General features: G+C 71.3%; 47 protein-coding genes (2 of these 47 only partly in view). 22 read left to right on the plus strand and 25 right to left on the minus strand.

The window, feature by feature from the left end; translation table 11 throughout:
• The 5 genes from OG272_RS22205 to OG272_RS22225 all read left to right on the plus strand — a co-directional run.
• Nucleotides 1-1,571 carry the 3' portion of a polymorphic toxin-type HINT domain-containing protein gene (locus OG272_RS22205; protein WP_405894590.1) on the plus strand. It extends 5,251 nt beyond the left edge of the window, so the window shows 1,571 of its 6,822 coding nt (coding positions 5,252-6,822); its start codon lies off the left edge, out of view; it ends in the stop codon at nt 1,569-1,571.
• Nucleotides 1,568-1,906, plus strand: a complete 339-nt coding sequence (locus OG272_RS22210; RefSeq protein ID WP_328223382.1) for a hypothetical protein — start codon at nt 1,568-1,570, stop codon at nt 1,904-1,906. The genes OG272_RS22205 and OG272_RS22210 overlap by 4 nt, the downstream gene beginning before the upstream one ends.
• Before the next feature lie 192 nt (nt 1,907-2,098).
• Entirely contained in the window at nt 2,099-2,785 is a 687-nt protein-coding gene (locus tag OG272_RS22215; protein ID WP_405894592.1) for a hypothetical protein, read from the plus strand.
• Nucleotides 2,786-2,942: 157 nt separating this feature from the next.
• Nucleotides 2,943-9,728 (plus strand): polymorphic toxin-type HINT domain-containing protein, encoded by a 6,786-nt coding sequence (locus OG272_RS22220; RefSeq protein WP_405894594.1) that lies wholly within the window; start codon nt 2,943-2,945, stop codon nt 9,726-9,728.
• Nucleotides 9,725-10,576, plus strand: a complete 852-nt coding sequence (locus tag OG272_RS22225) for a hypothetical protein (RefSeq protein ID WP_405894596.1) — start codon at nt 9,725-9,727, stop codon at nt 10,574-10,576. The genes OG272_RS22220 and OG272_RS22225 overlap by 4 nt, the downstream gene beginning before the upstream one ends.
• A gap of 28 nt (nt 10,577-10,604) precedes the next feature.
• Here the strand turns inward: OG272_RS22225 and OG272_RS22230 are convergent, their stop codons facing one another.
• From OG272_RS22230 to OG272_RS22240, 3 genes are all read right to left on the minus strand, one after another.
• Nucleotides 10,605-11,960: an acyltransferase family protein gene (locus OG272_RS22230; protein ID WP_405894597.1), complete on the minus strand. Its 1,356-nt coding sequence runs from the start codon at nt 11,958-11,960 to the stop codon at nt 10,605-10,607.
• Nucleotides 11,961-12,113: 153 nt separating this feature from the next.
• On the minus strand, nt 12,114-12,707 hold the full coding sequence (locus OG272_RS22235; RefSeq protein WP_327729133.1) for a hypothetical protein: 594 nt from the start codon (nt 12,705-12,707) through the stop codon (nt 12,114-12,116).
• 11 nt (nt 12,708-12,718) lie between these two features.
• Nucleotides 12,719-13,177, minus strand: a complete 459-nt coding sequence (locus tag OG272_RS22240; protein WP_326582013.1) for a hypothetical protein — start codon at nt 13,175-13,177, stop codon at nt 12,719-12,721.
• Between the two features lie 952 nt (nt 13,178-14,129).
• On the opposite strand from OG272_RS22240, the gene OG272_RS22245 reads away from it, so the two are divergent.
• Entirely contained in the window at nt 14,130-14,339 is a 210-nt protein-coding gene (locus OG272_RS22245) for a hypothetical protein (protein WP_326582012.1), read from the plus strand.
• Nucleotides 14,340-14,435: 96 nt separating this feature from the next.
• Here OG272_RS22245 and OG272_RS22250 read toward each other — a convergent pair whose 3' ends face one another.
• Both OG272_RS22250 and OG272_RS22255 read right to left on the minus strand, forming a co-directional pair.
• Complete coding sequence (locus OG272_RS22250; protein WP_327729131.1) at nt 14,436-16,787, minus strand: PQQ-binding-like beta-propeller repeat protein; 2,352 nt, start codon at nt 16,785-16,787, stop codon at nt 14,436-14,438.
• A gap of 347 nt (nt 16,788-17,134) precedes the next feature.
• Nucleotides 17,135-18,079: a VOC family protein gene (locus OG272_RS22255; RefSeq protein WP_327729129.1), complete on the minus strand. Its 945-nt coding sequence runs from the start codon at nt 18,077-18,079 to the stop codon at nt 17,135-17,137.
• Between the two features lie 458 nt (nt 18,080-18,537).
• Between OG272_RS22255 and OG272_RS22260 the strand changes: the two genes are divergently transcribed.
• Complete coding sequence (locus OG272_RS22260; protein ID WP_326582009.1) at nt 18,538-19,185, plus strand: TetR family transcriptional regulator; 648 nt, start codon at nt 18,538-18,540, stop codon at nt 19,183-19,185.
• A 209-nt stretch (nt 19,186-19,394) separates the two neighbouring features.
• Here OG272_RS22260 and OG272_RS22265 read toward each other — a convergent pair whose 3' ends face one another.
• Nucleotides 19,395-19,883: a nitroreductase/quinone reductase family protein gene (locus OG272_RS22265; RefSeq protein ID WP_327732206.1), complete on the minus strand. Its 489-nt coding sequence runs from the start codon at nt 19,881-19,883 to the stop codon at nt 19,395-19,397.
• A 23-nt stretch (nt 19,884-19,906) separates the two neighbouring features.
• Nucleotides 19,907-21,220, minus strand: coding sequence for an acyl-CoA dehydrogenase family protein (locus OG272_RS22270; RefSeq protein ID WP_405894600.1), 1,314 nt, complete (start codon nt 21,218-21,220; stop codon nt 19,907-19,909).
• 113 nt (nt 21,221-21,333) lie between these two features.
• Here OG272_RS22270 and OG272_RS22275 point away from each other — a divergent pair, with 113 nt between their 5' ends.
• From OG272_RS22275 to OG272_RS22285, 3 genes are all read left to right on the plus strand, one after another.
• Entirely contained in the window at nt 21,334-22,563 is a 1,230-nt protein-coding gene (locus OG272_RS22275; protein WP_405894602.1) for a thiolase C-terminal domain-containing protein, read from the plus strand.
• Nucleotides 22,564-22,764: 201 nt separating this feature from the next.
• Nucleotides 22,765-23,190 (plus strand): pyridoxamine 5'-phosphate oxidase family protein, encoded by a 426-nt coding sequence (locus OG272_RS22280; RefSeq protein ID WP_327729126.1) that lies wholly within the window; start codon nt 22,765-22,767, stop codon nt 23,188-23,190.
• Between the two features lie 13 nt (nt 23,191-23,203).
• Entirely contained in the window at nt 23,204-23,917 is a 714-nt protein-coding gene (locus OG272_RS22285; RefSeq protein ID WP_327729125.1) for a pyridoxal 5'-phosphate synthase, read from the plus strand.
• A gap of 181 nt (nt 23,918-24,098) precedes the next feature.
• Here OG272_RS22285 and OG272_RS22290 read toward each other — a convergent pair whose 3' ends face one another.
• The 5 genes from OG272_RS22290 to OG272_RS22310 all read right to left on the minus strand — a co-directional run bounded on the left by OG272_RS22290 (nt 24,099) and on the right by OG272_RS22310 (nt 28,118).
• Nucleotides 24,099-24,896: a class I SAM-dependent DNA methyltransferase gene (locus tag OG272_RS22290; RefSeq protein ID WP_405894604.1), complete on the minus strand. Its 798-nt coding sequence runs from the start codon at nt 24,894-24,896 to the stop codon at nt 24,099-24,101.
• An 80-nt stretch (nt 24,897-24,976) separates the two neighbouring features.
• On the minus strand, nt 24,977-25,588 hold the full coding sequence (locus tag OG272_RS22295; RefSeq protein ID WP_327729124.1) for a GNAT family N-acetyltransferase: 612 nt from the start codon (nt 25,586-25,588) through the stop codon (nt 24,977-24,979).
• Nucleotides 25,589-25,612: 24 nt separating this feature from the next.
• On the minus strand, nt 25,613-26,050 hold the full coding sequence (locus tag OG272_RS22300) for an OB-fold domain-containing protein (protein WP_327729123.1): 438 nt from the start codon (nt 26,048-26,050) through the stop codon (nt 25,613-25,615).
• Nucleotides 26,050-26,496: a DoxX family protein gene (locus tag OG272_RS22305; RefSeq protein WP_326585768.1), complete on the minus strand. Its 447-nt coding sequence runs from the start codon at nt 26,494-26,496 to the stop codon at nt 26,050-26,052. The genes OG272_RS22300 and OG272_RS22305 overlap by 1 nt, the downstream gene beginning before the upstream one ends.
• A gap of 98 nt (nt 26,497-26,594) precedes the next feature.
• On the minus strand, nt 26,595-28,118 hold the full coding sequence (locus OG272_RS22310; RefSeq protein ID WP_405894607.1) for an ATP-binding protein: 1,524 nt from the start codon (nt 28,116-28,118) through the stop codon (nt 26,595-26,597).
• Between the two features lie 266 nt (nt 28,119-28,384).
• On the opposite strand from OG272_RS22310, the gene OG272_RS22315 reads away from it, so the two are divergent.
• The 6 genes from OG272_RS22315 to OG272_RS22340 all read left to right on the plus strand — a co-directional run bounded on the left by OG272_RS22315 (nt 28,385) and on the right by OG272_RS22340 (nt 34,998).
• Nucleotides 28,385-29,596 (plus strand): NAD(P)/FAD-dependent oxidoreductase, encoded by a 1,212-nt coding sequence (locus OG272_RS22315; RefSeq protein WP_327729120.1) that lies wholly within the window; start codon nt 28,385-28,387, stop codon nt 29,594-29,596.
• A gap of 618 nt (nt 29,597-30,214) precedes the next feature.
• Nucleotides 30,215-32,482, plus strand: coding sequence for an acetate--CoA ligase family protein (locus OG272_RS22320; RefSeq protein WP_405894609.1), 2,268 nt, complete (start codon nt 30,215-30,217; stop codon nt 32,480-32,482).
• Between the two features lie 91 nt (nt 32,483-32,573).
• Nucleotides 32,574-33,401: an enoyl-CoA hydratase-related protein gene (locus tag OG272_RS22325; protein WP_326581997.1), complete on the plus strand. Its 828-nt coding sequence runs from the start codon at nt 32,574-32,576 to the stop codon at nt 33,399-33,401.
• A gap of 113 nt (nt 33,402-33,514) precedes the next feature.
• Nucleotides 33,515-34,267 (plus strand): flavin reductase family protein, encoded by a 753-nt coding sequence (locus OG272_RS22330; protein WP_405896054.1) that lies wholly within the window; start codon nt 33,515-33,517, stop codon nt 34,265-34,267.
• 83 nt (nt 34,268-34,350) lie between these two features.
• A complete protein-coding gene (locus OG272_RS22335; protein ID WP_326581995.1) occupies nt 34,351-34,695 on the plus strand; it encodes a type II toxin-antitoxin system RelE/ParE family toxin in 345 nt (114 codons plus the stop codon).
• A gap of 3 nt (nt 34,696-34,698) precedes the next feature.
• Nucleotides 34,699-34,998 carry a helix-turn-helix transcriptional regulator gene (locus OG272_RS22340; RefSeq protein ID WP_326581994.1) on the plus strand — a complete coding sequence of 100 codons (300 nt, stop codon included), beginning with the start codon at nt 34,699-34,701 and terminating at the stop codon, nt 34,996-34,998.
• A 39-nt stretch (nt 34,999-35,037) separates the two neighbouring features.
• Here the strand turns inward: OG272_RS22340 and OG272_RS22345 are convergent, their stop codons facing one another.
• A complete protein-coding gene (locus tag OG272_RS22345) occupies nt 35,038-36,423 on the minus strand; it encodes an MFS transporter (RefSeq protein WP_327729114.1) in 1,386 nt (461 codons plus the stop codon).
• 71 nt (nt 36,424-36,494) lie between these two features.
• On the opposite strand from OG272_RS22345, the gene OG272_RS22350 reads away from it, so the two are divergent.
• Nucleotides 36,495-37,625 (plus strand): helix-turn-helix domain-containing protein, encoded by a 1,131-nt coding sequence (locus OG272_RS22350; protein WP_327729113.1) that lies wholly within the window; start codon nt 36,495-36,497, stop codon nt 37,623-37,625.
• Here the strand turns inward: OG272_RS22350 and OG272_RS22355 are convergent, their stop codons facing one another.
• The 3 genes from OG272_RS22355 to OG272_RS22365 form a co-directional block, all read right to left on the minus strand.
• Nucleotides 37,626-38,675: a Zn-dependent alcohol dehydrogenase gene (locus OG272_RS22355; RefSeq protein WP_326581991.1), complete on the minus strand. Its 1,050-nt coding sequence runs from the start codon at nt 38,673-38,675 to the stop codon at nt 37,626-37,628.
• 11 nt (nt 38,676-38,686) lie between these two features.
• The gene (locus OG272_RS22360) at nt 38,687-39,886 is read right to left on the minus strand and encodes an acyl-CoA dehydrogenase family protein (protein ID WP_405894613.1); all 1,200 of its coding nucleotides are present in this window, start codon (nt 39,884-39,886) and stop codon (nt 38,687-38,689) included.
• Between the two features lie 259 nt (nt 39,887-40,145).
• Nucleotides 40,146-41,057: an SDR family NAD(P)-dependent oxidoreductase gene (locus OG272_RS22365; protein ID WP_326581989.1), complete on the minus strand. Its 912-nt coding sequence runs from the start codon at nt 41,055-41,057 to the stop codon at nt 40,146-40,148.
• Nucleotides 41,058-41,163: 106 nt separating this feature from the next.
• Between OG272_RS22365 and OG272_RS22370 the strand changes: the two genes are divergently transcribed.
• Complete coding sequence (locus OG272_RS22370; RefSeq protein ID WP_327729110.1) at nt 41,164-42,105, plus strand: cyclase family protein; 942 nt, start codon at nt 41,164-41,166, stop codon at nt 42,103-42,105.
• 688 nt (nt 42,106-42,793) lie between these two features.
• Here OG272_RS22370 and OG272_RS22375 read toward each other — a convergent pair.
• The 4 genes from OG272_RS22375 to OG272_RS22390 all read right to left on the minus strand — a co-directional run bounded on the left by OG272_RS22375 (nt 42,794) and on the right by OG272_RS22390 (nt 47,300).
• On the minus strand, nt 42,794-43,339 hold the full coding sequence (locus OG272_RS22375) for an ATP-binding protein (RefSeq protein ID WP_326585767.1): 546 nt from the start codon (nt 43,337-43,339) through the stop codon (nt 42,794-42,796).
• A 529-nt stretch (nt 43,340-43,868) separates the two neighbouring features.
• Nucleotides 43,869-44,765, minus strand: coding sequence for an acyl-CoA dehydrogenase family protein (locus tag OG272_RS22380; protein WP_327729109.1), 897 nt, complete (start codon nt 44,763-44,765; stop codon nt 43,869-43,871).
• A gap of 191 nt (nt 44,766-44,956) precedes the next feature.
• Complete coding sequence (locus tag OG272_RS22385; protein WP_405894616.1) at nt 44,957-46,087, minus strand: acyl-CoA dehydrogenase family protein; 1,131 nt, start codon at nt 46,085-46,087, stop codon at nt 44,957-44,959.
• A gap of 19 nt (nt 46,088-46,106) precedes the next feature.
• Entirely contained in the window at nt 46,107-47,300 is a 1,194-nt protein-coding gene (locus OG272_RS22390) for an amidohydrolase family protein (protein WP_326581985.1), read from the minus strand.
• Between the two features lie 154 nt (nt 47,301-47,454).
• Between OG272_RS22390 and OG272_RS22395 the strand changes: the two genes are divergently transcribed.
• Nucleotides 47,455-48,954 (plus strand): class I adenylate-forming enzyme family protein, encoded by a 1,500-nt coding sequence (locus OG272_RS22395; protein WP_405894618.1) that lies wholly within the window; start codon nt 47,455-47,457, stop codon nt 48,952-48,954.
• Between the two features lie 99 nt (nt 48,955-49,053).
• Here the strand turns inward: OG272_RS22395 and OG272_RS22400 are convergent, their stop codons facing one another.
• Together OG272_RS22400 and OG272_RS22405 are read right to left on the minus strand one after the other, a co-directional pair.
• The gene (locus tag OG272_RS22400) at nt 49,054-49,566 is read right to left on the minus strand and encodes an EF-hand domain-containing protein (RefSeq protein WP_327729106.1); all 513 of its coding nucleotides are present in this window, start codon (nt 49,564-49,566) and stop codon (nt 49,054-49,056) included.
• A 205-nt stretch (nt 49,567-49,771) separates the two neighbouring features.
• Nucleotides 49,772-50,179, minus strand: coding sequence for an STAS domain-containing protein (locus OG272_RS22405; protein ID WP_326585766.1), 408 nt, complete (start codon nt 50,177-50,179; stop codon nt 49,772-49,774).
• 518 nt (nt 50,180-50,697) lie between these two features.
• Here OG272_RS22405 and OG272_RS22410 point away from each other — a divergent pair.
• The gene (locus tag OG272_RS22410; RefSeq protein ID WP_326581982.1) at nt 50,698-51,279 is read left to right on the plus strand and encodes a sigma-70 family RNA polymerase sigma factor; all 582 of its coding nucleotides are present in this window, start codon (nt 50,698-50,700) and stop codon (nt 51,277-51,279) included.
• 320 nt (nt 51,280-51,599) lie between these two features.
• Nucleotides 51,600-53,162, plus strand: a complete 1,563-nt coding sequence (locus OG272_RS22415) for a zf-HC2 domain-containing protein (protein ID WP_405896055.1) — start codon at nt 51,600-51,602, stop codon at nt 53,160-53,162.
• A 175-nt stretch (nt 53,163-53,337) separates the two neighbouring features.
• Here OG272_RS22415 and purU read toward each other — a convergent pair whose 3' ends face one another.
• Both purU and OG272_RS22425 read right to left on the minus strand, forming a co-directional pair.
• Nucleotides 53,338-54,219, minus strand: a complete 882-nt coding sequence (gene purU / locus OG272_RS22420) for a formyltetrahydrofolate deformylase (RefSeq protein WP_326581981.1) — start codon at nt 54,217-54,219, stop codon at nt 53,338-53,340.
• A 104-nt stretch (nt 54,220-54,323) separates the two neighbouring features.
• Nucleotides 54,324-54,824 (minus strand): SCO4402 family protein, encoded by a 501-nt coding sequence (locus OG272_RS22425; protein WP_326581980.1) that lies wholly within the window; start codon nt 54,822-54,824, stop codon nt 54,324-54,326.
• Between the two features lie 128 nt (nt 54,825-54,952).
• Between OG272_RS22425 and OG272_RS22430 the strand changes: the two genes are divergently transcribed.
• Complete coding sequence (locus OG272_RS22430; protein ID WP_327729105.1) at nt 54,953-56,257, plus strand: ABC transporter substrate-binding protein; 1,305 nt, start codon at nt 54,953-54,955, stop codon at nt 56,255-56,257.
• Nucleotides 56,258-56,413: 156 nt separating this feature from the next.
• On the opposite strand, the gene OG272_RS22435 is transcribed toward OG272_RS22430, so the two are convergent.
• Nucleotides 56,414-57,671: the 3' portion of a hypothetical protein gene (locus tag OG272_RS22435; protein ID WP_405894621.1), read on the minus strand. 458 nt of this gene lie beyond the right edge of the window; the window shows 1,258 of its 1,716 coding nt (coding positions 459-1,716); its start codon lies off the right edge, out of view — the gene reads right to left on this strand; its stop codon occupies nt 56,414-56,416.

A 57,671-nucleotide genomic window follows, 5' to 3' on the forward strand; every position in this document is an offset into this window, starting at 1 on the left:
AGAAGGACGACGGCAGCGTCTCGATCACCCTCGCCGACCACCACGGCACGTCCCAGCTGGCCGTCGACGCGGCCAACCAGCAGCTCACGCAGCGCCGCACCCTGCCCTTCGGCGGCACCCGCGGCACCGAGCCGGCGAACTGGCCGGGCACCAAGGGCTTCGTCGGCGGCACCGACGACACCAAGGCCACCGGTCTGACCCACATCGGGGCCCGCGAGTACGACCCGGAGACCGGCCGCTTCCTCAGCGTCGACCCGGTCATGGACGTGTCCGACGCGCAGCAGATGCACGGCTACACGTACAGCAACAACAACCCGCTCACGTTCTCCGACCCGACCGGTCTGTGGTGCGACAGCTGCAACGACGGCAAGGGCTGGCCGACCTCGGACGGGTACGAGGGCGCGTCCAAGACCACCAAGAAGTCCACGTCCAAGAGCACGACGAAGAGCAACGACGACAGCGTGTGGATCTCCCAGCACGCGCCGGCCTCGACCGATACGGACCAGCTCGATGCCTGGTTCTCGGAGTATTCACCCAGCGGCCGAGCGCCGGACGGTGACTACTGGAACACGCCGGTCTACGAGAACGACGGCAGCGTCGGCCAGGCCTGCTTCGGCCGGCTGGCATGCCTGGAGGCCAACAACTTCCTGACCCGGGCCACCCGCGGCGGCCACAGGCTCACCGACGCCGACTACACCAAGGCCAAGCGCATCGCCGCGACCTACTGCCTCGACAACGCCTCCAAGTGCGTCGACGACGCGGAGGCGTGGGAGCGCGGCAAGGTCATCGAGAGCCTGATCGCCATGGCGGTCGGGGGCGGCAAGGGCGGAAGAGTCTCCAAGTCACTGCGCGGCTGCAAGTGCTTCCTGGCCGGCACCGACGTCCTCATGGCCGACGGCACCACCAAGGACATCGAGGACATCGAGCTCGGCGACGAGGTCATGGCCACCGATCCCGAGACCGGCGCGTCCGGTCCCCGGAGGGTGACCCGCCTGATCGGCACCGAGGACGACAAGCACTTCAACGAGCTGTCGATCGCCACGGAGAACGGCATCGACGAGCTCACGGCGACGCACGAGCACCCGTTCTGGTCCCCGTCCGAGCGGGACTGGATCGAGGCGGGCGACCTCGCCGCGGGCATGACCCTGCTCACCGAAGCCGGCGACACGGTCATCGTGACGGGCAACCGCTCCTTCACGAAGCGGGCCCGGACGTACAACCTCACGGTGGCCGGCCTGCATACCTACTATGTGCTGGCGGGAGAGACGCCGGTCCTCGTCCACAACGCCAGTCCGTGTGATCCGCCTCTGCAGTCGCTGCATCCCGACAGTTCACTCGACAAGAGTTCGCTGAATTTCTGGCACAAGCAGGACACCGACGACATCGTCCACTCGTTGAGGCCGGGAGCGCACGAGCCACTGATAGTGAAGCCGGACGGAACCATCATGAACGGCAACACCAGGGTCTCGGTTCTGAGGTCACGTGGGTACGACGTCGATTCACTGCCGCGCGAGTCCTACGGTGGTCGTCGACCGACCACGGACGAAGAATTCTGGGATATGGACCAATGAGCATTCGAGACCAAGTTCTGGCGATCCTGAACTCGCCCTCCAAGGAGGCGTTCCTGCTGGCCATGGGCCACCGGCTCGGGATCTCGGCACGTGATGCCTTCGCCGGGGACATTCAACGGGGGATGCGGCAGGCTCAGGCCTGCAACGAGATGATGATCGCCCTTTGGTCCCAGGTACGGGCGATGAAGGATGAAGGGACGCATGGCTACCCGGATTCCGATTTCCTCTCCGTCCTGCTGGGAAAGGCCGACGCAGGTGACGCCCGGCCACATCTTCGCCACGCGATCGAGAGCGCCCTCTTTTCGGTGGGCGAAAAGGGGACGCCCGAGCCGTGAGTGACAGGCTCACAGCGCGAACCGGACAGAACATCTGAGGCGGCACGGGAGCCCCGTCGGAAGAGAATTTCGACGGGGCTCTTGTGGCCTCCGGCTCGCCGTCCGGACTTCTCCAGCGCTCCAGACCGTAATCCTCAGAACAGGGAACGAACGATTGTGCGCAGATCAGGCATCAATGGTGCGGTGGCCGCGGTGATCGCCGCATTTCTCGTCGCCGCGTGCGGAGAGAACACCGGAAAGGGCAGCGCGAGTTCCGAGGGCAGGGACTCTTCGGCGAACAGCACCTCACGTGAGCCGTGGACCGAGGCCGATCTCGATCTCGTCGCGCTGGGTGAGCGCGACGGTGAGAAGCCGGGCCGTATACCGATGAGCACGGGTCCTTCCGAGAGGAGGGCCGAGCCTGACCGGTGCAGTGCGATCGCCCGGACTCTCGGGCGGAGCAGCAGTGCCTACGCGGCCCACGCGCGGATCAACCGGACGTACGGCGGCAAGGGGACACGCCCCGGGGCCGTCATGACTCTCGCCTCGCACAGGACCGGCGATGCGAAACGGGTGGTGCGGGACTTCCGTACGGCGGCCGACAACTGCACCGCCTTCAAGGAAGGCCGGTTGGCCTACGAGGACGTCGAGGTGCAACCCGATCCCGGATACGGGGACGAATCCGTCTCCGTGCGGTTGGTCGAGGTCGTGTCGTATCCGGACGGCGTGAAGATCCGGGTCCCCCACGCCGTGGTGGTGCTGCGGCAAGGCACGACGGTCGCGATGTTCCACCACTTCGTCAGGCCGAACCCGTCCGACGGGAAGAAGCCGGCCCGAATTCCCGACGAGTTGGTCAAGAGGCAAGTGGAAAAGATCCGAAACTTCGGCGCCGTGAAGTAACCGTCGCCCATCCACCGCCACGCGCCACTCGCCACTCAACGCTCAACGCTCAACGCTCGCAACTCAACACTCGACGCTCACCACTCAACGGGAGAAACAGACGCGCATGAAGGCCAGACCAAGCAGGAGAACAGGCAGGCCATGGCGGCGGGTAGCCATGGCCACGGCCGCCGTGCTGACCGGGACACTGATACAGGCGTCGAGCCTGCCCGCCGTCGCCCAGGGCTGGCGCAAGCCCGCGCTGCCGCAGGCCGAGCACCCGGTCGCCGGCGGCCCGGCGGGCAAAGCCGTACCCCGCAAGATCACCAAGGGCCCCCGCACACCCGCCGAGGACCCGGCCACCACCTGGCCCAAGGCGACCACCGCGACCGTCACCCTTCAGAAGGCCACCACCCGGGTCAAGGGACTCCCCCTCACCCTGGACACCCGCGTCAAGAAGTCCGCCGACGCGGCCGACGGCACCTACACCGTGCGCACCCTGTCCAAGAAGGCGGCCCGCAAGACCGGCGTCGACGGCCCCGTCTTCACCCTGACACCCCGCCAGAACACCGAGCAGCGCGCGGGCAAGGCACGCGCCGCGCTCGACTACTCCTCCTTCGCCGGCCTCTACGGCGGCAACTACGCCTCCCGCCTCACCTTCGTCCAACTCCCCGCCTGCGCACTCACCACACCGCAGAAGGCGAAGTGCCGCACCACGCGCCCCGTGGAGACCGTCAACGACACCGACAAGCAGACGCTGACCACCAAGTCGGTCGCCCTCAGCGCCGGCTCGGCCACCGTCCTGGCGGCCACCGCGGCGGCGAGCAGCGACAAGGGTGACTACAAGGCCACGTCCCTGTCGGCCTCGTCCACCTGGAACACGGACCTGAGCAGCGGCTCGTTCGCCTGGTCGTACGACATGGCGGTGCCGCAGGTACCCGGTGGGCTGACCCCGCAGGTCGGGCTCTCGTACTCCTCCGGCGGTGTCGACGGCCGGACGGGCAACACCAACAACCAGGCGTCGTGGGTCGGTGACGGCTTCGAGCTGGCGCCCGGCTTCATCGAGCGCAGCTACAAGGGCTGCGAGGAGGACGGGGCGACCAACGCCGACGGGAAGAAGCCGGGCGATCTGTGCTGGGCGTACGACAACGCCACCCTGTCGCTGAACGGCTCCGGCGGGGAGCTGGTGCCGAACGGCACCAACTCCTGGAAGCTGCAGAACGACGACGGCACGAAGATCGACCGGATCTACGGCTCCAGCGACAACGTGCGGTCCAACGGGGCGCGCAACGACGAGTACTGGCGGGTGACCACCCCCGACGGCACGCGGTACTACTTCGGCTACAACCGGCTGCCCGGCTGGGCGAGCGGCAACGAGACCACGGACTCGACGTGGACGGTGCCGGTCTTCGGCAACAACACCGACGAGCCGTGCAACGCCTCCACGTTCGCGGCGTCCTGGTGCCAGCAGGGCTGGCGCTGGAACCTGGACTACGTCGTGGACCGGCGCGGCAACGCGGTCGCGTACTACTACGACAAGGAGACCAACTCCTACGGCCGCAACGTGACCGCCGCCGACGACACCCCGTACGTACGCGGCGGAACGCTGGACCGCGTCGAGTACGGGCTGAAGTCCTCCGCCATGTACTCGGCGAAGGCGCTGGCCAAGGTCGACCTCAGCAACAGCGAGCGGTGCATCGCCGACAGCTCGACCACGTGCTCGTCCATCTCCACGGACTCCGCGTACTGGTACGACACCCCGTGGGACCTGAACTGCGAGGCGGGGACCGACTGCGACGAGGGCCGGTACTCCCCGGCGTTCTTCACCCGCAAGCGGCTGACCGGCGTCACCACCCAGGTGCTGGTGTCCGGCGCGTACAGCGACGTCGACTCCTGGAAGCTGACCCACCGCTGGGGCATGGCCGACACCGACTACCAGCTGCTGCTGGACTCCGTCCAGCGCACCGGCCACGACGGCACGGCCTCGATCACGCTGCCGAAGACCACCTTCGCCTACACCCAGCTCGCCAACCGGCTCGACAAGACCGGCGACGGCTACGCCCCGTACATCAAGTCCCGGCTGTCGACCGTCGCCGACGACTCGGGCGGCCAGATCGACGTCGGCTACTCGGCACCGGTCTGCGACTTCGATGCGCTGCCGACCCCGCACACCAACACCACCCGCTGCTTCCCGCAGTACATCGGCGGCAGCTCGACCGACGACCCGGACCTGCAGTGGTTCAACAAGTACGTCGTCGACTCGGTCACCTCGACCGACCGCACGGGCGGCTCCCCCGACCAGGTCACCCTGTACGACTACCTGGACGGCGCGGCCTGGCACTACGACGATGACGACGGGATGACCAAGGCCAAGTCCAAGACCTGGTCGCAGTGGCGCGGTTACGGCCACGTACGGGTGCGGACGGGCGGCCAGGGCGGCGCCTCGGCCATGAAGTCGCAGACCGACTCGTACTTCCTGCGCGGCATGGACGGCGACCGCAAGGACACCTCCGGCGGCACCAAGTCCGTGAGTGTCACCCTGGGAGACGGCGAGGGCGATCCGATCACCGACCACGAGTCGCAGGCCGGGTTCGCGTACAAGACCGTCACCTACTCCGGTCCCGGCGGCAAGGTCCTCGACAAGACGGTGAGCCGGCCCTGGCACAAGGAGACCGCGAAGAAGGTCCGCGACTGGGGCACCGTCACCGCCAACTTCACCGGCACCGCGTCCACGAAGTCGTGGACCTCGCTGGACGACGGCGCGGGCACCAAGTGGCGGACCACCTCGGGTTCCGACACCCACGACCCCGCCACCGGCCTGGTCGTCCAGAGCGAGGACCTGGGCGACACGACCACCGCGGCCGACAACCAGTGCACCCGCACCACCCATGTCTCCGGCAGCGTCCCCCTGGGCCTCCCGGCGCGCGTCGAGACGGTCGCCAAGGCGTGCGACGCGACCACGAGCCGCCCGGCCGACGTCGTCTCCGACGTCCGCACCGCCTACGACGGCGGGGCGTACGGCGCCGCGGCGACCAAGGGCGACGCCACCAGGACCGCGAAGCTCAAGACGTACAACGGCACCAGCGCGGTCTACCTGGAGTCCAGCTCCACCTTCGACGGCTACGGCCGGGCACTGACCACCACCGACCTGACGGCCGACGTCACCGTCACCGCCGCGGGCGTGCTCACCAGGACCGCCCGCTCCGACGGCCGGACCACCACCACCGCGTACACCCCGACCACGGGCTTCGCGACGAGCAGCACGGTGACCACCCCGCCCGCCACGGCGGGCGACAGCACGACCGCGCAGACCTCGGCCACCACCTACGAGGCGCTGCGCGGGCTGCCGCTCACCGAGACCGACACCAACAGCAAGGTCACGACCTACGCGTACGACGCGCTGGGTCGCGCCACCAAGGTGTGGCTGCCGGACCGGACGACGGGCCAGACCCCCAGCAACGAGTTCACCTACACCATCACCGACGGCAAGCCGATCGCGGTGGGGACAAAGACCATCGGCAACTCGGGTGCGCAGGACACCGTCTACACCCTCTACGACGGTTTCCTGCGGCCCCGCCAGACGCAGGCTCCCGGGCCCGACGGCGGGACACTGCTGACGGACACCTTCTACGACGAACGCGGCCTGAAGACGAAGGAGTTCGCTCCCTACTACATCACCGCCGCGCCGTCGAGCACGCTCTTCAAGCCCGCTGACGCGCTGAGCGTGGAGACCCAGGACCGGTACACCTACGACGGCCTCGGCCGGGTGACCGAACTGAAGGCGATCGCCGGCAACGGCGACGGCGGAGCGGTGCTCGGCGTCACGAAGACCGTCTACGGCGGTGACCGCACCACGGTCATCCCGCCCGTCGGCGGCACGGCGCAGACCGCCGTCACCGACGCCCGCGGCCGCACCACCGAACTGCGCCTGCTGCACTCCCGTGCCGCCGACGCCGACTACGACACCACGTCGTACGGCTACTCGCCGCGCGGTGAGCTGACCAAGGTCACCGACCCGGCGGGCAACGCCTGGACGTGGACGTACGACCTGATGGGCCGGCTCACCGACACCACCGACCCGGACAAGGGCGCCGGTCATCTCGACTACGACGACCGGTCCCTGATGACCACCTCCAGGGACGCGAAGGGCGTCCTCGCCTACGTCTACGACGGCCTGGGCCGCAAGACCGAGCTGCGGGAGAACTCGTCGTCCGGCACGCTGCGCGCCAAGTGGGTCTACGACACCATCAGCGGCGCCAAGGGCCAGCTCGCGTCCAGCTCCCGTTACAGCGGCGGCCAGGAGTACAAGTCGAGCGTCGTCGCCTACGACCGGCTGTACCGGCCGCTGCGCACCTCGATGACGATCCCGTCGGCCGAGGGCGCGCTGGCCGGCACGTATCTGTCGACCACCAGCTACAACGCGTCGGGCACGGTGCAGGGCGTCGGCTACCCCAAGGCCGGTGATCTGGCCGCCAACACCGTCACCCACACCTACGAGGACGGCACCCTGCGGCCCATCGGGGTCAGCGGACCGCTGAACCTGACCGCGAGCACCGACTACAGCCTCACCGGCAAGCCGCTGCAGTACTCCATGGCCGCGAACGGCGGAAAGGCCACGTACGAGACCAACACCTACCAGTGGGGCACCCAGCGGCTGGCCACCTCACGGGTGGACCGCCAGGACGTCTCGGGTGTCGACCAGCTCAACACCTACGCGTACGACGAGGCGGGCAACGTCCTGTCCGTCTCCGACACCTCCCGCTCCGGCACCGACAACCAGTGCTTCAGCTACGACCACCTCGGGCGGGTGAAGGAGGCCTGGGCCCAGTCGACCATCGGCTGCGTCGCCACGCCCAGCACGGGCGCGGTGGGCGGCCCGGCCCCGTACTGGACCTCCTACACCTACGACAAGGTCGGCAACCGGCTCACCGAGACCCAGCACGCGACCGCGTCCGGCGGCTCCGACACCAAGCGCAGCTACCACTACCCGGACCCGGGCGCCGTCCGGCCGCACGCGGTGACCTCGGTGGACAACACCACCGGGACCGTGAAGTCCACCGACAGCTTCGGCTATGACGACGCGGGCAACACGCACACCCGTCTGCTGGGTGACGGCACCTCCCAGACGCTGGACTGGGACGCCGAGGGCCATCTGGCCAAGGTCACCCAGCCCGTGGAGGGCGGCAGCGACAAGGTCACCGAGTATCTGTACGACACCGAGGGCAACCGTCTGATCGGCCGGACCCCGACCGAGACCACGCTGTACCTCGGTGCCACGGAGATCACCCTGGCCAAGGGTGCGACGGCCCCCAAGGGCACGCGTTACTTCGACGTCGGCGGCGGCCACATGGCCGTCCAGGCCAATGACGGGAAGTTCTCCTTTGCCCTGGCCGACCACCACGGCACGGCCCAGCTGTCCGTGGACGCCACCACCCAGGCCCTGACCCAGCGCCGCACCCTGCCCTTCGGCGGGCCACGCGGCACCGAGCCGAACAACTGGCCCGGCACCAAGGGCTTCGTCGGCGGCACCGTCGACACCGCCACCGGGCTCACGCACCTGGGCGCGCGCGAGTACGACCCCGCCCTGGGTCGCTTCCTGTCGGTCGACCCGGTCTTCACGGCGACCGATCCGCAGCAGATGCACGGCTACGCCTACGCCAACAACAACCCGCTGACCCACTCCGACCCGGCGGGCACAGAGATCGGGTCCCGGCCCAACTCCTGCCAGTACTCCCTCGCGAACTGCAGCAAGAAAACCCAGAAGGAAGTCGGCTACGACGCGAAATCGGGTACGACCGACTACCGCCGCGGCAACATCTACAAGCGTTCCCAGGCCGCGAAGAAGCACTGGGTGGCGGCCAACACCCCGGTGTCGAACGACATCGACCACATAGCGGATGATTACTGGCACCCCAGGATGAACGGGGAGTTCACCGACGACTTCTGGTACAACCCGGTCTACGAGAACTCCCAGAAGGGCCAGGAAGGTACCGCCTGCTTCGGGCGTGAGGGATGCCGCCAAGCCTTCCTCTATGTACTGCACGGCGGCAAGGACGTCGAGAAGGCCAAGGAGATCGCGGCGACCTACTGCGTCTATCACGCGGAGGAATGCAACGAGAAGGCCGCCGCCGTCGCGCGGGGCAACGTCGTCAAGGAAGTCGTCTACACGGGATTGCTGGCCTACCTGGGCGGCGCGGCCGGCCGGGGAGCACCCTGCAACAGCTTCGCCCCGGACACTCAGGTCCTCATGGCCGACGGCACGACCAAGGCGATCGAGGACGTGCGAACGGGAGACAAGGTCCTCTCGACGGACCCGAGAACCGGCCGCACCGAGGTCAAGACGGTCACCGCCGAGATCATCGGCGAAGGCCGGAAGAACCTGGTCAGGGTCACCCTTGCCATCGAGGTCGACGGCAAGAAGCAGACCGCCACGATCACCGCGACAGCCGGCCACCCGTTCTGGGTCCCGGCGCTCGGCACGTGGACCGACGCCACCGACCTGACCGCGGGCGAACAGCTCCGTACGGCCACCGGGTCCCTGGTCCGCATCACCGAGGTCCGTCGCTGGACCCAGTCGGCCACCGTGCACAACCTCACTGTGGCGGACTTCCACACCTACCATGTGCTGGCGGGTGCCACCCCGGTCCTCGTCCACAACAGCAACGCCAACTGCAACTCGCTCACCCGCTCGCAGGCGGACGACGTCGCGCAGTTCCTGGGATACACGAAGACCAACAAGCGGTCCGCCGGTGGGGCCGCGATCTGGGAGCACAAGAAGGCAGCCGGCGGCCAGCCCAGGTACATCACCTACGACAGGACCGGACACAACAAGGAAGCCATATTCAAGGGGGCGAGTTTCAAGAACCCCTTCCAGTCGACCAAGGACTCGGCCCGGGACGGAACCTACGGATTGGACATCTCACCGTCGGGAGTGGTTCAGGGGCTCAAGAAGGTAGCGAAATGAGAGAACTCGTTCTCAGCCCGCACACCGAGAGCGTGCGATCCGAGCTGGCTGACGCACGGCACTGGAGTGCGTACGCGGCGGAGTTGCGCGGGATCCTCGCGATCGTGATCCAGCAGAGCGAGGCCGATGCCCTCGAGGTCGGGGAGCTGCTGGTGAACCGGCCTCTGCCGGGCAGATACGCCAATCTTCGCAACGGTGTCGATGTCAGCCCCTCACAAGCAGTCGATCTCGTCGAGGGAATGGCTGCCGGGAGGGGCCCGTACTGCCGGCTCTCCCTGCCGGGTCGGCTCCACATCGTGTCGGGGTGGGAAGGGGCCGTGCACCTGCACACCACACCGCAGGTGGCCACTGAGCTCACGGGGCTCCGGGGCGAGAGCGTGAGCCTCCAGTGGCGGAACTCGGATCCGGATCCGGTAGACACGGAAGGGCTCGTGCGGGCTGTCGCGGACGAGAGCTTCTGGTCCGCGGTACGGGACATGTCGGATCACGTGACGCTGCTGTGCGAGCGCTGGGCGCACGGCTCCTTCGGCTGCACGTGGTTCCTGGTGACCCGGCAGAACGCCGGGGAAGTGGCCGAGCTGGTGCGGCCCCGTTCTCTCCTCTGTGTGGTCACCGACCCGGATCTGCGGCCAGGATCCGAGACACTGGAGGACGACTTCACCGCCTTCAAGGCTCCGCTGCTGCCTGGCGAATTGCCCTATCGGGCGTTCCCCGGTGGAGCCGACGATCTCTCAGAAGTCGTCGCCGAGGGATACACACTCGTCCTGGCCGACGACGTCATGGGGGACTGGTGCGTGGTGCCGGACCCTGACGGAGTGAACAGAGGGCAGTGGGCGGACATCCGCTGATCAACACGGAGAGAAGGTGAGGACCTGGTCACGGCCAGGATCTCGGCGAGACGCTCGGCTGGGGTTTCCCGGCCGAGCGTCTTGCGTGATCGGCCTCCCGGTCCGGGGTGTCACGGCGGGTCAGGCGTCGGCCCCATCTCTGGGCCGGTGCCTCGACGCAGTAGTACGTCAGCACGCACACCGGCAACAGCACGGCGTAGAAGGCCACTTCGAGGACGAGGTCGTCGTGGCGGCGGCGGCCGATCGTGCCGTCGCTCACCGCCAGCAGCAGGGGATGCACGAGGTAGACGGAGTAGCTGATCATGCCCAGGAACGTCAGCAGCCGTGGGATCCGTCGGCGGCGCAGCGCCAGCCCGATGCCGAAGGTGGCCACGGCCAGCAGGAAGGACACGATCCAGGCGCGCCGGGTGAAGTGGCCCCCGTCGCCGTCGACATACGCGCTCCCGACCGCGCAGGCGACCACCAACGCCGCCGCGCACCCCGCCCACGCCCAGCTGCTCTGACCGGTGTCGGCCCGGTACACCGCCGTACCGAGGAACATCACGGCGAGGATCACCAGGCCCTCCCACACCGGCACCGTGCCGTTGAAGGCGACCAGGGCCAGCGCGAGGACCCCGCCCAGCACGCCCCCGAACACCCTGAGCGCGGCCGACCCGGTGCACGCGCAGCAGATGGCGATGAGCATCACGACCGACGCGAGCGCGATCAGCCTGCCGGTGCCCAGCGCGTCGGAGAGGGCCGACGCCGGCAGCGCGAACCCCGCCGCCACGCTCAGCGCGGCGAGCGCCGCCAGGGTGACGGCGACCGCGCCGGACCGCCGGTGCAGGCGGACGGTGAAGAGGCCGACGACCAGGAGGTAGAAGGCCATCTCGTACGAGAGGGTCCACAGGACGAGCAGGAGATTGGGGGTGCCCAACAGCTCCTGGAACAGGGTGAGATGGGCCAGGGCCACCGAGGTGAGGCTCTGTCCGCCGAAGTCCCGGATCTCCGCCACGCCGAAGTGGTCGGCCACGAGCAGACCGGTGACGACGGCCGCGCACAGCGGGTAGATACGGAAGAGGCGGCCGGTCCAGAACGTCCTCACACTGCCCCGGCGTTCCAGCGACGCGGGGATGATGTAGCCGCTGACCAGGAAGAACACCATGATGCCGTAGCGGCTGGTGTTGAACTCCGGCATCAGCTCCCGTCGGAACTCCGCCATGAACGAGTACGACGAGTGGTCGAACACCACGACGAGCGCCGCGATGCCGCGCAACGCGTCCAGCCAGCCGAGCCGCGACGCACCGGACGCGGCCGCCCTGGAGGACCGGGAGGACCGGGAGGACCGGGAGAACCGGGAAGACCGGGGCGATGCGGAGGGCGAGGACTTCATACCCGTTCTCACGTGCGGTTCTTCTCCGGTGTTCAGCTCGGCTCCGATGGGCGTGGTCCGGCCTGTCGGGCAGCCCGGGAAGCGGCAGGGCGCAGGGCGGGCGGAGCCGTTCGGGGCGCCGACCTGGTGGACGCCGGGTGCGGTGAGCACCCGGCGTCGCCCGGGTCAGCTCGTCGGCTCGGCCTCCGGTTCGGCCTCACAGCGGTCGACCGAGGCCGCCATGGTCTGCTCGGCCATCTCGATGCGGGAGGTCGCCTTGTCGCCGGCGGCCACCTCGACCTGCCACTCCCCGTTCTCGACCAGGGCTCCGTTCTTGTCGATGAACGAGACCATGACCGAGAACTCGGCGTCGACCGCGTTGGGGTTGGTCACCTCCACGGTCGCGTACGGCTGCTTCGCGGACGCGCACGTCACCAACCGCACGGTCGCCGACTCCAGTTGTGCCTCGCCCGAGCCGGTGTCCTCGGTGGAGGAGTCGTCGTACGAGTCGTCGTACGAGTCGTCATAGCTGTCGTCGTAGTCGTCGTAGTCGTCGCTCTTCCCCAGGCCGGATGTGCCGCCCGACGACGAGGACGAGGTGTCGTGGTCCTGGGAGGAGGAGCTGCAGCCGCCGCCACTGCCACCGTCGCTGCCGCCGCTGGAACTGGAGCTGGAACCGCCGCTGGAACCGCGTCCCGTCGAGAACCCGGTCAGCGCGAGCACGACGATCACCGCCATCGACGCGAACCTCAGCCCGCGCACCCGTGTTTGTCCGCGCATGAGAGGCCCCCTCACTCGGCGGTACGCGACAGGCCGGTCAGCTTGCAGGTGCCGCCACCCGCCGCGAAAGCGCTGTCGTCCACCGAGCCCTCGTTCACCTTGACGTCAAGGACGTCGGAGGAACCGGCGGGCACGGACCGGATGGCGCCACCCTCGGTGGTGGCGACACGCTTGCCGTCGGCGTCCGTGAACTCGACGTCGAACGTGTAGCTGTACGTGGTGCCCGAGCTGCTGTTGGTGGCACGGACTCGGGCGGCCAGACCACGGTCGTACTCACAGGTCTCGATCTTCAGATCCCTGGCGGCACCCTTGGAGCTGGACGTCCCGCCCGTCCCCGAGGTGGTGCTCCCGCCCGTGGTGGTCGTACCGCCGCTGTCGCTGCCCCCGCTGGAGCTGGAGGAGCTGGATGACGAAGAGCCGCCGGAGCAGCCTCCGCCGCTGGAGCCGCGGGCTCCGGTGAGTGCGAACACGGCGATACCGAAAACCGCGATGGCCCGGACATGACGAGACTGCACTGGCTCAACCCCCGTTGAGTAGCGTTGTTTTGATGTCACACCCGCAAACGGATCCCTTCCGCTGACAGGCGCACGACACCCTAACAGCACGTGAGGAACACGGAGCCGGTCGATCGCGCGGTCACGGAGTTGCCTGGCCGTGGAATCGGACAAGCGCCCAGCGGGAACCGTCGCTCTCCCCATCCGGGCGCCTGGAGCCATCAGGCCTGGGCAGCGGCAGGACGGGCATCTGCGGATGCCGCGGGTGCTGTCCTGCGTCGTAGACGTGCAGGGGCGAAGCGCGTCCGCTCACGCGGACCGAGCGGCCGCGGCACCCGGACTCGGGGGACGTGGAGCGGGACATCGTACGGCCGTACGTGGCGGCCCACTTGACCGGTACCGCGAAGCAGAGAGAGCCGCACGCGGGGCACGCGCGGCCCTGCGTGACCTCACACTCGGGGAACACCCACCGCCCTGGCACCGATCGACAACTGTCCGTGTCCGAGGCTGCGTGGTTTCCGGCTTCCGGGAATCTGCACAGTGCGTACATAGCCGCATCACGCCGCGCGATGCGGCCGCGCAGCGGCATGCCGGATGCCGCTCCGCCGGCATGAAGTTGGCATGAAGTGTCCTGTTCTCAATCCCGGTGGCACTGCTCAGCCGCGTCCCGATATCGCACGGTACGTAGAGAAGGTGTCCTCAAATCGTGTGCCGGCCTGCACGGTTGCGTCGCCTGCTCGTTCGACTTCCCGGGCGCGTGGTCCGGTTGATTGGATGCCCGGCGTGCTCCGTGCTTTGATCCCTGGCACCGCGGCAGCAACGCGCGAGTCTCCGGAAACGGGGTCGCACGTCTGCGGCCGGGGCCCGCTAGTCCCCAGCGGGGCCACCCCCCCCCTTGTGGATCATCCATACGAAGGGAAGTTTCCTCATGAACTCCGCTCCCCAGGTCGAGACCGTCGAGATCTCCGACGCCGCGCTCGACAACGTCTCCGGTGGCCTGGCCCCGCACGCCAGCCTCGTCGCCGGACCCACCGCTGTCAGCGACGCGACCGTCCTGACCCAGATCGAGGGCGTCAAGAACGAGGTCCTGGGCACCGCCGCCCAGTACAACCACGTCAGCGTCTGCGCCTCGCTCTGACGCACGGCCCGTAGGGCAGGACGTCCGGCGGCCCCGCGCCCCTGAAGGAGCTTCGCTCCTGAAGGGGCTTCGCCCGTTACGGGACCGGACCCGCCCTCACGTCGTCCGCGCCGTCCCCGTCCCCTTCTCCGCGTCCAGCGCGTACACGCACCGGTCCTTGCTGCACGCGTACACGACACCGTCCTTGACCACGGGCGACCCGGTGATCTCACCGCCCGTCGCCAGCTTCCACCGCAGCCGCCCGTCGTCGGCCTTCAGCGTGTACAGCAGATGGTCGGTCGAGCCGAAGTGGATCCGCCCCTCCGCCACCGAGGGCGCCCCCACGATCTCCCCGCCCGCCTGGAAGCGCCACTTCGGCGTTCCCGTGACCGCGTCGAGGGTGTAGAGCCCCTTGCCGCTGCCCACGTGGACGTGCCCGGCGGCCACCAGCACCGGTTCCAGGGAGGAGCGGGACTCCGTCGCGATCCTCCACCGGTCCCGTCCGTCCGTCGCGTCGAGCGCGTAGACCGTGCCGAGGTAGTCGGCGAGGTAGACGCCACCGCCCGTGACCGCCGGGCCGGGCGCGAAGGTGGGCGCGGAGAGGAAGACGGCCGGAGCCTCGAAGTGCCAGCGGACGTGCCCGCTCGCCACGTCGACGGCGAGGACGCGGCTCCCGGCGGAGACGTACACATAGCCGTCGGAGGCCGGGGTCAGCCGCACGGGGACGCCGCCGCAGGAGGCCGCGTCCCCGATGGGGTACGACCAGCGCTCGTCGCCCGTACGGGCCTCCAGCGCGCGCAGCCGGGCGTCCTTCCAGACGTACACCGTGCCGTCGTGGACGACCGGGCCCGCCTCGGGGGACTCGAAGTCGGCCTGGGCGCCGGCGAGCTCCCAGAGCTTGTGCCCGTTGGACGCCTCCCAGCCCTGTACGCCGCCGCCCCGGGTGGCGGTGACCACCGTGCCCCGGTCGGCCTTCAGCGAGTACACCCAGGCGTCCGTCGACAGCCGCCACAGGTCGGCGCCCTCACGGGCGTCGAGTGCGAAGAGGGTCGGGCCGTCGGAGGCGTGGATACGACCGTCCGCGACCGCCATCGACCAGGCGACGTCCCGGGTCTTGAAGCGGCGCCGGCCGGTGGCCACGTCCAGGGCGTGCACCTCGAAGGAGGTGACGTAGACGAGGTCGTCGGCGACGGAAGGGGTGCCCCAGACGTCGTTCGACATGCGGAAACGCCAGGGGCGCCAGCCGGAGGCGGCCGGTTCCGGGGCGGGCGGGGCGCTCGCGGAGGGCGCGGGGTCGGCGCCGTTCACGCCGGCGCGCGGGCGGGACCAGGAGGCGGCGAGGCCCGCCTCGGGAGGGGGCGCCTTCACGGCGGCGGCGCGGGCGTCGGCGACGCGCGGACCGGGCCCGATGGGCACCTGGCCGCCGGCGAGCCGGACCGGCCCGGTGTCGGGGGCGCCGAGGGAGACGGGCGACACGGGCGCGGGGTCGTACGACGGCGGGGGCGGCGGTACCGGGGCGGTCGGGCGACCGCCGCCACTGCGCCCGCCGGAAGCCTGCTGCTTGGGCACGGCGCGCCCGCCCCGGCGCGTCTCGATCATGCTGACCGCCTTCTCGGGCAGCCACGCCGACGCCGTACCGCTGTCGTCCGAGCCGGAGCCGAAGAGATGGGGCGCGAGCTGGGCCTGGAGGTCGGCGGGGTTGGGGCGCGCGGTCGGGTCCATCTGCATACAGGACTCGATGAGGGGGCGCAGGTCGTCCGGGAGGCCGGAGAGGTCGGGGCCCTCGCGCAGCAGCATGAAGACGGTCTCGACCGGGTTGGCCCCGTGGAACGGCGCGTGTCCGGTGGCGGCGAACACGAGCATCGAGCCGAGCGAGAAGACGTCACTCGCGCCGGTGACGCTCCGCGAGTCCTTCGCCTGCTCGGGCGACATGTACGCGGGCGTGCCGACGGCGACGTTCGTCATCGTCAGACGTGTGTTCGATACACCGGACGCGATGCCGAAGTCGATCACGCGCGGACCGTCCTCGACGACGAGCACGTTGGAGGGCTTGAGGTCGCGGTGGACGAGTCCGGCGCCGTGGATGGACTGCAGGGCTTCGGCGACGCCCGCGGCGAGCCAGCGGACGGCCTGGACCGGCATCGGGCCGCAGTCGTTCACTATCTCCTCGAGCGAGGGCGCGGGGACGTACGCGGTCGCCAGCCACGGCACGGCCGCGCGGGGGTCGGCGTCGACCACGGCCGCCGTGTAGAAACCGGACACCGCGCGGGCCGCCTCGACCTCACGCGTGAACCGGACCCGGAAGAGCTGATCCTCCGCCAGCTCCGTCCGCACGGTCTTGATCGCCACGCGCCGCCCCGACGCCGAGCGCGCCAGATAGACCAGCCCCATGCCGCCGGCACCCAGCCGTCCCAGCACCTCGAACGGCCCGATCCGCCGCGGATCGTGCTGCGTCAGCTGATCCACCACTTGCCCTGCCACCTCCCCGTACGGACCGCGTCACCCACGTTGTGCGCGCGACCCCCGTGCAGCGTCTCACCACCGCACCGCCATGGCGGCACGCACCCCGATTCTTCCTGCTACCGGGGGCAGGTGCGAACCCGGGGGCGGATCGGGGTGTCTCAGGACAAAACCACGTTGTCCGCCTTTCGGGAAGCGGGAGCCCGGATGATGGGACAGTACGGCGGTCCGCGTACCACCGGCGCACAACCCCGTACGCCTGCCCACGCGGCGGCCTCTTCACTCGCGTCGCGGGGATCGGCCGAAGGCCGGCCGGAAGTCGGCCGAAGTCCGGCCGTAAGCGGTCTTCCCGCTGGTCAGCCTTTGTCCTCCGGGCCGGTCGCCCCGTGTTCTCCCGCCGGCCGGGCCTCGTCCTCGCCCCGGTCGTCCCCCCGTTGCCGCAGCTCGTCCGGGCGCTGTTCGGCCTGGTCCGCCTCCTGCGGGGCCTCCCGCCAGCCGTTTCCGTCCCACTGCTGGAGCAACGCGAACGACGCGCCTTGATTGTCCGTGACGACCGCCACATTTCCGTACGAGGTGCCGAACGGCGGCACCTGCACCCGGCCCCCGAGCCGGCTGACGGTCCCGAGCGCGGCCTCGCAGTCCTCCGTCCCGAAGTGGACCAGGAAGTGCGGCGGCATCTCCGCCGGGAAGACGTCCGTGAGCGTGGCCCGGCCGAAGTCCGGGGCCGCGTCCGGGCCGAAGAGCGCGTCGTGGAAAAGGTGCGCGTAGAAGGAATTGGCCGCCTTGGTGTCCCGCGCGTACAACTCGGCCCACGCGAACGTGCCGGGCTCGTGGCGCCGCCCGAAGCCGGTGTGCCTGCCGGCCTGCCAGAGACCGAAGACGGCCCCTTCGGCGTCGGTGGCCAGCGCGGCCGTGCCGAGCGTGCCGACCGGGGTCGGCGGGATGATCACCTGACCGCCGGCCGCGGTGATCCGGGCGGTCAGGGCGACCGCGTCCGGGGTCGCGAAGTGCAGCGTCCAGGCCGTGGGGAGCCGGCCGTCGGGCTTGGGGGCGAGGGCGGCGAGCGGGGTCGAGGCGCCCGAGGGGTACGCCCACACCTCATGGGCGCCGTCTCCGGGGGCCACCCTGAACGTCCATCCGAAGAGTTCGCCGTAGAACCGCTTGCCCGCCTCCACGTCGGGCAGCTGGGCGTCCACCCAGCAGGGGACGCCCTCGGGGTACGGGACGCTTCCCGTCCCGGCGGCGGCTCCCGCCCCGGTGACGGCTCCCGCCCCGGTGACGGCTCCCGTCTCATCGGCCATAGGGCCAAGCTAACGGCGGCGCACGTGGGGCGCGCGTCGGGCGCGTCCGCCGTCTTTGCGCGAGAGATCACGCGGGGGGTTCGGTTAGTCGGCGGGTGCGGGTTCGGCGGGGGCTGGTCGCACGGTTCCCCGCGCCCCTGAAAGCAGGGGGCGCCCCGTGCTTTTCAGGCCCGCAGGGGCCTGGTCTTTCAGGGGCGCGGGGAACTGCGCGAGAAGCCCCACCGGCCCGCAGCCAAAGACCACACCTGACCGGGGTCGAAGGGGCGCAGCCCCTGGATGGGGGCACCTCCCGCTCGAGCGAAGCCGAGAGTGGGGGGAGGGACGGGTAGGGGCGGCGGGGGCGAAGAAAATCCGCCACCGCACCGCAGGGCCATCCCACGAACCCCTTGGTGAAGCCCATGCTCCCCATTTGCAGTCGGCCGAATCGCGCTCCGATCACCCCTCGGTAAGCTGACGGCATGACAGGACAAGTGCGTACCGTCGACGGCCGCGTGGCCGGCCGACGAGGGCAGGCGACCCGGCAGAAGCTGCTCGACTGCCTCAGCGAGATGCTCAGCTCGTCGCCCTACCGGGACGTCAAAGTCATTGATGTCGCCCGGAAGGCGGGGACTTCGCCCGCGACCTTCTACCAGTACTTCCCGGACGTCGAAGGTGCCGTCCTGGAGATCGCCGAGCAAATGGCTGCCGAGGGCGCCACGTTGACGCGCCTTCTCGAAGGACGGTCCTGGGTCGGCAAGGCCGGCTGGCAGACCGCCCAGGAACTCGTCGACGGTTTCCTGGAGTTCTGGCGCAGGAACGACGCGATCCTCCGCGTCGTCGACCTGGGCGCCGCCGAGGGCGACAAACGCTTCTACAAGATCCGCATGAAGATCCTGAACTCCGTCACCAACTCCCTCTCGGAGACGGTCTCCGAGCTCCAGGCCAAGGGCCGCGTCGACAAGGACGTCAGCCCGGCGGCCCTCGCCGGTTCCCTCGTCGCCATGCTCGCCTCGGTCTCCGGGCACCAGAAGGGCTTCCAGACCTGGGGCGTCAAGCAGGCCGAACTGAAGCCCAACCTCGCCCTGCTGGTCCACCTGGGCATCACCGGCAAGAAACCCACGAAGTAACCAGGAGCACCCGGGCACGCCCCGGACGCGATTCCTGTCACGCAGACGGCACCCTCGGGCGAGGCGTGCCGCCTGCCGCGTTCAGGGGGCCCAGGGGCCTGGGGACCGCTGGTGGACTGCCGGGGGACCCGCTGGGCGGCATCACGCCCGTCATCACGACCGTACGGCGATCGTCATCGGCTCGGCGTCGGCACCGGCACCGGCACGATTCACCGCCGTACGATCCGGAACACCCGTATCTCCCGGTCCACCCGGGCCTGGTACGTCGAGTACGGCGGCCAGAACCTCAGCAACTCCCGCCAGACCGCCGCCCGTTCCTCGCCCGCCAGCAGGTGCGCGGTGACGGGGATGTCCTGGCCCTTCCAGTTGATCTCGGCGTCGGGGTGGGCCAGCAGGTTGGCGCTCCAGGCGGGGTGGCCGGGGCGGCCGAAGTTCGACCCGACCAGGACCCAGCTGTCCCGCCCCTCCTCGGGCATACAGGCCAGCGGCGTACGCCGCGGCTGCCCGCTCCTCGCGCCGGTCGCGGTCAGGACGACGCCGGGCAGCAGTTGCGCGCTGAGCAGCACCCGGCCCCGGGTGACACGGTGCACGGCCCGGTCCAGCGCGGGGATGACATGCGGTGCGACCCGGGCGAACGCCGGAGCCGAGGACACCTTCTGCACCAGCCGTACGCCCATGCCCTTCATCCCCTCGGCCATCCCCGCCGTGTTCCTCGAAGCCATCAGCCCCGCACCTCCCTCTGCCCGCCCGGGCCGTCGACGGTGAAGACGCCCGCCTCGTCGGCCGCCCGCCCCCGCAGCCGGTGCACCGGCCCGAAGAGCGACTCGTCCCCGGCCACCCGCTTGAAGTACAGCTGCGCCTCGTGCTCCCAGGTGAACCCGATCCCCCCATGCAACTGGATCCCCTCTCCGGCGGCCACCCGCAACGCCTCCAGCGCCTGGGCGAGCGCCAGCCCGCCGACCCGCTCGCCGCCCTCCGTACAGGGCTCGGCGGCAGCCGCCCAGGCCGCGTAGTACGCCGCCGACCGGGCCGCCCGCACCCGCACGTAGACGTCCGCGAGCCGGTGCTTCACCGCCTGGAACGACCCGATCGGCCGTCCGAACTGCTCCCGCTGCCGCACATACGCGACCGTCCGCTCCAACGCCCGGTCGGCGGCTCCCACGGCCTCCGCGGCGAGCACGGCGGCCGCCGCGTCCCCGACCTGGGCCAAGGCCGACAGCACACCGGCACGGGCACCGGCATCGGCACTGACGTCGACATCGACATCGACCTCATCACCGAGCAACTCTCCCTCCACATCCCGGAGTTCGAGCCGAGCCACCGGCCGTGTCTCGTCGATGGAGGTCTGCCGCACCCGTACGAGCCCGGCACCGGCACCCCCACCCGCACCCGCACCCGCACCCGCACCCGCACCGGTCTCCCCGGTCACCGCCCGCACGAGAAACAGCAGCGTCCGCGAGCGGGCGTACCCCCCGGCGTGCGCGGCCACGAGCAGCAGGCCGGCGCTGTGCCCGTCGAGAACCTGTCCGGCCTCCCCGTAGAGCCGCCACCCGTCCCCGACGCGTCGCGCCTGGACGCCGCCCGCGCGTCCGCCGCCGGCCCACGCGCTCCCGTTGTCTCCGGTCAGCGCCAGCGCGGTGGCGAGGGCCGCGCCCGCTACGGCAAGGGCCGCGGTGAGTCCGCCGGAGGCGAGGCGGGGCAGCAGTTCGGCGCGCTGCCGCTCGGTGCCGAGGGCGAGGATCAGGGGGGCGACCAGGACGGAGGTGGACAGCAGCGGCGAGGGGGCGAGGGCGCGTCCCAACTCCTCGCTTGCCAGGGCGAGTTCGGTTGCCGAGCAGCCGACACCGCCGTACGCCTCGGGGAGCGCGAGTCCCGGCAGCCCGAGCTGTTCGGAGAGGGCGGCCCACAGCCCGCCGTCGTGCCCCTCCCCCGTCCGCACGGCCGCCCGGACCTCCTCCGGACCGCAGCGCTTGAGCAGCAACTCCCGTACCGTACGCCGGATTTCCTCCTGCTCGGCGGTGAAGCGGGCATCCATGGCGGTCCCCCTCCTGCTCCCCCAACGTCTCGATCTGACGGTCCGTCATATTAGGCCGGAAGGCACCCGAAGCACAGGGTTGCCGTCGATAGATCTGATGTACCGTCAGATCCATGACCGCTGTGCCAGCCCTACCCGGAACCGGTGGCCGTCGCGACACGGCACGAGCATCTCGTGGTGGCGGCCGAAGGGTCGCGATCGTCGGGGCCGCGCTGTCCGACTGCGGCCGGGTGGACGACGCGACCCCGTACGCACTCCACGCGCAGGCCGCCCGCCGGGCCCTCGCCGACGCCGGGCTGGAGCGCACGGCCATCGACGGCCTGGCGTCGGCCGGCCTCGGCACGCTGGCGCCAGTGGAGGTGGCGGAGTATCTGGGCCTGCGGCCCACCTGGGTGGACTCCACCTCGGTCGGGGGGTCGGCCTGGGAGGTCATGGCGGCGCACGCGGCGGACGCGATCGCCGCCGGGCACGCGAACGTCGTCCTCCTCGTCTACGGTTCCACGGCCCGCGCGGACATCAAGGCGGGCCGCCGCACGGGCAACCTCTCCTTCGGCGCGAGCGGCCCCCTCCAGTTCGAGGTCCCCTACGGGCACACCCTGATCGCCAAGTACGCCATGGCCGCGCGCCGCCACATGCACGAGTACGGCACGACCCTGGAGCAGCTGGCCTCCGTCGCCGTACAGGCCCGGGCGAACGCGGCGGCGAACCCGGAGGCGATGTTCCGCACGCCGCTCACCGTGGAGGACGTCCTGTCCTCCCCGCCGATCGCCGACCCGTTCACGAAGCTGCACTGCTGCATACGTTCCGACGGCGGGGCGGCGGTGCTGCTGGCGGCCGAGGAGTACGTACGGGACTGCCGGCCGACGACCCCCGTCTGGATCCTCGGCACGGGCGAGTACACCTCGCACACGACCATGTCCGAGTGGCCCGACTTCACGGTCTCCCCGGCGGCGGTCAGCGGCCGCCTGGCCTTCGAACGGGCCGGCGTGCGCCCCGCCGAGATCGACTTCGCCGAGATCTACGACGCCTTCACCTACATGACCCTCGTGACGCTGGAGGACCTCGGTTTCTGCGCGAAGGGAGAGGGCGGGTCCTTCGTGGAGAAGGGCCGCCTGACCCTGACCGGCGACCTCCCCGTGAACACCGACGGTGGCGGTCTCTCCGCCCAGCACCCCGGCATGCGCGGCCTCTTCCTCCTCGTCGAGGCCGTACGCCAACTGCGCGGTGAGGCGGGCGCCCACCAGGTCCGGGCCCCCGACGGCCACCTGCCCCGCCTCGCCGTGGCCTCGGGCACGGGCGGCTGGTTCTGCTCGTCGGGGACGGTGGTGCTGGGACGGGAGTGAGGCCCTCCCGGCCGACCACCCCGAGGACGGCTCCGCCACCTGCGCCTTCCTGACGCCGTCCACCGCATGCCGTCCACTACACGCCGTCCACCACATGCCTTCCACTACGTGCCTTCCACAGCCGGAATACGAGGCGGGGAGGGCGCGCTGTAGGGAATCGGCAGACGAAGGCGTCCCCGTAGCAGTCCCGGAGGAAGCGACATGGCACTGTCCCGCAAGGAGCGCGAGGAGTTTCTGGCCGAGGCCCATGTGGCCGCGTTGGCGGTGGACGCCGGGGAGGGCAGGGCACCGCTGACGGTGCCGATCTGGTACCAGTACGAACCCGGGGGCGACATCTGGGTCATGACCGGGCTGGACACCCGCAAGAACCGGCTGATCCAGGCCGCCGGCCGCTTCTCCCTGATGATCGACCGACTCGAACCCACCATCCGCTACGTCTCCGTCGAGGGCCCGGTCACCGACACCGCCCCGGCCACCCTCGACCAGCTCCGCGAGATCTCCGCCCGCTACCTCCCGGCCGACAAGGTCGACGGCTACGTCGACTTCGCCTCCCGGAACCATGGCGAACAGGTGATCATCCGCATGCGCCCCGAGAGGTGGGTCTCGTCCGACCTGGGCACGGTGTGAGACCGTCCCACCCATGATCGAGCCCCCTTCCGAGCCGCAGTCCCCCTCTCCGGCACCCTCCCGGCCGTCCGCGTTCGTCCAGGTCCTGCGAGGGCTGCGGGTCTGGGATCCGCAGGTCAGCGCCTTGCCGCCGTTCGATCCGGCCACCGCCCCCGCCGAACCGGTGGCGCTCTTCGCCGCCTGGTTCGGGGAGGTCGTGGCGGCCGGTGAGGTGGAGCCGCACACCATGTCGCTGGCCACGGCTGACGCGGAGGGCCGGCCCGACGTCCGTACGGTGATGCTGCACGACGTGGACGCGCGGGGCTGGCACTTCGCCTCCCACGCGGGCAGCCGCAAGGGACGGCAGCTCGCGGCCCGCCCGTACGCGTGCCTCGGCTTCTACTGGCCCCTCCTCGGCCGCCAGGTCCGGGTGCGGGGCCCGGTCACGGTAGAACCCGCCGAGGTCGCCCACGCCGATCTGCACGCCCGCTCGACGGGTGCGCTGGCCGCCGCCCTCGTCGGGCACCAGAGCGAAGTCCTCCCCTCCTACGAGGAGTTGGAGCGCGCGTCGGAGGCCGCCTGGGCGCGGGCCGAGCGGGAACCGGACGTCGCCGTGCCCTCCTGGACGGCGTACGTCGTGGAGCCGGACGAGGTGGAGTTCTTCCAGGGGGACACGCGGCGACGACACGTTCGGCTCGACTACCGCCGGGAGGAGGGGGGTTGGGTCACGGAGTTGCTGTGGCCCTAGCGAACGTCCGGCAGACAGGCCGGGCAGCCACCGAAGGCCCCAGGCCCTTCCGCCGCCGCTCCCTACGCGCCTGGCACGATCCGTGTTCTGGCAGATCGACGCCGCACCACGATGCTGCGGAGCTGACGCGTTTCCGACGTGGAGCAGTGGGCGGGCTGCGCCGGTGTGTCGGGCCGGCGCCTCAGACCTTCTCCCAAACGGACACGTGTGTGGTGCTGTCGTTCGTGAACGGCTCCCCCTTCCAGCCCGCCCACCGGTCCCGCAACCGCATCCCGGCCAGCCGGGCCATCAGATCCAGCTCGGCCGGCCAGACGTACCGGAAGGGGAGCGACCAGTACACCGGCCGCCCGTCGACGACCATCATGTGGTGCGACCTCATGCCCTGCGTCGCCACGTCGTACGTGTCGAACCCCAGCCGCGTCGCCCCGACCCGGACCGGCACCGCGTTCTGCCCCGGGGGCAGCCTCCGCAGGTCCGGTACTCCGACCTCGATCACGAAGCGGCCGCCGGGCACGAGATGCGCGGCGGCGTTGCGGAAACAGTCCACCTGGGCGTCCTGCGTGGTCAGGTTGTTGATCGTGTTGAAGACCAGGTAGGCGACGGTGAAGCCGGGGCCGTCCACCCGGCTCGTGGCGAAGTCCCCGATGGTGACCCCGATGTCCTCGCCACCCGGCTTGGCCCGCACCCGCTCCACCATGGCGCGCGACATGTCGATGCCGTGCACCGGCACGCCCCGCCGGGCGAGCGGCAGGGCGATCCGCCCGGTGCCGACCCCGAACTCCAGCGCCCGCGCATCCCCTCCGGGGCCGTCCGCGAGACCGGCGATCAAGTCCACGACCGGATCGACGGCCTCCGCGGCGAACATGTCGGCGGAGGTGTCGTCGTAATGCGCGGCGACGACTTCACCGAAGTACCCGTCCGGGTCGTCGACGGCCTCGTACCCGCCACCGCCCCCACCACCGGATCCGCCCCTGCCCACGCCCTCTCCCTCTTCCGCTCCCACTCCCACGTGTCCCTCTCCGCCTTCGCCCGCGTACCCGTTTCCGTCGTCCGTGTTCATCAGATCCCTTGCGGCGCCGGGTCCGTGGCCAGCCGTGCGTGCAGGTGCGCGTCCCGGAAGGCGTCGTGACGCCCCTCGTCGAAGGCCGCCCCGCGCAGGGTCCCCTCGTACGCGAACCCGCACAGCTCGGCGACACGGCAGGACGCGGCATGGCCGACGACGTGGTCGAGTTCGAGCCGGTGGATGCCGAGGTCGGCGAAGGCCCAGCGGGCGGCGAGGTCGAGGGCGCGGGTGGCGATGCGGCGCCCACGGGCCTCGGGCAGCACCCAGTAGCCGACGACGGCCCTCCGCATATACGGGTCGATCCCGCTCAGCCCGACCTGCCCGAGCGTCACCCCGCTCTCCGCGTCCGTGACCCGGAAGGCCACGGTCTTCCCCTCCGCGGCGGACTCCGCCCGCTGCCGCAGCGATTCGCGGGCGCCCTCAAGGCTCTCGTCCAGCGTCATGGGCGTGTTCCACCGCCGGAAGTCCGGATCCGCGCGCCCCCGGAACCACGCCTCGACATCCGCGTCGGACTCGGCGTCCCAGGCGCCCAGCCGCAGCCCGTGACCCTGCGGCTCGACGGAGGATCGGCGGGAAGGACCGGAGGATCGCTCATCAGTACGGCTCACGCCCCCATTGAAACGCGTGAGCCCTCACGACCGCGCGCGAAATACGGGCACCGCGAAGCCCCCGCCCTCGCGGAACACGACCTCCAGTTCCCTCCCCGCCCGCAACTCCCCGTCACCCTCGCCCCACTCCACGACCTCGGTCATCATCCGTGGCCCCTCGACGAGATCGACGACCGCGGCGACGTACGGCGTCCGCTCACCGAAGGGCGGCAGGTCGTTGCGGTGGACGACGGACCAGGTGTAGAGCGTGGCGCGCCCGGAGGCCTCCTCCCACCGCACGTCCTCGCTCCAGCAGTACGGGCAGAACTCGCGCGGATAGTGGTGGGCCCGGCCACAGCCCGCCGCCCCGCAGCGCCGCAGAAGCAGCCGTCCCTCGGCCGCCGCGTCCCAGTACGTACGGCTGAACTCATCGGCGTCGGGCAGATCGAACCGCGCGGAGCCCCCGCCACCGCCACCGCCCATCAGAACAGCCCCAGCGCACTGTCGACGGACCACGTCTGCCAGGACATCCCGAACAGCCCCACCACCGAGATGAGCGCCATCATCGAGTTCTGCCCCTGCTCGGCCCAGTCGTGGATCATCAGCACGAGGTAGAGGACGTTGAGCAACAGCCCGCCGACCAGGGCGACCGGTGTGAGTACCCCGAGGATCAGCCCGAGCCCGAGGGCGAGTTCGGCGTAGGCGACGACGTAGGCCATGGTGCGCGGCCGCGGTTTGACGACCACATCGAAGCCACTGCGCACGGCCTCCCACCGATGTTTCTCCGCCACCCCCGCCGCCCACTCGATCCCGGCCCCCTCGAACCAGGTCTTCTTGTCCTTGTGCCGCCAACTCTCCAGCCACCACAGCCCGACCCCGATACGGAGGACGGCCAGCCATTCGGCACCGCTGAGCCAGATCGTGTCCATGGACATCGCCCTTCCGCACCCGAGCGGGGTTTCTGACGGTACGTCAGTTCAGCGGAACAGGGATGAATGCGCAAGAGACCCGGGCGGGCCGACGGCACCTAGGACACGAACCCGATCGGCATGGCACGGCCGTAGAGCTCGTCGAGACCGACCAACAGCACGCCGCCCCGCTCGGCCTCGGTGCGCAGCGCGTCACTGAATCCCGCGGCGCTGAAGAAGGCCAGCCCGCAGCGGTCCGTGTCATAGCCCCGCCCGGCGAGCACCTCGCGGGCCCGGCTCAACCGCTCCAGGTGACCGACTCCCATCACGGTGCCCCATTTCGCTGCTCCCAAGAGGCCGACAGAGGGCCGCCGCCCCCCGGAACCCGGCTCGGCGACAGCCACATCGACCTGCAGCTGCCGACGCTCCGCGGAGTCGGTCACGACGCCGCTGCCGACCTCCCCCAGCGAAGTACTGAGCAACGAGCGCCCCGGCCCGATCACATACTCACGACAGACCGCCTCGAAGTGCGGTCCGGCCACCTGCGCCGCGAACCGCTCGGCCGCCTGCCCCCACACCTCCGCCGCCTGGCCACTCTCCAGCCGGGCCCAAGCGGGACGCATGACGGCCTCGTAGAAGTTGATCAGCGGTTCGGTGATGCGGTACTGCGACTTGCCCGCCCGGAAGACGTCGGACTCCCGCACCAGGAGATGGCTGTCCTCCAGGACGTTGAGCGGGTGCGAGATGTCCACGGACTTGCGGCCGATGTATCCGGCGATGCCACCACGCGTCGAGTTGCCCTGCGCCACAGCGGCCAGGACCGAGTGATACAGGGCGGTGTCCCGGATGTCGGCCTCCTCGGCGAGCAGGTAGCGCGCCTCACGAAAGAGCGGGCTGAACGGCGAGAGGACCGTACGGCAGATCCAGTCATCGAACGCGCGCAGGCTTTCGGGAACGTCGTCCGCCAGGAACTGGCGGCGGTACGCGGGCGTACCGCCGACGACGGCGTGCAGTCGGGCCGCGAGAGCGGGGTCCTCGGCCACGCCCCAGAACTCCGCGGCGGCCCGATATCCGAAGGGCCTCACGACAAGTTCGAGCTGAGCCCGGCCCCGGAGGGGCGCCGTGCTCGCCAGCAGCCCGCCCATGACCGACATCGCCGAACCGCAGAGGAGCAGCCGCATACGGCTCGCCCGCGTCTGATGACGATCGATCTCGCGCTGTATGAGGGAGGGGAGTTCGGGGGCGACCTTCACCAGATAGGGGAACTCGTCGATGACGACGAGACGCGAGGGTGCCTCGTCCGCTCCTTCTTCGTCCGGGGACGCCAGGCCGAAGAGAAAGGAGATGGCGTCGTCCCACGTCGCGAAGGAGAAGGACGCCGGGGAACCCACGTGCTCGGCCAGGGCGGCGCTGAACTGACGAAGCGACTCCGTGGCGGTACCCGCCGTGGCCCCGAAGTAGAAGCCCCCGCGCTGTTCGACGAGGGCCCTCAGCAGATACGTCTTACCCATCCGGCGCCGACCGCTGACCACCCCGAGCATGGCCTGCGGCAGGGGTCGGTTCACGAAGGCGACGAGCGCCTCCCACTCGGGCCCACGGTCGAACACGTGGGGAGGTTTGGCCGTCCCCGCCTGACGCTTCACGACTCCTCCTTAGGAGTACACCCCTAAGGAGTGTACTCCTTACTGACTGGAGCCCGCGGGAATCCCCTGGCCGCGAGCCCCAGGGTCGCCAATCCCTGACCACGGCCGGACCTCGCCGTCGCCACGTCCCCCACCACCCCTCCCCCACATTCCAAGGGGCCTACGCCACAGATCCCACCCACGTCTCCTACACCCGTGATCAATCCGCAACCAATTCCGGGCTTGACTGAGACCCATCAAGTGAGGGCGTGAATACGCTCGGGCACATGGCCGACTCCAGAGCTTCCGCGACACCTGTCTCCGACCGCCCCGTCTACGTGATCGGCGGCGGCCCCGGAGGGCTGGCCGTCGCGTACGCGTTGCGGGCCCAGGGCGTGCGGGCCGTGGTGCTGGAGAAGGCGGACGGGGTCGGCGCGTCCTGGCGGCGGCACTACGACCGGCTGCACCTGCACACGACCCGGCGGCTGTCGGGGCTGCCCGGACTGCCCATGCCACGCCGCTTCGGCCGGTGGGTGGCGCGGGACAACGTGGTGCGGTACCTGGAGAAGTACGCCGAGGTGCACCAGTTGGAGATCGTCACCGGCGTCGAGGTGTCCCGCGTCGAGCGGAGCGCGGACGGCACCGGCTGGCTGCTGCACGCCACCGGCGGCCGCGAGCTGACCGGCAGCGCGGTCGTCGTCGCCACCGGCTACAACCACACACCCCACCTCCCCGACTGGCCCGGTCGGGACGTGTACGCCGGCGACCTGGTGCACGCCTCCGAGTACCGCAACCCCGAGCCGTACGCCGGCCGTGACGTCCTGGTCGTCGGCATCGGCAACACCGGCGCCGAGATCGCCGTCGACCTCGTCGAGGGCGGGGCCGCGCGCGTACGGCTGGCGGTGCGGACGGCCCCGCACATCGTGCGCCGCTCGACCGCCGGGTGGGCGGCCCAGTACACGGCCGTCCTCGTACGGCGGCTGCCCGTCACCCTCGTGGACCGGCTCGCCAGGCCGGTGGCGAAACTCAGCGTGCCGGACCTGTCGGCACACGGCCTGCCCCGGCCCGACACCGGCCTCTACTCCCGGGTGAACGAGGGCTCCATTCCCGTGCAGGACGTCGGGCTCGTCGACGCCGTACGGAAGGGGAAGGTCGAGATCGTCGGCCCGGTCGAGGGGTTCGACGACGGCAAGGTCGTCCTCGGCGACGGCACCCGCGTCGAGACGGACGCCGTGATCGCCGCCACCGGCTACCGGCGCGCCCTGGAAGGGCTCGTCGGGCACCTCGACGTGCTCGACGAGCGGGGGAAGCCCGTCGTGCACGGGGCCCGCTCCCCCAAGAACGCCCCCGGTCTCTACTTCACCGGCTTCACCAACCCCATCAGCGGCATGTTCCGCGAACTCGCCCTCGACGCCGAGAAGATCGCCAAGGCGGTCGCGAAGACGGGCGGCGTCGCCACCCGCGACGCGGTCACCATACGGATCCGCACCACACGCTGAGCAAACGCGGGGCGCCGGGCGCGGGACGCGGGGCGCGGGACGCCGGACGCGGGGCGCCGGACGCGGGGCGCGGGACGCGGGGCACCGGACGCGGGACGCGGGACGCGGGGCGCCGGGCGCGGGACGCGGGGCGCGGGACGCCGGACGCGGGGCGCCGGACGCGGGGCGCCGGACGCGGGGCGCGGGACGCCGGACGCGGGACGCGGGACGCGGGGCGCCGGGCGCGGGACGCGGGGCGCGGGACGCCGGACGCGGGGCGCCGGACGCGGGGCGCCGGACGCGGGGCGCCGGACGCGGGGCGCGGGACGCGGGGCACCGGACGCGGGACGCGGGACGCGGGACGCGGGACGCGGGGCGCCGGGCGCGGGACGCGGGGCGGTGACACCGGACGCGGTCGCGGACGGACGCGGTCGCCGACACGGGACGGTCGCCAACGGACGCGGCCGTTACGTCTGACCCCCGCCCCGCGCGGGTACAACCTCCTTACTGCCGCGTAACTTTGCTCGCACACCCATTCCTGACGGAGCGTCAGTTCAGTAGTCTGACATCTGACGTGTCGTCAGATACGTGAACGCGTCACGTCACTGAATTGGCTGTCACACAGGAGCGGGCGGACCGATGCTTGGATCAACCCACGGCACCCTCACCACCGACTCCCGCCGGGCCCGGGCCATCGCGTGCGGCGAGCACCCCGCACAGGCCGTGCACGGCAGGCCCGCCGCGGCCGGCGACCTGGACGTCAGCGGACGTCCGCTGTACGCCGACGTCCCCGATCTGGACCGTTTCTTCCGGCCGGAATCCGTGGCCGTCGTCGGCGCCTCGGACACGGAAGGCCGGCCGAACACCGGGATCACCCGGCAACTGCTCGCTTGGTCCGAACGGGTCGGCGCCCGGCTCCATCCCGTGCACCCCACGCGTGAGTCGGTCTTCGGCATCCCCTGCGCCCCTTCCGTCGCCGACCTGCCCGAACAGGTCGACCTCGCCGTCCTGCTCGTCTCCGATCCCCTCCCCCTGATCGACGAACTGGCCGAGGCCAAGGTGAAGTTCGCCGTCGCCTTCGCCTCCGGTTTCGCCGAGACCGGCGCGGAGGGCGCCGCCGCGCAGGAGCGGCTGGCCGCCGCCGTGGCCCGCGCCGACGGTCTGCGGCTGCTCGGCCCCAACACCAACCTCAACGCCTTCGAGCGCTTCCGCGACGACCTGGACGGCCCGGCGATCGCCCTGATCACCCAGTCCGGCCACCAGGGCCGCCCCGTCTTCTCCCTCCAGGAACTCGGCATCCGCCTCTCCCACTGGGCCCCCACCGGCAACGAGGCCGATCTGGAGACCGCCGACTTCATCTCCTACTTCGCCGAACGCCCCGAGGTGGGCGCCATCGCCGCATACGTGGAGGGCCTCAAGGACGGCCGCGCCTTCCTCCTCGCCGCCGACCGGGCCGCCCGGCGCGGTGTCCCCGTCGTCGCCGTCAAGGTCGGCCGCACCGAGACCGGCGCCCGCACCGCCGCCTCCCACACCGGCAAGCTGACCGGCGCGGACGCGGTGGTCGACGCGGCGATGCGGCAGTTCGGCGTGATACGCGTCGACGGACTCGACGAACTCCAGGACACCGCCACCCTGTTGGCGCGGGCGCGACGGCCTCGCACCCCGTACTCGACCACCCCGGGCCCAGCCGCCCCGAGGGCGGAGGGCGTCGTCGTCTATTCGATCTCGGGCGGCACGGGCGCGCACTTCGCCGACCTGGCCACCGAGGCCGGCCTGCCCCTGCCCACGCTCTCCGAGGCCAAGCAGGCCGAGCTGCACCAGTGGATTCCCGGCTATCTGAACGTGGCCAACCCCGTCGACAACGGCGGCCACCCCGTGGGCGACTGGCGCGGCCCCCGCATCCTCGACGCGATCCTCGACGACCCGGCGGTGGGGGTGCTGATCTGTCCCATCACCGGCCCCTTCCCGCCCATGAGCGACAAGCTCGCCCAGGACCTGGTGGCCGCGGCGGAGCGGACGGACAAGCTGGTGTGCGTGGTGTGGGGGTCGCCGGTGGGCACCGAGGCCGCGTACCGCGAGACACTGCTCGGGTCGTCCCGGGTGGCAACCTTCCGTACCTTCGCCAACTGCATCACGGCCGTGCGCGCCCACCTCGACCACACCCGCTTCACCAGCGCCTACCGCTCCCCCTTCGACGAGGCGCCACGCTCCCCCTCCCCCTCCTTCCGCAAGGCGAAGGCACTGATGCGGCCGGGGCAGCAGCTGAGCGAGCACGCGGCCAAGCAGCTGCTGCGCGCGTACGGGATACGTGTGCCGCGCGAGCAGTTGGTGACGAGCGCGGCGGCGGCCGTCCGCGCGGCGAGCCTCGTCGGCTACCCCGTGGTGATGAAGGCGTCCGGCGCCCGCATCGCCCACAAGACGGAACTCGGCCTGGTGAAGGTCGGCCTGACCTCCGCGAGCCAGATCCGCGACGCCTATCGCGACCTGACCGACATCGCCCGCTACGAGGACGTCTCCCTCGACGGGGTGCTGGTCTGCCAGATGGTCGAGCGGGGCGTGGAGATGGTCGTGGGCGTCACCCACGACGACCTCTTCGGGCCGACGGTCACGGTCGGCCTCGGCGGGGTCCTCGTGGAGGTTCTCCGCGACTCCGCCGTGCGCGTGCCCCCCTTCGCCGAGGACCAGGCCCACGCCATGCTCGCCGAACTGCGCGGGCGGGCCCTGCTGGACGGCGTGCGCGGGGCTCCCCCGGCCGACGTGGACGCCCTCGTGGAGGTCGTGCTCCGCGTGCAGCGCATGGCGCTCGAACTCGGGGACGAGATCGCGGAGTTGGACATCAACCCGCTGATGGTGCTGCCGAGGGGGCAGGGGGCCGTGGCGTTGGACGCGCTGGCGGTGTGCCGCTGAGCGCCACCGCACACCGAGAACATCCCACACACCGAGGACATCCCGCACACCGAGGACATCCATCACTCCCCGTAAAAACAGGAGCACCCACATGTCCGCTTCCCCCCTTGAACATCCCGAAAAATCCCGTGACTCATTGATACGGCACGGCACTGACAACGCCGTCTCGTGGATCACGCTCAACCGCCCCGAGGCGATGAACGCCCTCACCCCCGACCAGCGGGAACACCTCATCCGCCTCCTCTCCGACGCCTCCGCCGACCCCTCCGTACGCGCGGTCGTCATCACCGCGACGGGCCGCGGATTCTGCGCGGGGGCGGATCTGCGGGGCGCGGCTGCGAGCGGCGGGGAGCGACTCGCGGGCGACGTGGCGCGCACCATCCGGCTCGGCGCCCAGCGCCTCATCTCGGCCGTGCTCGACTGCGAGAAGCCGGTGATCGCGGCGGTGAACGGCACGGCGGCGGGCATCGGCGCGCATCTCGCCCTCGCGTGCGACCTCGTGCTGGCGGCCGAAGAGGCCCGTTTCATCGAGGTGTTCGTACGGCGCGGCCTCGTCCCCGACGGGGGTGGCGCGTATCTCCTCCCCCGCCTCGTCGGCCCCCAGCGGGCGAAGGAGCTGATGTTCTTCGGCGACGCCCTGTCCGCGGCCGACGCGGAGCGCCTCGGTCTCGTCAACCGTGTCGTCGCCGCCCAGGACCTGGAGAAGACGGCCCGCGAGTGGGCCGAACGCCTCGCCGCCGGCCCGACCCGCGCCCTGGCGTTGACCAAACACCTGGTCAACGCCTCCCTCGACACCGACCGCGCCACCGCCTTCGCCGCCGAGGCCGCCGCCCAGGAGATCAACATGACGACGCGGGACGCCCAGGAGGGCGTGGCGAGCTTCGTGGAGCGACGGACACCGCACTACGAGGGCCGCTGACGGGCCGGGAGAGCCCGTAAGAAGCCTCCGGGAGCTCCCAGAAGCCCTGGGTGCGGGGCTTCACTTCTGACGGACCGTCAGTTTCAATGGACGTCGTGATGGGACACGCGGGTATGGCAGCCGCCGCCGTCCGCTACCTGAAGGCGGACACGGGCAGCAGGGCGGCCGCGACGGACGCGGCGGACAGGCGCCCCGGGACGACGATCGCGCAACCGGTCGTCGAGGCGCTGCCCCGCCCCGACCTGCGCTGCGTCGGCGAGAACGAGCGCGCGCCGGTCGACCAGGCCACATTCCGGCGGGTCCTGGGGAACTTCGCGACAGGCGTCACGGTGATCACCGCACCGGCACTGGCACTGGCACTGGCACTGGCACCAGCACCAGCACCGGCACCGACCCGGGCGGCCGACGACTCCGGCCCCGACCCCACGGAACTCCCTACCCAACTCCCCACCGAGCACCCTGACGACCACCCCGCCGGCTTCGCCTGCCAGTCCTTCTCCTCCCTCTCCCTGGACCCGCCGCTGGTCGCGTTCATGGTCGGCCGTACGTCGACGACCTGGCCCCGGATCGCCCGCGCGGGCGTCTTCTGCGTGAACGTACTCGGCGCGGACCAGGGCGAGTTGTGCCGTCGCTTCGCGGTGAGCGGCGCGGACAAGTTCGCCGGTGTCGCCCACGACCCGGCCCCTGCCACGGGCTCCCCCCGCCTCACCGGCGCCGCCGCCTGGATCGACTGCACGATCCACGCCGTACACACCGGCGGCGACCATCTGATCGTGGTGGGCCGGGTGGAGGCGCTGGGCACGGGCGGCGAAGCCGTGCCGCCGCTGCTGTTCCACCGGGGACGGTTCGGGGAGCTCAGGGCCTGACAGCAGGACCGGGGACCACTCCTTCGCGTGAACGCCGCGCAAACCACGGACCCACCGGCTAGCCTGTTCATAACGTCGCTGTTATGACGTGGGGTGAAGTAGAGCTGGAGCCGGAGGTGGAACAGTGGCTCCTCGGGCTGTCCGCCGGGCATCGCGGTACGGTCGCGTTCTACGTCGACCTGCTCGCGGTTCGCGGCCCGCTGCTCACCGAGCCGTACTCGCGCGAGTTGGACGGCAAACTGCGGGAGCGGCGCTTCCATCTGGACTCCGACGCGGTCCGCATCACCTACTGGATCGCCTCCGGGCGCCGGATCATCTTGCTGACGGCGTTCCGCAAGCGGCGGATGCGCGAGACCGCGGAGATCGTCCGCGCCCGGCGGGCCATGGCGCGCCGCGTCGAGGAACGGCACACAGTGGACGAGGTGTGATGCATGAGTGAGCGCGGAAGCTGGAACGACCTACGGGACGAAGCCCTCGCCTCACCGGAGGGGCGAGAGGCGTACGACGCCGCGCGGATCCGTTTCGAACTGGGCCGGACGGTCCGGGAGCGGCGCGAGGCGCTGGGTATGACGCAGGCACAACTCGCACAGAGATCGGGGATGCTGCAGCCTGCCGTGGCGCGGTTCGAGGCGGGCGGGACCATGCCCACGCTTCCCCTCCTCGAACGGTTCGCCGTCGCCCTCGGCATGCGCCTCCACGTCGGCTTCGAACCACTCGACCGCGCCGGCTGAGACGTCGCGTCGAGGGGCCCGCCGGATCCGTGGGACGGGTCAGGCCGCCCCCGCGCTCCCCACCGGCCGCCGCCTGATCACCAGCGCCATCAGCGCCGCCGCCGCGCACAGCCCGCCCGAGGCGACCCAGACGACGTCGTAGGAGCCGAAGGTGTCGCGGGCGAGGCCGCCGAGGAAGGCGACGAGGGCGGCGCCGACCTGGTGGGAGGCGAGGACCCAGCCGAAGACGATGGCGCTGTCGGCGCCGTAGTGCTCACGGCACAGGGCCATGGTGGGCGGGACGGTGGCCACCCAGTCGAGGCCGTAGAAGACGATGAAGAAGATCATCGGGAGATGCACGGCGGGACCCAGCAGGATCGGGAGGAAGAGGAGCGAGATGCCCCGGAACGCGTAGTACACCGCCAGCAGCCGCCGCGCGTCGAAGCGGTCCGTGAACCAGCCCGAGGCGATCGTGCCGAGGACGTCGAAGACCCCGATGACGGCCAGCAGCGAGGCCGCCGCCGTGACGGGCATGTGCTCGTCGTGGGCCGCGGGAATGAAGTGGGTCTGGATGAGGCCGTTCGTGGAGGCGCCACAGATCGCGAACGTGCCGGCGAGCAGCCAGAACGGCCCCGTCCGCACCGCCGAGAAGAGCACCGCCACGGCCCGCCGCGCCGCCCCCGGCACCGGCCCCGGCTTCGGCACGAACTCCTTGGCCCCGTACGGCTTCAGGCCCACGTCCGCCGGATGGTCCCGCAGCAGCAGCCAGACGAAGGGGACGACGGCCAGGGCGGCGAGGGCGACCGTGACGGAGGCGGGCCGCCAGCCGCGCTCGGAGACGATCCACGACAGCAGGGGGAGGAAGATCAGCTGCCCGGACGCCGAGGCGGCGGTCAGGATGCCCGAGACCAGGCCGCGCCGTTCGGTGAACCAGCGGTCGGTGACGGTCGCCGCGAAGGCCAGCGCCATCGAACCGGAGCCGAGCCCCACCAGCAGGCCCCAGCAGAGCATCAGCTGCCAGGCCGAGGTCATCCACACCGTCGTACCGGCGCCGAGCGCGATCACCGTCAACGCGACCGCGACGACCCGGCGGATCCCGAAGCGGTCCATCAGCGCGGCGGCGAAGGGGGCCGTCAGGCCGTACAGCGCCAGGTTGATCGAGACCGCCGACGCGATCGTGCCGCGCGACCAGTCGAATTCCTCGTGCAACGGATCTATCAGCAGACCCGGCAGCGAACGGAAGGCCGCCGCCCCGATGATCGTCACGAAGGTGACGGCGGCGACGAACCAGGCGCGGTGGATACGGGTACGGCCGGTACGGGGGCCGGCATCCACCGGATGGTGAGCAGCGGCGGCCCTCCGCGCTTCGACGGAGTCGAGGGGGTCAACGGAGTCGACGGAAGGGGCGTCGGCGGCGTTCGGGGCGTCGTCGGCTGTCTGGGTCATGCCGTCAAGCTTCCGAGCTGCGGTCATCCCGGACGAGTGGCCGGGAGGACAGCATTCATTAGGATCGGGCCATGCCCGCAGAGCCCACCGCCGAACCCACCGCCGAACATGCCGCAGAGCCCACCGCCGAACCTGCCCCCGAGCGCTCCCCCGAACCCACCCCCGAGCGCACCACCGCAGGCACCGCCCGGCCCACCCGCCACCGCGTCGTGGTCCTCGCCCTCGACGGGTTGCTCCCCTTCGAGCTGGGCATTCCGCAGCGCATCTTCGGCAAGGCGCGGGACGCGGCGGGGAGCCCGCTGTACGACATCGTCACCTGCTCGATCCGGCCGCCCGGCCCGGTGGAGACGGACGCCGACTTCGCGGTCCTCGTCCCGAACGGCCCGGAGATCCTCGCCACCGCCGACACGGTCGTCGTCCCCGCCGCGTACGAGCTGGGCCCGGTCTACGAGGACGGCGTCCTCACCCCCGAACTGGCCGCCGCCCTCGCCCACATCCGCCCCGGCACCCGGCTGGTCTCCATCTGCACCGGCGGCTACGTCCTGGCCGCGGCGGGCTTCCTCGACGGCCGCCCGGCGACCACGCACTGGTACCACGCCGAGCACTTCCAGCGGCTCTTCCCGAAGGTCCGGGTCGACGCGGACGTCCTCTTCGTCGACGACGGCGACGTCCTCACCTCGGCGGGCGTCGCGGCCGGGATCGACCTGTGCCTGCATCTCGTACGACGCGACCACGGCACCGGCGTCGCCAACGACGTGGCCCGGCGTACGGTCGTACCGCCGCACCGGGACGGCGGGCAGGCCCAGTACATCCGGCGGCCGCTGCCCGAGCCGCAGGCCGCGACCACGACCGCCGCCCGCGCGTGGGCCCTGGGGCGCCTCCACGAACCGATCCAGCTCCGCGACCTGGCCGAGCGGGAGTCCATGTCGGTCCGCACGTTCACGCGCCGCTTCCGCGAGGAGGTCGGCATCAGCCCCGGTCAGTGGCTCACCCGGCAACGCGTCGAACGGGCCCGTCACCTCCTGGAGTCCACCGACCTGACCATCGACCAGATCGCCCACGACGCGGGCTTCGGAACGGCCCAGTCGATGCGGCAGCATCTGCAGGGGGCACTGGGGGTGACCCCGACGGCGTATCGGCGGACGTTCAGGACCGCCGGGGCCACCGTGCCGCCGCTGCCCCGAAGCCTGCCCACCGGGTGATCAGAAGGTGAGCACCGCCCGCGCCACCCGCCCCTCCCCCGCGTCCTGAGCCGCCTTCGCGAAGTCCTCCACCGGATACGTGGCCGTGACCAGCTCGTCCAGGAGCAGCCGGCCCTCCCGGTACAGCTCGGCGTAGAGGGCGATGTCCCGTTGCGGGCGGGACGAGCCGTACCGGCATCCCAGGATGGACTTGTCCAGGTACAGGGAGGAGACGAGGAAGGACGCCTCGGCGGTCGCGGCGGGCACGCCCAGCAGTACCGCCTGGCCATGCCTGTCCAGCAGGTCGATGGCCTGGCGGATGAGTTCGACGCGGCCGACGCACTCGAACGCGTGGTCGGCGCCGGTGGGAAGGACGTCCCGCACCCCCTCCACCGACGTCAGGAAGTGCGTGGCCCCGAACCGCCGCGCCACCGCCTCCTTCTCCGGATTGGCGTCCACGGCGACGATCCGCGTGGCCCCGGCGATCCGCGCGCCCTGCACGACGTTGAGCCCGATCCCCCCGGCCCCGATCACGACGACACCGTCCCCCCGGTCGACGCGCGCCCGGTTGAGCACCGCCCCCACCCCGGTCAGCACCCCACACCCGATCAGCGCGGCGGAGGTCAGCGGAATGTCCCGCGGTATCCGTACGGCCTGCACGGCCTTGACGACGGTCCGCTCGGCGAAGGCGGAGTTCGCGGCGAACTGGAACACCTCCCGCCCGCCGCGCGAGAACGGCCGCGTGGGCCGCCCGATCGCCCGACGGCACATGGTCGGCCGCCCCCGGTCGCAGTCGGCGCAGGCCCCGCAGTTGGCGAGGGTGGACAGGGCCACATGGTCCCCGGGACGGACATGCCCGACCCCCGCGCCCACCGCCTCGACGACCCCGGCCCCCTCGTGCCCCAGCACCACGGGAACGGGGAAGGGGATGGTCCCGTCCACCACCGACAGGTCGCTGTGACAGAGCCCGGCGGCCGAGACGGCCACCTGGACCTCGCCGGGCCCCGGCTCCCGTACGTCCAGATCATCGACGACCTCGGCCCGCTCGCCGTCGAACACCACTCCGCGCATGGCTCCACCTCTCAGCCTCTCGGCTCCCTCGGCAGACCGAGCACCCGCTCGGCGATGATCGTGCGCTGCACCTCGTCGGAACCGCCGTAGATGGTGTCGGCCCGGCTGAACAGGAACAGTTGCTGGAACGGATCGAGTGCGTACGGTTCCTCCGCCGACCACTCCCGCGGCCCCACCACGGCGCCCGCGCCCCGCACCTCCATCGCCAGCTCCCCGAGCCGCCGATGCCACCGCCCCCACAGCAACTTGGCCACACTCGGCGCGCCGGGCTCCACGCCCCCGCGCCCCGCACCGGACCCCGACCCGGACCCGGACCCCGGACCACCCTCCGAACCGCCCAGCGTCCGCAGCGCGTTCCACCGCATCACCCGCAGCTCGGCCCACTGCCGTACGAGCCGATCGCGTACGACGGGATCGTCCACGGCCCCGCTGCCCATGGCGGCCCGTACGACGTCCCTCAACTCCTCCTCGAAACCGATCTGTTGGGCGAGGGTCGACACCCCCCGCTCGAAGCCGAGGAGTCCCATGGCGACCCGCCAGCCGTTTCCCTCGCCTCCGACGACGTGCTCCGCGCGGGCGTGCGCCCCGTCGAAGAACACCTCGTTGAACTCGCTCGTCCCGGTCATCTGCCGGATCGGCCGCACCTCGATCCGCCCCGGCTGGTCCATGGGAACGAGGAGCAGCGACAGCCCGTGGTGACGCCCGGACCCCGCCTCGGTACGGGCCAGCACGAAACACCAGTCGGCCTCGTGGGCGAGCGAGGTCCAGATCTTCTGCCCGGTGATCCGGTACGACCCGTCCCCCGCGCGCTCCGCCCTGGTCCGCACCCCGGCGAGATCCGACCCGGCCCCCGGTTCGCTGTAGCCCTGGCACCAGAGTTCGTCACCACGCGCGATCGTCGGCAGGAACCGCCCCTTCTGCTCCTCGCTTCCGAAGGCGATCAGCGTCGGCGCGAGCAGTTTCTCGCCGATGTGCCCCGACCTGGCCGGGAGCCCGGCCCGCGCGTACTCCTCGGCCCACACGACCTGCTGGACGAGGCTCGCCGTACGGTTCCCGTACCCGCCCTCGGCCCACCCGAGCCCGATCCACCCGGCGGCCCCCAGCGTCCGTTCCCAGGCGCGCCGGTCCTCCCCCACCCCGGCGTGCGCCCCCAACCAGACCCTCACTTCCGCCCGGAACGCCTCGTCCTCTGCGCTGAACCCGAAGTCCATGCCACCTCCACGGTGAGCCGGTACCGACGCGACAAGCGGGTGCGTTCGTTGACTGCGGGTGAGTGGGGGCTGGTCGCGCAGTTCCCCGCGCCCCTGAAGACCAGGCCCCTGCGGGCCTGCAGGGCGACTGGGCCACTGGGCGGCGAGGCGGCGGGCCGAAAAGCACGGGGCGCAGCCCCTGCTTTTCAGGGGCGCGGGGAACTGCGCGAGCAACCACAACGAACCCGCACCCGCCGACGCACCCCCAACCCCCACCCCCTCAGGCGTTCGGCCGTTCTCCAGAGGTGGCGGCCCGAGCCATCGCCTCCACCCGCTCCAGCATCGGCATCGGATCCACCCCCACGGCCCCCGGCAACACCTCCGCGATCCGCTCCGGAGTCCAGCCCCCGTCCGCGTACGCCGAGCGCAGCTCACCCGGCTGGGCCCACACCGCGATCTTCGGCCCGGCCACCGTGTACACCTGCCCGGTGATCCGCTCCTCCCGAGCCCGGTCCGACAGCAGGTACACCACGAACGCGGCCACGTCCTCCGGCTCACCGATCTCGGTCAGCTCCATCGGGACACCGGCGGACATCCGGGTACGGGCGACCGGCGCCACCGCGTTCGCGGTCACCCCGTACCGGTGCAGGCCCAGCGCGGCGCTCCGCACCAGCGAGATGATCCCGCCCTTGGCCGCGCTGTAGTTCGCCTGCGAGACGGACCCCTGGTGGTTGCCGCTCGTGAACCCGATCAAGGTCCCGGCCCGCTGCCTGCGCATGACGGCGGACGCGGCCCGGAACACCGTGAACGTGCCCTTGAGGTGCGTGGCGATCACCGGATCCCACTCCTCCTCGGCCATGTTGAACAGCATCCGCTCCCGCAGGATCCCGGCGACGCACACGACCCCGTCGATCCGCCCGTACGCCTCGACCGCCGTGTCCACGACCCGCTGTCCGCCCGCCATCGTGGAGACGTCGTCGGCGACGGCGACCGCCTCGCCCCCGGCCGCCTCGATCTCCTTGACGACGGTCTCGGCGACGGAACTGGTGGGTTCGGAGCCGTCGACGGAGACGCCGTAGTCGTTGACGACGACCCGCGCGCCCTCGGCGGCGGCGCCGAGGGCGACCGCCCGGCCGATCCCCCGCCCCGCTCCGGTGACGGCGACGACCTTGCCTGCCAAGAAGTTTCCCACCCCGGCCCCTTCCCCTCAACGCGGTTTCTGACGGACCGTTAGATTTGCTCGCACGGCGATTCTACGACCCGTCGGATACGCCACCACAAGCCCCGGGGAGGCCCCGATGTCATCACCCACGGAGTTCGCCGCGTTCACGGACATCGCCAAGCGCGTGAACAACTGGGGGCGTTGGGGGGCGGACGACGAGATCGGCACCCTCAACCTGATCACCGACGAGGTCGTACGGGAGGCCGCCGCCTCGGTCCGTTCCGGTCACCGCGTCCCGCTCGCGCTGCCCCTCCAGCAGGACGGCGTGCAGACGGGGATGATGCCGGGCCGGGTGAACCCGCTGCACGCGATGGTGCAGATCAACCAGGAGATCTTCGGCCCGGGCACGGTCGCGTGCAGCGACGACGCCGTGACGATGGGGCTCCAGGCGGCCACCCACTGGGACGCGCTCACCCATGTCTCGCACTCGGGCCGGATCTACAACGGCCGCCCCGCGGCCACCATCACCCCGCACGGCGGCGCGGCCTTCGCCGGGATCGACAAGGCACGGCACATCGTCTCGCGCGGTGTCCTGCTGGACGTCCCCCGCGCCCTGGGCCTCGGCGCCGACCGCCTCCCCGGCAACCACGCCGTCACCCCCGAAGACCTGGACGCGGCCGAGGAGTTGGCGGGCACCCGGGTCCGCGCGGGCGACATCGTCCTCGTCCGCACCGGTCAGATCCAGGTCTACCTCGCCGGCGACAAGCACGCGTACGCGTTCCCGTCCCCGGGGCTGTCCCTGCGCACCCCGGAGTGGTTCCACGCGCGTGATGTCGCGGCCGTCGCCAATGACACCCTGACGTTCGAGATCTTCCCGCCGGAGATCGAGGACCTGTGGCTTCCGGTGCACGCGCTCGACCTGGTCGAGATGGGCATGCCGCAGGGACAGAACTGGAATCTGGAAAAGTTGTCCACAGCCTGTGGACAACTTGGGCGGTACGACTTCCTGCTCTCGGCGATGCCCGAGCCGTTCGTCGGGGCGACGGGCACACCGGTGGCCCCGATCGCCATCCTGTAACACCCGGGAACCGCGGAATCCCGGAACCGCAGAACCCCAAGGCCTCAAGGTCCCAGAGCCCTGGGCGCCTTGGTCGACCGGCGGCGCGCCGCTGCCCGCCCCGAGCACGGCACGGCGCGCCGCCATCCGGCCTCGGCGTACCCGCCCTGCCCCCTTGACCCCGTGGGGAGCCGACGCCGAAACGCGACCCACGCTCGTCGAGGGCCTCCGTCACCGAGACCCTCGCCGTCCCCTCGCGGCGAATCGCTGACCACAAGCGTGATCAAACGGACACGGCACGTCAACACCCGTTCAGGGATCAGCCACACAAAACCGGCGTCGCGACGGTGCGTACGGAAGCACGTCCCGGCGCACGATTCGGCTACCACCGGGGGACCCTCCAACGCCGTGCGCTCGCGCGCAGGCGTGTGCGGCGCGCATACCGTTCGCCCGCGCACGCCCAGCGGCTCGGGGGTACGGGGGTACGGGGGTACGGGGGTACGGGGGTACGGGCCATCGCGCGACTGCAGGCCGTACGTGGCTGATCGCGCAGTTCCCCGCGCCCCTGAAGGGGGACGCCCGGCCGCCGCCCCCTGCGGGCAATCGTGCCGCCAGGGCGGCACGGGTGGGCGCGGCGGCACCTCGCAACCGCCGAGCAGCGGAACCACACCTGGCCCACCGCACCTCCGGCCCACCAGGAACTCCCTGCCTAGACCACCTCGTACGCCAGGCTCTCCCGGGCTACCGCCGCGACCCCCGTCACCGCACTGCACGCCGGATAGACCGCCGGCGCGACAGCGCCACCACCCGCGCCCTGCGCACCACCCGACGCCCCCGAGACCCCCACCGCCCCGGCCACCCCGGGGACCACCCGGTCCAGCTCGCACCAGATGCGCTTGCCGACACCCTCGTAGGACCAGCCCCAGCGGTCCGCGAGGACCTCGACGAGGGCGAGGCCCCGCCCGCCCGTCTCGTCGCCGTCGGCGCACCGCGGCGCCGGCGGGCACGCGCTGGTGTCGGCGACCTCGAGACGGACCGTGCCGGTCGAGCCGTCACGGAGGCCGGACAGCAGCAGCCGCAGCACCGCCGGACGGCCGGTGTGCACGACCGCGTTGGTGACCAGCTCGGAGACGAGGAGGATCAGCGTCTCGGCGAGTGGCTCGTCGTCCCCTATCCCGGACCCGGCGAGCCGTGAACGGGCCCATCTCCGTGCGCGACCCACCTCTGCGGGGTCGGGCCGGATCTCCAGCTGCACTTGAAGCACCTGCACCGCTCACACCATCCGAACCGGCGGACACATCGCCGCACGCCCCTCGGGGGCCACGATCGTGGTCATCTGCTGCCTGGCCGACGCCACCGCCATCGATACCGTCGGCACCGGGATCACGGAACGTGATCCCCTTACAGGACAGCATGGTTGACGTACAGTCACCCCAACAAGCGCTTCGGGCATATTCCAGCGCGAAGGAGTACGCATACGGCATACTGTGCGACGCTCATCGTGGGGAGTCGAACAGACCGGGACGAAGAGACTCCGGCCCACTTCACGAGCGCCGGGCACCGCCGGATCCGGGGCCGCCACAGGGGCAACACCGGCTCGGCTCGACCTCGGAACCACTCGCATCCACCAGAAGGTACCGGAGTAGGACTCCGACTCCAGGCCGTGACAAGTCACGCCTAGGACACAACACGGTATCAACGCTCGGTAATTCCGGTATGCCACGTTCCGCGACATTCGACCGGGACGGTGCCACGCATTTCCGCTTCCGTCCTGGTCAGCGCGGTCAACCCGCCTCGATCAGCAGTTCCCGTGCCAACAACTCCTCACTCTCCGTGATCGATCCGCCACGTTCCGCCCGTACCCACGCCCGCTTCAGACACAGGTGTACGTCGGCCTCCCAGGTGAACCCCATACCGCCGTGCACCTGCAGACAGTCACGCGCCCCGCGCACCGCCGCCTCGTCGGCCAGCAGCCGAGCCGCCGCGATCTCCACCGGATCGACGGTCACGGCCGCCGCGTACACCGCCGCCCGCGCCACCTCCACCCGCACCAGCAGTTCGGCACACAGATGCTTGACCGCCTGGAACGCCCCGACCGGCCGCCCGAACTGCTCCCGCGTCCGGGCGTGTTGCACCGCGGCCTCACAGGCCCGGACCGCCGTACCCAACTGCTCGGCGGCGGTGAGCAGCACGAAGAGGTCATCGAGGCCGGCGGAGGGAGCGGAGGGATCGGCCCCCGGCACCCGGTGCAGCGGCGTCAACGGATCCACGGACCGCAACGCCACCGCCCCTCGCGCCTCCCCCACCACCACATCCGCCTCCTCCAGCCACTCCACCAGCCCCCCACCCCCGACGGCGGTCACGACGACCTCCCCGGTCGCCGCCCCCGGCACCACTCCCGCCGCGAGATGCGTGGCCACCAGCGGCCCGGGCAGCAGCGCCCGCCCCGCCTCCTCGAACACCAACACCGCCTCCGGCACCCCGAGTCCGACCCCGCCCTCGGCCTCGGACAGCCGAAGCGAGAAGAACCCCGCCGCCCCCAGCTCCCGCCACCACCCCCTGTCCAGGCCACCGCCCCGGTCGACGGCGTTCCACAACGCCTCCCGCCCGAAGATCCGCGCCACCACGTCCCGCACGCCGTCGCGCAACGCCCGCTGATCCGCAGTGAGTTGAAATCGCATAAGCCAACAACCCCTCATCGACCCCGAGCACAACAGCGCGCCCGTGTTTGTCAGGCGCGCGGGGCACTGCGCAAGCAACCCCAACCCCAACGCACCCGCACCCGCACCCGCACCCGCACCCGCACCCGCACCCGCACCCGCACCCGCACACCACAACACCCCCACCCCCTTGGGCGCCCCCAAACCCCCAGTCACCCCTTGGGCAGCCCCAGAATCCGCTCCCCCACGATGTTCCGCTGAATCTCCGACGTCCCCGCAGCGATCGTGTACGACAACGAACTGAGCCGGTCAAGCACCCATCCGCGCTCCAGATCGAGCGCGTCCGCCCCCAGAACCTCCGCCGCCACGTCGTACAACTCCTGCCGCGTCCGCGAATACCTCAGCTTGAATACGGAACCCCCCACCCCCGGCACCCCTCCCGACGCCTCCCCCTCGCTCACGTTCCACTGCGTGAGCCGCCACAGCGCCCGGAACTCCGCGTTCAACCGCCCGAGCCGCCGCCGCACACCCGAGTCGTCCCAGCGCCCGTTCGCCCGCGCCTCCCTCGCGATCTCCCCCAACACCCGCCGACAGGCGACCACTTCACCCACGAACGCGGTTCCGCGCTCGAACGACAGCGTCACCATGGTCACGCGCCACCCGTCGTTCTCCTCGCCCACCCGGTTGGCGACCGGCACCCGTACCTCGTCGAGGAAGACCTCGGCGAACTCGGTGGAGCCGGCGAGTGTGCGCAGGGGCCGTACGGTCACACCGGGCGCGTCCATGGGCATCGCCAGCCAGGAGATGCCCCGGTGCTTCGGCGCCTGAGCATCCGTCCGCACCAACAGCTCGCACCAGTCGGCGACTTCGGCGTGCGAGGTCCAGATCTTGGAGCCGGTCACCACGTACGCGTCGCCGTCCCTCCGCGCGCGCGTACGCAGGGACGCGAGGTCGGATCCGGCCTCCGGCTCGCTGAAGCCCTGGCACCAGATTTCCTCGCCGCGCAGGATCGGCGGCAGCCAGCGTGCCCGCTGTCCGGCGCTCCCCTCGGCGGCGATCGTGGGCCCGGCGTGCAGCAGCCCCACGAAGTTGGCGCCCACATACGGGGCGCCCGCCTTCTCGGTCTCCTCCAGGAAGATCAGCCGCGTGGTCGGCGAGGCGTCCCAGTGGACGTCGGCGTACCCGGCGTCGTACAGCATCCGCTGCCAGCCGAGGTCGTACGCGCGCCGCCCGGGCCAGTCGTCGGGCGACGGCTTCGGCGGCAGCGAGGGGAGGACCTTCGCCAGCCACTCCCGCAGCCGCGCCCGGAACTCCTCCTCCGCCGGGGTGTACGAGAGATCCATGACCGCGCCCCCGGCCCGGCTACTTGTCGAAGTCCAGGTCGAGCATGCGGATCGCGTTACCGCGCATCAGCTTGTAGACGGTCTCGTCGTCGAGGCCCTTCACATGGTCGAGGGCGACCTCCTTGGTGTGCGGGAAGGTCGAGTCGACGTGGGGGTAGTCGGTCTCGAAGGTCGCGTTGTCACGCCCCACGACATCCAGCGAAGCGACCCCGTGCTTGTCGCGGAAGAAGCAGCAGAACATCTGCCGGTAGTAGTACGTCGACGGCGGCTCGGGGATCAGGTCGCGCACGCCGCCCCAGGCGCGGTGCTCCTCCCACACGTCGTCGGCGCGCTCCAGGGCGTACGGGATCCAGCCCATCTGCCCTTCGCTGTAAGCGAGTTTGAGGGTCGGGAACTTCACCAGGACCCCGCTGAAGAGGAAGTCCATCATCGAGGCCATCGCGTTGTTGAAGGAGAGCGAGGCCTGCACGGCGGGGGGCGCGTCGGGGGAGGCGGCGGGCATCTGGGAGCTGGACCCGATGTGCATGTTGACGACCGTCCCGGTCTCCTGGCAGACCGCGAAGAAGGGGTCCCAGTAGCCGGAGTGGATGGAGGGCAGTCCGAGGTAGGTGGGGATCTCGGAGAAGGTGACGGCCCGGACGCCCCGGGCGGCGTTGCGCCTGATCTCCTCGACCGCCAGTCCCACGTCCCAGAGGGGGATCAGGCAGAGCGGGATCAGCCGGCCGCCGCTGTCGCCGCACCACTCCTCGACCATCCAGTCGTTGTACGCGCGCACGCAGGCCAGGGCCACTTCCTTGTCGTGCGCCTCGGCGAAGGTCTGTCCGCAGAAGCGGGGGAAGGTCGGGAAGCAGAGCGAGCCCTCGACGTGGTTGAGGTCCATGTCCGCCAGCCGCGCCTTCGGGTCCCAGCAGCCGCGCCGCATCTCCTCCCGGGTGATCCCCTCCAGCGTCATCTCGTCCCGGTCGAACCCGACGGCCGCGATGTTCCGCTTGTACGGGAACTTCAGGTCCTCGTAGATCCACCAGTCCGTCGGCGGCCCGTCCGGGTCCATCGTGATCTGGTACTTCCCCGCGACGTACGCGAGCTCACCGATCCCGGCCGTGAGGGGCTTCGGGCCACGGTCGCGGTACTTCTCCGGCAGCCAGGTGTCGAAGAGGTGCGCGGGCTCGATCACATGGTCGTCGACGCTGATGATGCGGGGCAGTTCGGTCATGGGTTCCCCACTCCGTTGCCTCAGTTATCTGATGGACCGTCAGATCCTTGGTGAGCAGGTTAGTGGCACACCCCTGGACCGACAAGGCGCCCCGGCCTACGCTCTGGCCACGATCTGACAAGCCGTCAGCTTTCTCCGGCAGGGGGCCGCCGCCGTGAACCAGACCGCCCACGCACTCAGCGAGTCCCGCACCCTCTGGGAACTCCTCGCCCGCCGCGCCGACCTCACCCCCGACCGGCCCGTCCTCCTCCAGGACGACCGCACGCTGAGCTTCGGCGAACTGCGCGCCCGCGCCGAGCGGGTGGCGGCCGGGCTGTACGACATGGGCGTACGCCCCGGCACGGTCGTCGCCTGGCAGCTGCCCACCCGTATCGAGACGGCCCTGCTCTCCTTCGGCCTGGCCCGCCTCGGCGCCGTCCAGTCCCCGGTCATCCCCTTCTACCGCGACCGCGAGGTCGGCTTCGCGCTCCGGGAGTCCCGGGCGGAGTTCTTCGCGGTGCCGGGCGAGTGGCGGGGTTTCGACCACACGGAGATGGCGCGGCGGCTGGAAGCGCGGGGTGTCTTCGAGGCGTACGACGGCCTTCCGGACGGCGACCCCACGACGCTCCCCGCCCCGCCGGCCGACGGCACCTCCGTCCGCTGGATCTACTGGACCTCGGGCACCACCTCCGACCCCAAGGGCGTCCTCCACACGGACCGTTCACTGATCGCGGGCGGCTCCTGCCTCGCCCACGCGCTGCGGCTCACTCCGGACGACGTCGGCTCGATCGCCTTCCCGTACGCCCACATAGGCGGCCCCGACTACATGGTGATGCTCCTGCTGTACGGCTTCCCGGCGGTGCTGTTCGAGCACTTCGCGCTGCCGGCCGCACTGGAGGGCTACCGCAAGCACGGGGTGACGGTGGCGGGCGGGTCGACGGCGTTCTACTCCATGTTCCTGGCCGAGCAGCGCAAACAGCCGGGTGTGCCGGTCGTTCCCTCCCTGCGCCTGCTCGCGGGCGGCGGGGCGCCGAAGCCGCCCGAGGTCTACCACAACGTCGTACGGGAGATGGGCGTGCAACTCACCCACGGATACGGCATGACCGAGGTCCCGATGATCACGATGGGGGCGCCGGACGACTCGGCGGAGAACCTGGCGACGACGGAGGGGCGTCCGCCGGCGGGGATGGAGATACGGATCGCGGAGGACGGGGAGGTGCGGTTGCGCGGGGAGGCCGTCTGCCGGGGGTATCTGGATCCGGCGCAGTCGGCGGCGGCCTTCGACGCGGACGGGTTCTTCGTCACGGGCGATCTCGGGCACGTCACCGACAGCGGTCACCTGGTACTGACCGGCCGCCTGAAGGACGTCATCATCCGCAAGGGCGAGAACATCTCGGCGAAGGAGATAGAGGACCTGCTGCACCGGCATCCGGCCGTCCAGGACGCGGCGGTGATCGGGCTGCCGGACGCGGAGCGGGGGGAGCGGGTGTGCGCGGTGGTCGAACAGCCGCCGGGTGCCGGCCCCCTGACCCTGCGGGACGTCACCGACTGGCTGCGCGCGGAAGGGCTGTCCGTCCACAAGCTGCCGGAGCAGGTGGAGGTGGTGGACGCCCTTCCGCGCAACGAGACCCTGCGGAAGGTCCTCAAGTACAAGCTGCGCGAGCGCTATTCATGACCCACTGACCGATTGACCCACTGGCCCACTGGCCCACTGGCCCACTGAGAGCCAGTGAGAGCCACTGGGCCACGCACCGGCCCGTGGTCACGCGGGTCGCTACTCGGGCACGGTGAAGAAGCGGGCGAACGCGGTCACGACCTCCACCTCGTCCACCTTGCCGTCGGCGTCGGTGTCGAGGGTGGCGGCGGCCGCCGCGGCGACCTCCTCGGGGGCGCCGAGGGCCTTGAGGATCCGGGCGGTCTCCTCGACCGTGGCCCTTCCGTCCCCGTCGGCGTCCGCGACGGCGAGGGCCGCGTGCAGGAAGGGGCGGGCGATCTCGGCGAAACGGTCGGGGTTGTCGCGCAGTCGCTTGACCGCGCCGTTCACGAACTCGTCCCGGGTGATGCGCTGGTCGCCGTCCCGGTCCGCGATTCCGGCCATACCCTGCCAGAAGGCCTCGGCGCCGCCGTACAGCGCCTGGCCCTTGTCGGAACGGGCGGTGGTGCCGAACTCGTTGAGAACCGCCTTGCTCGCCGCGCTGAAGTCCTCGCGGTCGATCCAGCCGTTGCCGTCCTGGTCGAAGGTGGCGAACCGGGCGGCGATCCTGCGCTCGTACTCGCTGCTGACCATGTCTCCTCGGGCCCGCCTTACGTCAGTGGGGTGCTTCTCGGACGGAGCGTACGACGTCAGGGGCCCTGGCGGAGCGGGAAAGCGGCGCTTGTACCAAGACTGCGGGAATCCTGGGACAACTGTGTGGCAGCCGGGACACCGACGGGTGGGCGAACTCACGCATACGTACTGCTCACCTGGTGGAGGGTGCGTAGGGTGCGGGCGGTCAGGCCGACAGCTGGTCGGCCTCGTCCTCGGACTCCGGTGCGACCGCCGAGCGGACGTCCGGATGGACGTCGAAGAGGCGGCGGACGCCGAGGGCGGCGAGGACGCGGCTGACGTGCGCGCCCTCGGCCGGGCCGCCGCCCGCGTGGCCGTCGGCGGGGAGGATCAGCCGGAGCCGTCCCTGGCAGGAACGCATCAGGCGGCGGGTGGCGATCATGACCCCCACGCCGCTGGAGTCGCAGAAGACGACTCCGGAGAGGTCGAGGACGAGACTTCGGCGGCCGTCGGCCACCGCGTCGTGAACCCGCTGGCGGAGCACGGGCGACGTGACCAGGTCCATCTCTCCGGACACGTGCAGCACGGCCCACTCGCCTTGCCCGCCGTCGGTCACTTCGAACGCCACCGCGATGCCTCTCAGTCGCCGAACCGGAAGCCACTGCACCGCTTCCTGCTTGCGCGGCTGCCCCGCCGTCGCTCCATGAAACACCCGTGGCCCGCCGGAGGCGCGTGGTAAGCGAGCCATTTCCGGGGCCTTTTCGGTGCGATTTCCCTCCAGTACGGTCACATGTGATCGACCATTGATCGCGAATGGATCCGATACGGTCCCGAAGGGTCGGATTCGCGCAGATCAGGCGCCAGGCGGGATCGCACAGACACGCGAAAGGCGGGCAGACACCCACGTGGGCGGCGTGGAAACGGCTTGCACAGGAGGCACATACCACCTCCGCCCTCGCGAGGGGCGCACATTGCCATAAAGGGGCGTGCGCGGTCAGCGGTGCCGACTACATTCGGGACGGCAGTGCACACAGGCTGGAATCGGGCCGGAATCGGGCCGGAATCGGGCCGGGCCGACACCGGGTCGGCACGGGGTCCGCGGCTCGGTGGTCATCAGGAACGGCGCAGGTACGAGCAGGGTGAGGGGGCCGTATGGCGACGAAGGACGCTCCGCCCCGCTGGGACCGCAGGATGCAGCAGCGGCTGGCGCGCGGCGAGGCGGCCGCGCTCGGTGAGCTGTACGACCGGTTCGCGTCCCTCGTGCACGGGCTGGCCCACCGCGTCCTCGGGGACGAGCGGGGCGCCGACGGCATCACCCGCGAGGTGTTCCTCCAGCTCTGGGAGAACCCCGAGGCGTACGACCCCAAGCAGGGCCCCCTGCGTTCCTGGGTGGCGGCGCTGACCCACCGCCTGGCCGTGCAGCGACTGCGCGTCACCGAGGCCGCCGCGCTCGCCCGGGGCGGCGAGGGCACCACCGAGGATCTGGAGCGCAAGGTCCACCACGCGTCGGTCGCGGCCCGCGCCGACTACATAGTGCAGGCGATGCCGACCCCGCTGCGGGCCGCCCTGGAGCTGGCGTACTTCCAGCGCCGCGACTACCGCCAGACCGCCACCGACCTCGGCGTCACCGAGGACGAGGCCCGCCGTCGCCTCCGCCTCGGCCTCCAGCTCCTCTCCACCGCCCACGACACCCGCCTCTCCGGCGCCCCGCCCGAACCCGGGGCCACGGCATGACCGGCGAACCGACCCCGTCCGGGTCGTACGACGACGAGCCGGAGGGCCGGCAGCCCCACGAGCAGCCCGACCACCCCTCCACCCGACCGGCCGTCGGCCGGGTGCCGTCGGCCAGGAAGCCGTCGGGCGGGGACGGTGCGCAAGGGCCCCACGAGGAGGTCGGGCGGGACCTGGACCGGTCCGGCGGCAGCGAGGGGACCTCGGAGGACGGGTCGTCGGGCGGGGACGCTGTGCACGAGCCCGGCGATTCCGACGGGCCGCACGAGCCCCGCCGGTCCGACGGGCCGGGCTCGGGGGACTCGCCCGGGCGCGATGGCGCCGTGGGCGGCGACGGCCACGCGGCGACGCCCGGCGGCCGTGGGAACGGCCGCGGTGGACCGTCCGGTCCCGAGGGGCCCCGGCGCGGCGGCCACGACGAACCGGTCGGGCCGCCGCGCATACCGCTGCCGCGCACCTCCGTGGAGGACACCGGGCTGCCGTTGCCGGACCCGTCACCCGAAGCGACACCGCCACCGGCGCCTGCGGTGCGCCCGGAGGCCTCGGAACGCGCCGTGCCTTCGGAACCCGCCGTGCCCTCGGAGCCCTCCGTGTCCTCCGATCCCGCCGAGACTGCCGTGCCCTCCGAGCCTTCGGAGCCTCGGGAGCCTTGGGAGCCCGAGTCGGCCGTACCGCCTGTGCCGCCCGTACCGCCCGTATCGCCTGTCCCGGCCGCCGCGCCCGTCCCGGCCTCTCCCCTCGTCCTGGAGCACCAGGTGCTCAAGGCGCTGCTCGGGGCCTGGGCGTTGGCGGCGTGTTCGGCGGAGGAGGCGTTGGCTGTCGAGGAGCATCTCGGGGTGTGCGGGCCGTGCGCGGACGAGGCGCGGCGGTTGCGGGAGGCCGTGGGGCTGCTGCATCCGCCGGAGAGCCTCGACCTGGACCCGGCCCTGCGTACCCAGGTGCTGGATGTCTGTCTGGGCCGCCGCCCACCGCGCATCCCCGTCCCCCGCTGGGCCGCCCCGTACGACGCGGAGACGGCCCGGCTGGACGCGTTGCTGCAGGACATCGGCGCCGCCGACTGGCACGCCCCCGTACGGCTGCGCTGGTTCGAGGGGGAGGGGCCGGCGAGCCGTCGTACGACCGTCGCCGGGGTCATCGCCCACCTGCTCACCGTCGACGGGCTCGTCGCGGCGGCACTCGGTCTGGACGATCCGCTCGGCCTGCTGGAGGGTGGCCACGACGAACCCGTCGACGGTACGCCGGAGGCCCGCACCGAGGCGTACTGGAAGGCGTCCCACTTCCCGCCCACCCGCGCCCTGCGCGCCCCCTGGCGGCAGCAGAGCCACGACATCGTCCGCACGGTGTCGTTCACGGGCGGCGGCCCGGACGACTCCGACAAGCCCGGTCGCCTGGCGGTCTCGTACGGCGGCTTCGCGCTCCCTCTCCGGGACGCGATGCTGGACCGGGCGTTCGAGTGCTGGATCCACGCGGAGGACATCGCGGAGGCCGTGGACTACCCGTACGAGCCGCCCTCCGGCCGCCATCTGCACGGCATGATCGACCTGGCGGCCCGCATGCTGCCCGTGTCCCTGGCCGAGCGCCGCCGGACCGGCCTGGCGTCCCCGCCCCCACCCGGCCGCCACCTCGTACCGGCCGGCGCCCCCGGCCGCAGCCTCCGCCTGGAGATCGAGGGCTCCGGCGGCGGGGAGTGGCTCATCCCCCTCGACTCCCCCGCGGCCCGCGGCTCCGCCGACCACGAGGTGGCCCACGTGGCCCTCGACGGCGTCGAATTCTGCCGCCTCGCCGCCGGGCACGTCCCTCCCGAGGAAGCGGCGGCGGGCCAGGGCGGCGACCGCGAGGCGATCAGGGACGTCCTGTTCGCGGCGGCGGCGCTGAGCCGGATGTAGCGGCCCCGAAGCGTGCCGAAGCGTGGGCCGAGCCGGGCCCGCGCTCGGGGCCGCCGGGCCCCGTAAGGGGCGCGGGGAACGGCGCAACCAGCCACGACCCACCCGCAGCCGCCCTACAGCAGACGCCCCCGAGCCATCAGGCGCCCCAGCCCGGCGAAGCCCCTACGTGAAGCCCCTACGCGAAGACGACCGTCCGGCGCCCGTTCATCAGGATCCGCCGCTCCGCATGCCACTTCACGGCCCGCGCCAGCGCCTGGCACTCCACGTCCCGCCCGACCGCGACGAGCCCCTCGGGCGTCACCCCGTGCCCCACCCGCTCGACCTCCTGCTCGATGATCGGCCCCTCGTCGAGGTCGGCGGTGACATAGTGCGCCGTCGCCCCGATCAGCTTCACACCGCGCGCGTGGGCCTGGTGGTACGGCTTCGCGCCCTTGAAGCTCGGCAGGAAGGAGTGGTGGATGTTGATGATGCGGCCGTTGAGCTGCTTGCAGAGGTCGTCGGAGAGGACCTGCATGTAGCGGGCCAGAACGACCAGCTCGACGTTCTCCTCGCGCACGATCTCCAGCACCCGCGCCTCGGCCTCGGCCTTGGTCTCCTTGGTCACCGGGATGTGGTGGAAGGGGATGTCGTACGACCCCACCAGCTCGGCGAAGTCGGTGTGGTTGGAGACCACGGCCGCGATCTCCACCGGCAGCGCCCCGATGCTCGCCCGGAAGAGCAGGTCGTTCAGGCAGTGGCCGAACTTGCTGACCATCAGGACGATGCGCATCTTCTCGTCGGCCCGGTTGATCTGCCAGTCCATCTGGAAGGAGTCACCGATCGCCGCGAAGCTGGCCCGCAGCTTCTCCACGCTCACCGGCGCCTCCGCCGAGAAGTGGACGCGCATGAAGAACAGACCCGTGTCGTGGTCGCCGAACTGCTGGCTGTCCTCGATGTTGCAGCCGGTCATGAACAGGTAGCTCGACACGGCGTGCACGATGCCCTGCTTGTCCGGGCAGGCGAGGGTGAGGACGTACTGGTCGGCGGGCGCCGCGGCTCGGGTGGACTGCTCGTTCATGCCCGACAGGGTCCCATATGGCGTACCCATGTCGGCAATCGTCCCGAAGACCGGACCCCCGCATCCACCCGCCACATCCGCACACCCGCCCGCCGGACCCCCGCCTACGCCGCCCTGGTCATGATCCGCAGCACCTCGAGGGTGCGCGGCGGTGTGTCCGGGTCCTCCCCGTCGCTCACCGAGAGGCGTACGTGAGCCTCGCGGGCGGCGCGGACGGCCTCGGGCCAGGCGTCGTGGTCGAGGTACGCGGAGACGGGCGCGTCCGGGCCGACCTGGTGCATGATCCGCAGCACGCGCAGCACGGCGCTGTCGACGAGGGCCGCCTCCTGGGCGTCACGGAAGATCGTGCCCACGTACTTCTCGGCGGACCAGTTGTCCAGCCAGGTGTCCTCGACCAGGCGGTACACGGCGTCGGTGACGTCCCCGTACCCGTCGACACCGGCCAGCCAGACGTTCTGCTGGAACGCGGGGTCGGAGAGCATGTGCAGCGCGGAGCGCACATTGCTGCGCCAGCGCCACCACGGCATGTCGTTCAGTGGCATGCCGCCCATGGTGGATGAGCGACGCCCGCGACGGGAAGGGGTCTCCGGACCTTGGACGGTCATGGATCGTGCGTTCCTCTCTGAAACCACGCGAAAATACGATCGTAGCTCTTCGCAATTCACCTCCCGGTCACCTCGCGTTGACCACCCGTCACGCCCGGGTTGGTGATGTGGCGGAATCGTGCGGAGCCATGACTGGCTTCCGGGCACGACGGACCCCCCTCCCCGCAGACCGACTCCAAGGGCTCGCCAAACGCCTGGTCAGGGCCACCACGCTGGCGGCGTGCGCGTCACTCGTCGCCGGGTGCGGGGCCATCCCCGGGACCACGGGGGGCTCCGGGGACGGCTCCGTCACCGTCATGACCTGGGCCCCGGAGAAGACGGCCGCGACGAACAAGCCCGGCATGCCCGCCATGGCCAAGGCGTACGCCCGCTGGGTCAACGCCAACGGCGGCATCAACGGCCACGAGCTGAAGATCCTCACCTGCAACGACCGCAACCAGACCGTGACGGCCGCGAAGTGCGCCCGCCGCGCCGCCGACGAGAACGTCGTCGCGGTCGTCGGGTCGTACAGCCAGCACGGCCGTTCCTTCCTCGCCCCGCTGGAGTCGGCGGGCATCCCGTACATCGGCGGCTACGGCGTCACCGACGACGAGTTCGCCAGCGCCCTGTCCTACCCGGTCAACGGCGGCCAGGCCTCCCTCATGGCAGGCCTCGGCGAACAGCTCGCCAAGGCCTGCGGCCCGGTCGCCCTCGTACGCCCCGACTCGATAGCGGGCGACCAGCTGCCGCTGCTGCTGGACTCGGGGCTGCGGTCCGGGGGGCACGACAAGTCCGAGGACCAGCTGGCCGCCGAGGACGCGACCGAGTACGGGGGGCACGCCCGGGAGGCGCTGCGGCGGGCCGGCACCGACCCGGCCGCGAAGGGATGCGTCGTCCCCGCGCTGGGCGACCGCACCTTCACCTTCATGGACTCCTTCCGCCGGGACCGCGGCGACTATCCGGGCGTCCGCACCGGGACCGTCCTCGGCAGCGTCGACCAGACGGTGCTCGACGCGACCGGTGGCAGGTCGGGACCGTACGAGGGGGCGTACGTCACCGGCTGGTACCCGGTGGAGACCGACAAGCGGTGGGACCGGATGAAGAAGGTGATCCAGGAGCACGCCTTCGACGACAACCGGATCGACCCGGCGGACCCGGGTGTGCAGACCACGTGGATCGCGTACACCGTCCTGACGGCCGCCATCGAGGCGCTCGGCGACGGCGAGGTGACCTCCCAGGCGATCCGCCGAGTCCTCGACGACGGCCTGAAGGTCACCACGGGCGGCCTGACCCCACCCCTCAGCTGGCGCTTCGAAGACCTCATCGCCTCCGCCGGCTTCCCCCGCCTGATCAACCCCGAAGTCACCTTCCAGGTCGTCCGCAAGGGCCAACTGGTCGCGGCGCGACGGGGGTTCGTGAATGTCGAGAAGACGCTGGTGGAAGCGGACAGCTGAGCGACCGGAAGGGACCGGGCGCGACCGGGAGCGCATCCGAGCCGGGTGGTGGCCCCCTGGTCATCCTCGCCTCTTCGGGCCCGATCTCGTCGGCGCGGGCCCGGCCGCGATCGACCGGTCGCGAGCGTCCGGTCGCGAGCGTCCGGTCGCGGACCGCTACAGCTGGACCGCCTGCCGTTCGGTCAGGGCGTAGGTGGTGGCGATCGTGTTCCAGAGTTCGGCGGCCTTGGCCTTCTCGGCGCTGGCGGTGGCGCTGGCCTGGTTGCCGGCCTGGGTCTGGCCGGTGGCGCGGGCCTGGCCCTTCTTGCAGCCCTTCTTCCCGGCGGCCTGGTCGGCCCACGCGGCGTAGTGGTTGTCGGCGGAGGCGGAGGCCTGCCAGGCCTTGGTGAGCGAGGTGGTCAGGGCCTGGTGGTTCGGCAGCTTGTCGACGGACAGCTCGCCGAGCCGGGTGACCAGGTCGTTGCGCTGCTTCGCCGCGTCCCGCAGGTCGGTGGCGGCCTGGCCCAGATTGGTGCAGCTCCTGATGTTGGCGACCGCCTTGATCACGCTGTTCCGGCTGTTGCCGCTGTCCGCGAGCAGCTTGTCCAGCGCGACCGCCTGCTCCTTCGCCGGGTCCGCCGACGACGACGCCGACTCCTCGGGCGCCCCGCTCGCCGACACGGGCTTGTTGTCGCTCTGCGTCCCCTTGTCCCCCGACCCGGCCATCAGGGCACCCGCCCCGATCCCGAGCACGGCGATCCCCACGCCGACGAGCGCGATGAGCGGCACCCGCGATCTCGTACGGCCACTCCCTCCGCCCCCGCTCTCCCGTCTCGCGGAGGCCCGCCCACCATGGCCGCCATGGCCGCCATGGCCGCCGGGCGCACCGGGGCCCTGCGGCGGCGCGGGATGGGCGTGGTCGATCTTCGGCATCTGCTGCGTGGCCCCGGCGGCGCCCCCGGCCCCGGGCTCGTCGCGGAAGAGACTGTCGAACACGTCCGGCTGCTGGCGCGCCTGCCGCGGCCCCGGCGCGCCGTACGGCTGGGGCTGCGCGGGTACCGGCGGTATGTACTGCGTGGGCTCCGCGTCCGGGTTCCCGGCGGGCGCCGCGTGCGTCGGCCGTGCGGGGTGCGCGGTGGGCGGCAGGGGCCCCGCGCCGTGGTCCGGCACCCGCCCCAGATACGTCGTCGCCTCGGCCGACGCCTCCGGCGGCAGCGCGCCCGGCCCGACCGGGGGAAGGAACTGCGTGGCGGCCTCCCCGACCGGCGCCTCCGCGACGACCGGCGGTATGTACTGCGTCGCCCCTTCGTCCACCGGCGCGGCCCCGGCCGACGGTACGTAAGGGATGTACTGGGTGGCCCCCTCGTCCACGGGGGGCAGCGGCGCACTCTGCGGCGGCTGGGGCGGCGCGGCGGCCGGCAGGGCCACCTCACCC

Source organism: Streptomyces sp. NBC_00104 (genome assembly GCF_045160825.1).
Taxonomy (GTDB): domain Bacteria; phylum Actinomycetota; class Actinomycetes; order Streptomycetales; family Streptomycetaceae; genus Streptomyces.

Bases quoted from the DNA above. Each gene is read 5' to 3' on its own strand.
- OG272_RS22210 (WP_328223382.1), top strand. From the start codon at position 1,568: ATGAGCATTCGAGACCAAGTTCTGGCGATCCTGAACTCGCCCTCCAAG.
- OG272_RS22220 (WP_405894594.1), top strand. From the start codon at position 2,943: ATGGCCACGGCCGCCGTGCTGACCGGGACACTGATACAGGCGTCGAGC.
- OG272_RS22225 (WP_405894596.1), top strand. From the start codon at position 9,725: ATGAGAGAACTCGTTCTCAGCCCGCACACCGAGAGCGTGCGATCCGAG.
- OG272_RS22235 (WP_327729133.1), bottom strand. From the start codon at position 12,707: ATGCGCGGACAAACACGGGTGCGCGGGCTGAGGTTCGCGTCGATGGCG.
- OG272_RS22245 (WP_326582012.1), top strand. From the start codon at position 14,130: ATGAACTCCGCTCCCCAGGTCGAGACCGTCGAGATCTCCGACGCCGCG.
- OG272_RS22255 (WP_327729129.1), bottom strand. From the start codon at position 18,079: ATGGCCGATGAGACGGGAGCCGTCACCGGGGCGGGAGCCGTCACCGGG.
- OG272_RS22260 (WP_326582009.1), top strand. From the start codon at position 18,538: ATGACAGGACAAGTGCGTACCGTCGACGGCCGCGTGGCCGGCCGACGA.
- OG272_RS22265 (WP_327732206.1), bottom strand. From the start codon at position 19,883: ATGGCCGAGGGGATGAAGGGCATGGGCGTACGGCTGGTGCAGAAGGTG.
- OG272_RS22270 (WP_405894600.1), bottom strand. From the start codon at position 21,220: ATGGATGCCCGCTTCACCGCCGAGCAGGAGGAAATCCGGCGTACGGTA.
- OG272_RS22275 (WP_405894602.1), top strand. From the start codon at position 21,334: ATGACCGCTGTGCCAGCCCTACCCGGAACCGGTGGCCGTCGCGACACG.
- OG272_RS22280 (WP_327729126.1), top strand. From the start codon at position 22,765: ATGGCACTGTCCCGCAAGGAGCGCGAGGAGTTTCTGGCCGAGGCCCAT.
- OG272_RS22285 (WP_327729125.1), top strand. From the start codon at position 23,204: ATGATCGAGCCCCCTTCCGAGCCGCAGTCCCCCTCTCCGGCACCCTCC.
- OG272_RS22300 (WP_327729123.1), bottom strand. From the start codon at position 26,050: ATGGGCGGTGGCGGTGGCGGGGGCTCCGCGCGGTTCGATCTGCCCGAC.
- OG272_RS22305 (WP_326585768.1), bottom strand. From the start codon at position 26,496: ATGGACACGATCTGGCTCAGCGGTGCCGAATGGCTGGCCGTCCTCCGT.
- OG272_RS22315 (WP_327729120.1), top strand. From the start codon at position 28,385: ATGGCCGACTCCAGAGCTTCCGCGACACCTGTCTCCGACCGCCCCGTC.
- OG272_RS22320 (WP_405894609.1), top strand. From the start codon at position 30,215: ATGCTTGGATCAACCCACGGCACCCTCACCACCGACTCCCGCCGGGCC.
- OG272_RS22325 (WP_326581997.1), top strand. From the start codon at position 32,574: ATGTCCGCTTCCCCCCTTGAACATCCCGAAAAATCCCGTGACTCATTG.
- OG272_RS22330 (WP_405896054.1), top strand. From the start codon at position 33,515: ATGGCAGCCGCCGCCGTCCGCTACCTGAAGGCGGACACGGGCAGCAGG.
- OG272_RS22335 (WP_326581995.1), top strand. From the start codon at position 34,351: ATGACGTGGGGTGAAGTAGAGCTGGAGCCGGAGGTGGAACAGTGGCTC.
- OG272_RS22340 (WP_326581994.1), top strand. From the start codon at position 34,699: ATGAGTGAGCGCGGAAGCTGGAACGACCTACGGGACGAAGCCCTCGCC.
- OG272_RS22345 (WP_327729114.1), bottom strand. From the start codon at position 36,423: ATGACCCAGACAGCCGACGACGCCCCGAACGCCGCCGACGCCCCTTCC.
- OG272_RS22350 (WP_327729113.1), top strand. From the start codon at position 36,495: ATGCCCGCAGAGCCCACCGCCGAACCCACCGCCGAACATGCCGCAGAG.
- OG272_RS22355 (WP_326581991.1), bottom strand. From the start codon at position 38,675: ATGCGCGGAGTGGTGTTCGACGGCGAGCGGGCCGAGGTCGTCGATGAT.
- OG272_RS22360 (WP_405894613.1), bottom strand. From the start codon at position 39,886: ATGGACTTCGGGTTCAGCGCAGAGGACGAGGCGTTCCGGGCGGAAGTG.
- OG272_RS22370 (WP_327729110.1), top strand. From the start codon at position 41,164: ATGTCATCACCCACGGAGTTCGCCGCGTTCACGGACATCGCCAAGCGC.
- OG272_RS22380 (WP_327729109.1), bottom strand. From the start codon at position 44,765: ATGCGATTTCAACTCACTGCGGATCAGCGGGCGTTGCGCGACGGCGTG.
- OG272_RS22385 (WP_405894616.1), bottom strand. From the start codon at position 46,087: ATGGATCTCTCGTACACCCCGGCGGAGGAGGAGTTCCGGGCGCGGCTG.
- OG272_RS22390 (WP_326581985.1), bottom strand. From the start codon at position 47,300: ATGACCGAACTGCCCCGCATCATCAGCGTCGACGACCATGTGATCGAG.
- OG272_RS22400 (WP_327729106.1), bottom strand. From the start codon at position 49,566: ATGGTCAGCAGCGAGTACGAGCGCAGGATCGCCGCCCGGTTCGCCACC.
- OG272_RS22410 (WP_326581982.1), top strand. From the start codon at position 50,698: ATGGCGACGAAGGACGCTCCGCCCCGCTGGGACCGCAGGATGCAGCAG.
- purU (WP_326581981.1), bottom strand. From the start codon at position 54,219: ATGAACGAGCAGTCCACCCGAGCCGCGGCGCCCGCCGACCAGTACGTC.
- OG272_RS22425 (WP_326581980.1), bottom strand. From the start codon at position 54,824: ATGACCGTCCAAGGTCCGGAGACCCCTTCCCGTCGCGGGCGTCGCTCA.
- OG272_RS22430 (WP_327729105.1), top strand. From the start codon at position 54,953: ATGACTGGCTTCCGGGCACGACGGACCCCCCTCCCCGCAGACCGACTC.